Source organism: Pedobacter insulae, from assembly GCF_900113525.1.
Lineage (GTDB): Bacteria > Bacteroidota > Bacteroidia > Sphingobacteriales > Sphingobacteriaceae > Pedobacter > Pedobacter insulae.
The window spans coordinates 1-57,671 of the sequence record NZ_FOPP01000014.1 but is presented as its reverse complement, the minus strand read 5'-3'; the positions used below and the strand labels follow the sequence as shown (position 1 = coordinate 57,671).

General features: G+C 37.2%; 41 protein-coding genes (1 of these 41 running past the window's edge). 24 read left to right on the top strand and 17 right to left on the bottom strand.

The genetic code is table 11. From position 1 onward, the window contains the following. The 7 genes from BM207_RS18165 to BM207_RS18135 form a co-directional block, all read left to right on the top strand. Positions 1-1,100, top strand: the 3' portion of a protein-coding gene (locus tag BM207_RS18165; RefSeq protein ID WP_090997880.1) for a PKD domain-containing protein. 322 nt of this gene lie to the left of the window's left edge; only the last 1,100 of its 1,422 coding nucleotides appear in the window; the start codon falls outside the window, past its left edge; it ends in the stop codon at positions 1,098-1,100. Between the two features lie 7 nt (positions 1,101-1,107). Continuing rightward, positions 1,108-1,983, top strand: coding sequence for a glycoside hydrolase family 16 protein (locus tag BM207_RS18160; RefSeq protein ID WP_090997986.1), 876 nt, complete (start codon positions 1,108-1,110; stop codon positions 1,981-1,983). Positions 1,984-2,162: 179 nt separating this feature from the next. Beyond that, positions 2,163-3,779 (top strand): CTP synthase, encoded by a 1,617-nt coding sequence (locus BM207_RS18155; RefSeq protein ID WP_090997877.1) that lies wholly within the window; start codon positions 2,163-2,165, stop codon positions 3,777-3,779. Positions 3,780-3,799: 20 nt separating this feature from the next. Beyond that, on the top strand, positions 3,800-5,605 hold the full coding sequence (gene yidC / locus BM207_RS18150; protein ID WP_090997873.1) for a membrane protein insertase YidC: 1,806 nt from the start codon (positions 3,800-3,802) through the stop codon (positions 5,603-5,605). A gap of 286 nt (positions 5,606-5,891) precedes the next feature. After that, complete coding sequence (locus tag BM207_RS18145) at positions 5,892-8,756, top strand: S9 family peptidase (RefSeq protein ID WP_090997870.1); 2,865 nt, start codon at positions 5,892-5,894, stop codon at positions 8,754-8,756. A 110-nt stretch (positions 8,757-8,866) separates the two neighbouring features. After that, complete coding sequence (locus BM207_RS18140; protein ID WP_245768166.1) at positions 8,867-10,069, top strand: M14 family zinc carboxypeptidase; 1,203 nt, start codon at positions 8,867-8,869, stop codon at positions 10,067-10,069. Then, a complete protein-coding gene (locus BM207_RS18135; protein WP_090997865.1) occupies positions 10,056-11,327 on the top strand; it encodes a nucleoside recognition domain-containing protein in 1,272 nt (423 codons plus the stop codon). The genes BM207_RS18140 and BM207_RS18135 overlap by 14 nt, the downstream gene beginning before the upstream one ends. A gap of 60 nt (positions 11,328-11,387) precedes the next feature. On the opposite strand, the gene BM207_RS18130 is transcribed toward BM207_RS18135, so the two are convergent. From BM207_RS18130 to BM207_RS18120, 3 genes are all read right to left on the bottom strand, one after another. After that, entirely contained in the window at positions 11,388-12,839 is a 1,452-nt protein-coding gene (locus tag BM207_RS18130) for a RagB/SusD family nutrient uptake outer membrane protein (protein ID WP_090997862.1), read from the bottom strand. 19 nt (positions 12,840-12,858) lie between these two features. Beyond that, complete coding sequence (locus tag BM207_RS18125; RefSeq protein WP_090997859.1) at positions 12,859-16,035, bottom strand: SusC/RagA family TonB-linked outer membrane protein; 3,177 nt, start codon at positions 16,033-16,035, stop codon at positions 12,859-12,861. Positions 16,036-16,150: 115 nt separating this feature from the next. Then, positions 16,151-16,405: a hypothetical protein gene (locus tag BM207_RS18120; protein ID WP_090997855.1), complete on the bottom strand. Its 255-nt coding sequence runs from the start codon at positions 16,403-16,405 to the stop codon at positions 16,151-16,153. A gap of 175 nt (positions 16,406-16,580) precedes the next feature. Here BM207_RS18120 and BM207_RS18115 point away from each other — a divergent pair, with 175 nt between their 5' ends. After that, positions 16,581-16,982, top strand: a complete 402-nt coding sequence (locus tag BM207_RS18115) for an OsmC family protein (RefSeq protein WP_090997852.1) — start codon at positions 16,581-16,583, stop codon at positions 16,980-16,982. A 1-nt stretch (position 16,983) separates the two neighbouring features. Here the strand turns inward: BM207_RS18115 and BM207_RS18110 are convergent, their stop codons facing one another. Then, complete coding sequence (locus BM207_RS18110) at positions 16,984-17,994, bottom strand: LLM class flavin-dependent oxidoreductase (protein WP_090997849.1); 1,011 nt, start codon at positions 17,992-17,994, stop codon at positions 16,984-16,986. Between the two features lie 323 nt (positions 17,995-18,317). Here BM207_RS18110 and BM207_RS19330 point away from each other — a divergent pair, with 323 nt between their 5' ends. The 4 genes from BM207_RS19330 (at position 18,318) to BM207_RS18090 (ending at position 23,224) form a co-directional block, all read left to right on the top strand. Beyond that, entirely contained in the window at positions 18,318-18,530 is a 213-nt protein-coding gene (locus tag BM207_RS19330) for a hypothetical protein (RefSeq protein ID WP_245768165.1), read from the top strand. 6 nt (positions 18,531-18,536) lie between these two features. Next, positions 18,537-19,277, top strand: a complete 741-nt coding sequence (gene cmoA / locus BM207_RS18100; protein WP_090997843.1) for a carboxy-S-adenosyl-L-methionine synthase CmoA — start codon at positions 18,537-18,539, stop codon at positions 19,275-19,277. 2 nt (positions 19,278-19,279) lie between these two features. Continuing rightward, positions 19,280-20,002: a methyltransferase family protein gene (locus BM207_RS18095; RefSeq protein ID WP_090997840.1), complete on the top strand. Its 723-nt coding sequence runs from the start codon at positions 19,280-19,282 to the stop codon at positions 20,000-20,002. Positions 20,003-20,692: 690 nt separating this feature from the next. After that, positions 20,693-23,224, top strand: a complete 2,532-nt coding sequence (locus BM207_RS18090) for an NACHT domain-containing protein (protein WP_090997837.1) — start codon at positions 20,693-20,695, stop codon at positions 23,222-23,224. 65 nt (positions 23,225-23,289) lie between these two features. Here BM207_RS18090 and BM207_RS18085 read toward each other — a convergent pair whose 3' ends face one another. The 4 genes from BM207_RS18085 to BM207_RS18070 all read right to left on the bottom strand — a co-directional run bounded on the left by BM207_RS18085 (position 23,290) and on the right by BM207_RS18070 (position 36,462). Continuing rightward, complete coding sequence (locus BM207_RS18085) at positions 23,290-25,287, bottom strand: OmpA family protein (RefSeq protein ID WP_090997834.1); 1,998 nt, start codon at positions 25,285-25,287, stop codon at positions 23,290-23,292. Between the two features lie 11 nt (positions 25,288-25,298). Further along, positions 25,299-26,297: a PorP/SprF family type IX secretion system membrane protein gene (locus tag BM207_RS18080; RefSeq protein ID WP_245768164.1), complete on the bottom strand. Its 999-nt coding sequence runs from the start codon at positions 26,295-26,297 to the stop codon at positions 25,299-25,301. Between the two features lie 46 nt (positions 26,298-26,343). Next, complete coding sequence (locus BM207_RS18075; RefSeq protein ID WP_090997828.1) at positions 26,344-36,054, bottom strand: Ig-like domain-containing protein; 9,711 nt, start codon at positions 36,052-36,054, stop codon at positions 26,344-26,346. A gap of 201 nt (positions 36,055-36,255) precedes the next feature. After that, positions 36,256-36,462 (bottom strand): hypothetical protein, encoded by a 207-nt coding sequence (locus BM207_RS18070; RefSeq protein ID WP_090997825.1) that lies wholly within the window; start codon positions 36,460-36,462, stop codon positions 36,256-36,258. Between the two features lie 81 nt (positions 36,463-36,543). Here BM207_RS18070 and BM207_RS18065 point away from each other — a divergent pair, with 81 nt between their 5' ends. From BM207_RS18065 to BM207_RS18040, 6 genes are all read left to right on the top strand, one after another. After that, entirely contained in the window at positions 36,544-36,849 is a 306-nt protein-coding gene (locus BM207_RS18065) for a hypothetical protein (protein WP_090997822.1), read from the top strand. 67 nt (positions 36,850-36,916) lie between these two features. After that, the gene (locus tag BM207_RS18060) at positions 36,917-37,675 is read left to right on the top strand and encodes an ROK family protein (protein WP_090997819.1); all 759 of its coding nucleotides are present in this window, start codon (positions 36,917-36,919) and stop codon (positions 37,673-37,675) included. A 33-nt stretch (positions 37,676-37,708) separates the two neighbouring features. Continuing rightward, the gene (gene gndA, locus BM207_RS18055; protein ID WP_090997816.1) at positions 37,709-39,130 is read left to right on the top strand and encodes an NADP-dependent phosphogluconate dehydrogenase; all 1,422 of its coding nucleotides are present in this window, start codon (positions 37,709-37,711) and stop codon (positions 39,128-39,130) included. A gap of 17 nt (positions 39,131-39,147) precedes the next feature. Continuing rightward, positions 39,148-40,662: a glucose-6-phosphate dehydrogenase gene (zwf, locus tag BM207_RS18050; protein WP_090997813.1), complete on the top strand. Its 1,515-nt coding sequence runs from the start codon at positions 39,148-39,150 to the stop codon at positions 40,660-40,662. 23 nt (positions 40,663-40,685) lie between these two features. Then, positions 40,686-41,405: a 6-phosphogluconolactonase gene (gene pgl / locus BM207_RS18045; RefSeq protein WP_090997810.1), complete on the top strand. Its 720-nt coding sequence runs from the start codon at positions 40,686-40,688 to the stop codon at positions 41,403-41,405. Positions 41,406-41,410: 5 nt separating this feature from the next. Next, positions 41,411-42,019 (top strand): alpha-ketoglutarate-dependent dioxygenase AlkB family protein, encoded by a 609-nt coding sequence (locus BM207_RS18040; RefSeq protein WP_090997807.1) that lies wholly within the window; start codon positions 41,411-41,413, stop codon positions 42,017-42,019. Here the strand turns inward: BM207_RS18040 and BM207_RS18035 are convergent. The 3 genes from BM207_RS18035 to BM207_RS18025 form a co-directional block, all read right to left on the bottom strand. Then, positions 42,016-42,879, bottom strand: coding sequence for a Ppx/GppA phosphatase family protein (locus BM207_RS18035; protein ID WP_090997804.1), 864 nt, complete (start codon positions 42,877-42,879; stop codon positions 42,016-42,018). The genes BM207_RS18040 and BM207_RS18035 overlap by 4 nt on opposite strands. A 5-nt stretch (positions 42,880-42,884) precedes the next feature. Next, entirely contained in the window at positions 42,885-44,942 is a 2,058-nt protein-coding gene (gene ppk1, locus BM207_RS18030; RefSeq protein ID WP_090997801.1) for a polyphosphate kinase 1, read from the bottom strand. A 74-nt stretch (positions 44,943-45,016) separates the two neighbouring features. Beyond that, the gene (locus BM207_RS18025) at positions 45,017-45,559 is read right to left on the bottom strand and encodes a hypothetical protein (protein ID WP_090997799.1); all 543 of its coding nucleotides are present in this window, start codon (positions 45,557-45,559) and stop codon (positions 45,017-45,019) included. A 98-nt stretch (positions 45,560-45,657) separates the two neighbouring features. Between BM207_RS18025 and BM207_RS18020 the strand changes: the two genes are divergently transcribed. Then, entirely contained in the window at positions 45,658-46,149 is a 492-nt protein-coding gene (locus tag BM207_RS18020; RefSeq protein WP_090997796.1) for a YajQ family cyclic di-GMP-binding protein, read from the top strand. Between the two features lie 3 nt (positions 46,150-46,152). Next, positions 46,153-46,587, top strand: a complete 435-nt coding sequence (locus tag BM207_RS18015) for a GNAT family N-acetyltransferase (RefSeq protein WP_090997793.1) — start codon at positions 46,153-46,155, stop codon at positions 46,585-46,587. A gap of 4 nt (positions 46,588-46,591) precedes the next feature. Here BM207_RS18015 and BM207_RS18010 read toward each other — a convergent pair whose 3' ends face one another. The 4 genes from BM207_RS18010 to BM207_RS17995 all read right to left on the bottom strand — a co-directional run bounded on the left by BM207_RS18010 (position 46,592) and on the right by BM207_RS17995 (position 50,399). Beyond that, entirely contained in the window at positions 46,592-47,554 is a 963-nt protein-coding gene (locus tag BM207_RS18010) for a glycoside hydrolase family 43 protein (RefSeq protein WP_090997791.1), read from the bottom strand. Between the two features lie 27 nt (positions 47,555-47,581). Then, positions 47,582-48,511, bottom strand: a complete 930-nt coding sequence (rlmF, locus tag BM207_RS18005; protein WP_090997788.1) for a 23S rRNA (adenine(1618)-N(6))-methyltransferase RlmF — start codon at positions 48,509-48,511, stop codon at positions 47,582-47,584. Further along, positions 48,511-49,824, bottom strand: a complete 1,314-nt coding sequence (locus BM207_RS18000; RefSeq protein WP_090997785.1) for a nicotinamide mononucleotide adenylyltransferase — start codon at positions 49,822-49,824, stop codon at positions 48,511-48,513. The genes rlmF and BM207_RS18000 overlap by 1 nt, the downstream gene beginning before the upstream one ends. Positions 49,825-50,168: 344 nt before the next feature. Further along, entirely contained in the window at positions 50,169-50,399 is a 231-nt protein-coding gene (locus tag BM207_RS17995; RefSeq protein WP_090997782.1) for a hypothetical protein, read from the bottom strand. Between the two features lie 276 nt (positions 50,400-50,675). On the opposite strand from BM207_RS17995, the gene BM207_RS17990 reads away from it, so the two are divergent. Both BM207_RS17990 and BM207_RS17985 read left to right on the top strand, forming a co-directional pair. Continuing rightward, positions 50,676-51,491 carry a hypothetical protein gene (locus tag BM207_RS17990; RefSeq protein ID WP_090997779.1) on the top strand — a complete coding sequence of 272 codons (816 nt, stop codon included), beginning with the start codon at positions 50,676-50,678 and terminating at the stop codon, positions 51,489-51,491. A gap of 78 nt (positions 51,492-51,569) precedes the next feature. Then, positions 51,570-52,190: an Abi-alpha family protein gene (locus BM207_RS17985; RefSeq protein ID WP_090997776.1), complete on the top strand. Its 621-nt coding sequence runs from the start codon at positions 51,570-51,572 to the stop codon at positions 52,188-52,190. Between the two features lie 205 nt (positions 52,191-52,395). Here the strand turns inward: BM207_RS17985 and BM207_RS17980 are convergent, their stop codons facing one another. After that, positions 52,396-52,698 carry a SymE family type I addiction module toxin gene (locus BM207_RS17980; protein ID WP_090997773.1) on the bottom strand — a complete coding sequence of 101 codons (303 nt, stop codon included), beginning with the start codon at positions 52,696-52,698 and terminating at the stop codon, positions 52,396-52,398. Positions 52,699-53,052: 354 nt separating this feature from the next. Here BM207_RS17980 and BM207_RS17975 point away from each other — a divergent pair, with 354 nt between their 5' ends. Next, a complete protein-coding gene (locus tag BM207_RS17975; protein WP_090997771.1) occupies positions 53,053-54,735 on the top strand; it encodes an ATP-dependent nuclease in 1,683 nt (560 codons plus the stop codon). A 222-nt stretch (positions 54,736-54,957) separates the two neighbouring features. Here BM207_RS17975 and BM207_RS19475 read toward each other — a convergent pair whose 3' ends face one another. Next, positions 54,958-55,239 (bottom strand): SymE family type I addiction module toxin, encoded by a 282-nt coding sequence (locus BM207_RS19475; protein ID WP_090997767.1) that lies wholly within the window; start codon positions 55,237-55,239, stop codon positions 54,958-54,960. A 259-nt stretch (positions 55,240-55,498) separates the two neighbouring features. Here BM207_RS19475 and BM207_RS17965 point away from each other — a divergent pair, with 259 nt between their 5' ends. Then, entirely contained in the window at positions 55,499-57,262 is a 1,764-nt protein-coding gene (locus BM207_RS17965) for an AIPR family protein (RefSeq protein ID WP_090997764.1), read from the top strand. Positions 57,263-57,671: the final 409 nt, after the last annotated feature.

The following is a 57,671-nucleotide window of genomic DNA, read 5'->3' as shown; positions in this document are numbered from 1 at the left end:
CAACAACCAAAACGATTACCATTGCTAATACAAACCCTGCCATGCTAAGCGATCCAGCGTATGTGTTGCTCTCAGGTGGATTGACTAACCCCACTGGTAAAACTTGGATTATTGATAAAACCGAACAAGGTCACCTGGGTGTTGGGCCTATCACTTCGCAGTTTCCAGATTGGTATCAGGCAGGGCCAAATGAAAAAGCCAGCAACGGGTTCTACGATGACGAAATGACTTTTGCAATGACAGCAACAGGCTTAAAGTACACGTATGTTAACAATGGAACTACCTTTGCAAATGCTTCAAACGCGCCCGGAATTGGTGGACCAACCGGCTCTGATGATCCAACTGTAAATTACACACCTCCTACTAACTTAGGCTGGGTGTTAAGCAGCTCAGGGGATACCAAATATATTAACATTAGTAACAACGGCTTTATCAGTTATTATTTAGGTGTATCACAATATCAAATTCTATCGCTTACTGCTGATGAAATGTGGCTGCGCAGTGGCGATAAATCGAATGCAGGTAATGCGTGGTATTTAAAACTAATTAGAAAAGGATTTACGCGTCCTGTCGTGCCTCCTGTTCAAAAACCAATACAGCCGGCCAACTTAACGGATGATTTTCAAAATCCAACTACATTTACGTGGGGAGCTGAAAACATGGATTATGTTAGAGCTTATGACAATCCGTTGAAGTTCCCTGTAAATACATCGGCTAAGGTGGGCTATTATGAAAAAAGAACAGGTGATGAAGGTCAGTATGGAAACTTAAACGTAACACTTCCTTACCGATTTGATTTGACAGCAAAAAACAAAATCCGATTAAAAGTATTTATCCCAGGTGCTAATGATTTTACAAAGGTGAAACCTACTGTTGCCATTAAATTGCAAAACTCCTTACTTGGTGGTAATGCTTGGCAAACACAGATTGAAATCGTCAAAACTATTTTACCTTCACAGTTTAATACCTGGGTTCAATTAGAATTTGATTATGCTGGATCTGCCGCGCAAACCTTATACGATAAGATTGTAGTACAATTAGGTGGAGAAGGACATCCACACCCAGGGATTTTTTATATAGACGACTTTGAATTTAAATAAAAACAGAATGATTGCTCCAATAAAACAATTTTATTTCTTTATTGCACTTTCAGCAGGCTGTATATTATCATGCCAGTCTTGCTCTTCAAAAAAAGAAGATGAAGCGATAATTTTACCGCCTAAGCCGATTACTATAGAAGACAAACAGTGGGCTTTTGAAGCAACACCTGCATGGGTGGATGAGTTTGACTATACGGGCTTACCAGAAACAAGCAAATGGGATTACGACTTAGGCGGTTCGGGATGGGGAAATAATGAGAAACAATATTACACCAATTCTATTGCGAATGTTAATGTCGGAGATGGAAAATTAACCATAACCGCTAAAAAGGAAAGCATGAGCGGAATGGCCTATACGTCGACCCGATTAGTAACAAGAAATAAACTGGATGTATTATATGGGAGGTTTGAAGTAAAAGCTAAGCTTCCAACCGGTAGAGGAACATGGCCGGCAATATGGATGTTACCAACAGATAGAGCCTACGGAGATTGGCCGAAATCTGGCGAAATAGATATCATGGAACATGTTGGATACGACCAGAACAATGTACACTTCAGCACCCATACAGAAGCTTATTATTTTAAGATCAATACCCAAAAAACCAGTAAAAAGCTCATTCCTGATGCGAGTACGGCCTTCCACCTTTATCGGGTAGATTGGACACCTTATGCTGTTAGGGGATATTTTGATAATGCCATGGTTTTTGAATTTGTAAATGAAGGAACAGGCTATAAAGCTTGGCCTTTCGACAAACGATTCCACTTGTTATTGAACTTGGCAGTGGGTGGCGATTGGGGCGGTGCCCAGGGAATAGATGATTCAATATTTCCGCAGAAATTTGAAATAGACTATGTAAAATATTTTAAAATGATAGAAAAGTAAATTGAATCTTTGACCATGACCAGTAGGTCATGGTCATTATTCCTTACCTACTGACTTTCAAGCCACTAATATTTATTCAATTTTTAATTACAAAGTCGAATATTTGTGTACCTTTGTATCCCGTACAAAAACAATTAAAAAGGCGTAAAACACCTGATTAATTTCACAAACTCACAAACATGACTAAGTATATTTTTGTTACGGGCGGTGTTACTTCCTCATTAGGTAAGGGCATCATCTCCGCTTCATTAGCCAAACTTTTACAAGCTAGAGGTTACCGGGTAACCATCCAAAAATTTGATCCCTACATCAATATTGATCCTGGAACATTGAACCCCTACGAACATGGCGAATGCTATGTTACGGAAGACGGCGCAGAAACAGATTTAGATCTTGGTCATTATGAAAGATTCTTAAATGCACCAACTACTCAGGCTAATAACATCACTACAGGTCGTATCTACCAAAATGTAATCAACAAAGAAAGACAAGGAGATTACTTGGGTAAAACGGTACAAGTGGTACCACATATTACAGATGAAATTAAGCGCAATATGCGCATCTTAGGCGATTCTGGTAATTATGATATTGTAATTACTGAGTTAGGTGGTACTGTTGGCGATATTGAATCGCTTCCATTTATTGAGGCTGTACGTCAGTTTAAATGGGAAGAAGGTTCTTCCAATGCGATTGTAATCCATTTAACCTTAATTCCTTTCTTAGCTGCTGCCGGAGAATTAAAAACTAAACCAACTCAACACTCCGTTAAAGCCTTATTAGAATATGGGATCCAACCAGATATTTTAGTATGTCGTACCGAACATCATATTAGCGCTGATATCCGTAAAAAAATCGCCTTATTCTGTAATGTGAATGTAAATGCGGTAATCGAATCGATTGATGCTTCTTCAATTTATAGCGTACCGTTATTGATGATGAAAGAGCAATTGGACAAAACGGTATTGAGTAAATTAAAATTACCTGCTAAAAACGAACCAGACATGGAAAGCTGGAAAGATTTCTTAGGTAGATTAAAAAATCCTACAGCTGATGTGCGCATTGGTTTGGTTGGAAAGTATGTTGAATTACCAGACGCTTATAAATCAATTTCGGAAGCCTTTATTCACGCAGGCGCGAAAAATGAATGTAAGGTACGTGTAGAATATATTCCTTCAGAAAGCATCTACCCAGATAATGTAGCTGAAAAATTAGGGCATTTACAAGGAGTGTTAGTCGCCCCGGGTTTTGGAAGCAGAGGTATTGAAGGAAAAATTGAAGCCATTAAATTTGTGAGACAAAATGAAATTCCTTTCTTTGGAATTTGCCTTGGTATGCAATGCGCGGTAATCGAATTTGGTAGAAACGTATTAGGACTTAAAAATGCAAATACTTCAGAAATAGATGAAAATTCTGCCCATCAGGTAATTAATATGATGGAAGAACAAAAAAATATCACATCCAAGGGAGGCACCATGCGTTTAGGTGCATATCCATGTGATATTAAAAAAGGCACAAAAGCATATGCTGCTTATGGAAAACAACACATTTCTGAAAGGCATAGACATCGCTATGAGTTTAACAGCGAGTATTTAAAACAATATGAAGATGCAGGAATGATTGCTTCAGGTATTAATCCCGATAGTAATTTAGTAGAAATTATTGAGCTAAAAAACCATCCTTTTTTCGTTGGGGGACAATTTCACCCAGAATTAAAGTCGACAGTAGCAAATCCTCACCCACTTTTTGTTAAATTTGTTGCCGCTGCAATGGAGTATGCAAAAAAGAAAATCAAATAATACGAGTTTAAAAGATAATAATGGATAGAAATACATTTACAGGCCTGTTCCTGATCATGGTGATTTTAGGAGCAGCTGTGTTCTTTATGAAGCCCAGCGACGCTGATATTAAGAAAGAAAAAGAAAGAATTACAGCAGATTCGCTCAAAAAAGTTGGTGCCAACCAAACAGTGACCCCTACAGCCACAGCAGCTTCAAATGCACTGGCAAAACAAGATACTACGATCTCTACTGGTCCATTTGGTGCAAACCTGAATGGAACTGAAGCTACTTCGGTATTGGAAAACCAATTATTAAAATTAACCTTTACCAATATAGGCGGTAAAATTAAAAGTGTTGAGGTTAAAGACGTAAAGACTTACGCAGGAGCACCAGTTGTGTTGTTTAACGGAAACAACAATAAATTTGGCCTAAATCTTAACATAGATGGCAAAATTGTAAATACCAATAATCTTTATTTCACAAGCACAAAAAATGGTAATAGCATGAGCATGCGTGCTAACTATAGTGCAGATAAGTATATTGAATTTGTTTATGATTTAAAAGATGCTAGTAATAATGTAGGCTTTAATGTTAACTTAAATGGTTTGAATGGAGTGGTACAAGGAAACACAGTTAGCATAAACTGGGAAACAACTTTATTACAACAAGAAAAATCTGCTGCAAAGGAACAAGAACATGCCGCCCCTTATTACAAATATTCGGAACAAAATCCTGATCATTTAGGTATAGGTAAAGATGAGAAAGTAGATTTAACGGAAGGCAAAATTGAGTGGTTTTCATTTAAACAACACTTTTTCTCCGCTGTATTAATTCCGCAAGTACCTTTTGAAAAAGGAAATCTCGAATCAAAAGTTAGCACAGAGCAGGGCAAAGTAAAATGGTATGGTGCCAACATGCAATTGCCCTTTAATCAACTAGCCTCACAAAGCTATGCGATGAAATTCTATTTTGGGACCAATAAATTTTCAACCTTAAAGGACCAGGGTCAGGATATCGAAAAGCAGGTAGACATGGGCTATTGGCCTTTGAAATACATTAACAGGTGGATTGTTTTACCAGTGTTTAACTTTTTAGAGAGTTTTAACTGGGGTTATGGCTTAATTATTTTGGTGTTAACCATTCTCCTGAAACTTGCAATGTCTCCACTAACCTATAAATCGTACATATCTATGGCTAAAATGCGAATTTTAAAGCCTGAAATGGATGAAATTAAAGCAAAAGTAGGCGATGATAACCCAACGCTATTGCAACAAGAATATTTGAAATTATATAAAAAGGTCGGCGTAAATCCTTTAGGTGGATGTTTACCAATGTTATTACAATTACCTTTCGTAATGGCTTTCTTCTTCTTCTTCCCGAATTTATTCGAATTAAGAGGTGAATCCTTTTTATGGATGAAAGATCTATCCACTTATGATGATTTTATAAAATTTGGTTTTACAATCCCGTTTATAGGTGACCACTTGAGTTTAATGTGTGTATTGATGACTATCTCTACCTTAATCTACACCTATTTTAACAATCAAATTTCTGGTGCAACTGGTCAAATGAAATACATCGGCTACATCATGCCTATTATTTTCCTCGGTGTATTAAATAGTTATCCTTCTGGTTTAAATTATTATTATTTTTTAGCAAACATGTTAACTTTCGCTCAGCAGTATTTAATCCGAATGATGGTAAATGACGAAAAAATCCATGCTATTTTACAAGAGAATAAAGCTAAACCTCAGAGTGAAAAAAAGAAATCTAAATTTCAAGCAAGATTAGATGACTATATGCGTACACAACAACAAGCTAAAATACAGAGCAAGAAAAAATAAGTTTCCTTAATAAGTAAGAAAAAAGCCGACGCCTAGTATAATTTACTAAGCATCGGCTTTTTTCATGATTAAATAAACATAATTCCCCTTTGTACTCTGCGAAACACTCCTATCCTCTGTGGAAAAAAAATACTTTGCGTTTTATTCGTCTCTCTTTGCGTTTAAAAAAATCTCTGTCCCCTTCTCATAAAAAAACTTCGTTATTGTAAAATTTGATATACACATAGTAAAAATGTGCTCGAAATTTGCAATTTTTAACATTCGAACAACACCAAACCAATTAATCATGCAAAAAAAATTAACCTTTCTATTTTTATTATGTGCCAGTATTGCATATGGTCAAAAAAAACCGCTCGATCATACAGTCTACGATACGTGGGAATCTGTAGGCACAAAGCAATTTTCCAACGATGGGAATTGGGCAGCTTATAGTATTAACCAACAAGAGGGAGATGCAAACTTATATTTCCAACACAGTTTATCTGCGCAAAAACTTAAAGTTTCAAGAGGAGTTGCACCAAGCGGTTTTGGCGCTACCTCTTCACTATTTAGCCCGGACTCAAAATTTGCAGCTTTCGCCATTAAACCTTGGCACAAGGATACTAGAATGGCAAAAATAAAAAAGAAAAAGGCAGACGAGATGACCAAGGATACTTTAGCAATAGTAAACTTAACCACCTTAGCTGTTACTAAAATCCCACGAGTTAAATCTTTTAAATTTCCAGAAAATGGGGCTGCATTATTAGCATACAACCTAGAAAAGGCATTAGATAGTAGCAAAAAGAAGCCAGCTGCATCTAATCCTGGGCAAAAAAATGACTACCTAATTAATTATTTTGCTGACGACGAACCTGTGAGCGCAGCAAAGGAAGGAACAGACCTTGTTTTAAAGAACCTATCAACTGGTGTAACACGAACGTTTAAATTTGTAAACGATTTTAGTTTTAGCAAAGATGGCAAGCAGTTGGTTTTTACTTGCTCTGGGTCTAAAACAGATAAAGCCATCCAACAGGGAGTATTCTTACTTAATACCGAAACTGGTGTGGTTAAAACCCTGGTAAAGGGAAAAGGGAATTTTAAAAGTTTTACTTTTGATGAAGAAAGTGAGCGCTTAGCTTTTTTAGGGGATTTAAGTGCTGAAAAAGCCGAAATAAAAGACTTCAATATTTACTATAGCTCTTTAACGCTCGATACCGCTCAAATTCTTGTTGATAAAGATATGGACGGAATGCCGGCAAAATATGCCGTAAGCGGCGATGGTAGAATAAACTTCAGTAAAGATGGTAATAAGATATTCTTTGGCATTGCTCCAATCAAAAAACCAAAGGATACGACACTCATAGATTTCGAAAATGCAAAACTGGATATATGGGGCTATAAAGACGACTATCTTCAACCAATGCAATTAAAAAATGCAGACCGTGAATCTAAAAGAAGCTATTTAACAGTAATTGATATTTATGGCGACCCTAAAATCGTGCCTTTAACTGACGTAAAGTTGCCAGATGCCGGCTTAGTAAATGAAGGTGACGCTGGTTTTGTATTAGGCTCTACAGATTACGGAAACCGGATTGCATCGCAATGGGCTGGAGGATCAGTAAGAGATTATTATTTGATCGATGTTAAAACCGCAGTACGCAAAAAGATACTAGAAAGTTTTGATGGCAATGTGTCAGCATCCCCGGTTGGAAATTATATTTTATACTATGATAAAAAAACCAAAATCTGGAGCACTTATCAAGTGGCAAGTGGAAAGGTTACACCGCTTAATGCTGGTATGACAGTTAAGTTTTATGATGAAGAGAATGATGTGCCAGATGACCCTAATAGTTATGGACTTGCTGGTTGGACAGAAGATGACAAATTTGTGCTCCTCTACGATCGTTTCGACATTTGGCAATTTTCTCCAGATGGAAAGACAGCGCCAAAAAATTTAACTAACGGTTTTGGTAGATTAAACAATATTACCTTCCGGGTTGAAAGAACTGATCCCGAATTTAGATTTTTTGGTAAAAAAGATGAGGTATGGTTAGACGCATTCAATAATTCCACAAAAGAAAATGGATTTTACCGTAAATCGATAAACGACAATAAAAACCCAGAATTGGTTGTCATGTCTCCCGCCAAATATTCAAATTTAGTAAAAGCCAAAAATGCCGATTTCTATTTATATGACAAAGGGAATTATGTTACGTCTCCGGAAATCTACATTTCGAAAGATTTAAAAACCGCCAATAAAATAGCTAGCACCAATCCTCAGCAAAATAGTTATAACTGGGGAACGGCAGAACTGGTAAAATGGACAACCCCAAAAGGTTATAAATCAGAAGGTGTTTTATACAAACCAGAGAATTTCGATCCGAATAAAAAATATCCAATGATTGTCTATTTTTATGAAAAACTCTCAAACAGCTTATATACCTATAAAGCTCCTGCACCTTCTGCTTCCAGTATAAATATTCCATACTTTGTAAGTAATGGTTATTTGGTCTTCACTCCAGATATTAGCTATGAAACTGGTCATCCTGGTAAATCTGCAGAAGAATTTATTAACTCGGGCGTAGAAAGTTTGAAGAAAAATGCATGGGTAGATGGCACCAAAATCGGCATCCAAGGTCAGAGCTGGGGTGGCTATCAGGTAGCACACCTAATTACCGCAACGGATATGTATGCTGCTGCATGGGCCGGAGCTCCTGTAGCGAATATGACTTCCGCTTACGGAGGCATACGTTGGGAAAGTGGCATGAACAGACAATTTCAATATGAAAAAACCCAAAGTAGAATAGGTGCAACGTTATGGGAGAAACCAGAGCTTTATATAGAAAACTCACCTTTGTTTCATTTACCTAAAGTTAAAACACCAGTTGCCATCATGTCTAACGATGCAGATGGAGCTGTGCCATGGTATCAGGGTATTGAAATGTTTACGGGTTTAAAACGATTGGGAAAACCGGCTTGGTTATTAAGTTATAACAACGAAGCGCATAATTTAGTGCAACGTCAAAACCGAAAAGACATCTCTGTTCGGTTAGGGCAATTCTTTGATTATTATCTAAAAGGTGCAAAGGCTCCAGTGTGGATGGTAAGTGGTATTCCTGCGACAGAAAAGGGAAAAACCTGGGGTTTCGACTTAACAGACGATAAACCATAACTATTTTTGCAGTCATTGCAAGATCACCGTCATTGCGAGGCACGAAGCAATCTCTTCTTAGATTGCTTCGTACCTCGCAATGACGATTTTTGTGTAAATAAATAACCAACATGGACAGCCGATTTATTCTTGATCATTACCCTACTTTCAAAGCTCATCAATTAAAAAATCGCTTCTTAAAGCACAAAGATGTAAGTTTATTAATAGAAAAGCTTCCTGATATCTTTGGGATTAGTGAACTAGGCACATCGTTTGAAAATAGAAGCATTAAAGCAATAAAATGGGGAAAAGGAAAAACTAAAATTCTATTGTGGAGCCAAATGCATGGCGATGAAGCTACCGGTACCATGGCGCTATTCGATCTGCTCAATTTTTTGCACGGAGATAACGAATTGGTCCGACAAATCAATGAAAATTGCGAACTCCATATCATTCCGTTACTTAATCCCGATGGGGCAGAACGCTTTACCCGTAGAAGTGCGCAGCAAATAGATATAAACAGAGATTTCTTACAGTGTCTAACACCTGAAGCGGTAATTCTAAAAGCATACCAAGCTAACGTAAATCCTGAATTTAGTTTCACGTTACATGATCAAATAACCTTATGGAGTATAACCAATTCACTTAAGCCCGCTACCCTATCATTCCTTGCCCCAGCAGTAGACTACGAACTTAGCATTGATCCGGTAAGGGAAAAAGCAATGTTGGTTATAGCCGACATGTTTGAAGCTATATCCCCTATCATTCGGGGTCACATTGGTTTATTTGATGATGAATATGAACCAAGAGCTTTCGGCGATAACTTCCAAAAACTAGGTACTAGCACTATTTTAATCGAAGCTGGTGGATTACAAGGAGATCCTGAAAAGCAAGAGATAAGGAAATTATACTTCTTAGCGATGCTAAAAGGCATCACAGCTATTGCTACAAAGAGCTACCTCCATCAAAACACAACAAATTATTTTGCCATTCCCAAGAACAACAAACAAATTTTCCATATACTTATTCATGGTCTAACCGTTAATGGAGCAAAGGTAAGTGTAGGGATCAATTACGACGAATGTCCAAACAAAGATGGCATGGGAACAACCAAAACATATAGTATTCAAGATATTGGTGATTTGAGTTTCTGTGATGCATATGAAAATTACACCTTAATTAATTACAGTTTAAACGGGGCTATAATCTTTAATGAAAATGCACACTTCGAACTGTTTGAAGGCAATGAAATGGTATTATCATTCCAAAATGGAAAACTTATTCAAAAAAATCCTTACTTTCAACTTTTAAAAAACACAAATGACATTAAGTAGAATTTGGTCTGGATTTATCATCGTAGCTATTACTGTAGCCTGTGTTAAATGTTTTTTCTTCGGAGAAACAGAAATCCTAAGTTGGATGGTAATCGGCAAAGCTGATGATCCTACTAATTTAACAAAAGTTGATGGAATCATTCAAACTTGTTGGACGGCTGTAGAGTTATGTATTAAGCTCATAGGAATTCTTGCTTTATTTATGGGTTTTATGAGTATAGCGGAGCGAGCTGGTGGCATTAGATTACTTTCTAGAATTGTTGGCCCATTTTTCTCAAAACTATTCCCGGAAATCCCCAAAGGACATCCTTCAATGGGACATATGATTATGAATTTTTCTGCGAACCTACTTGGTCTGGATAACGCCGCCACACCATTTGGATTAAAGGCTATGGAAAGTTTACAAGAGCTCAATCCCAGTAAAGATACTGCTAGTAACTCTCAACTCATGTTTTTATGTTTGCATGCTGCGGGCTTAAGTCTCATTCCCGTTAGCGTAATTGCTATTCGTGCATCGCAAAATGCTTCAGATCCTACAGATGTATTTATACCCTGCCTTATTGTAACCTTTGTAGGCACAATGGCTGCAATGACAATCGTTTCAATAAAACAAAAAATAAACCTGTTTCAACCAGTTATTATTGGGTGGATTGCAAGTATTTCTATCTTAATTGCCGTGATGGTTGTGTATATAACAACTTTAAATGCAGATGGGATTAAGTCATTCTCTGGCCTATTAAGTAATGGCCTTATTTTATTGGTATTCCTGCTAATCGTTCTCGGCGGTCTGTATAAAAAAATTGATGTCTTTGATGCCTTTATTGATGGTGCCAAGAACGGATTTGAAACTGCCGTAAAAATTATCCCCTACTTAGTTGGGATGTTAGTTGCCATTAGCATGTTAAGAACCAGCGGAACCTTCGACGTTGTTATTTTAGGAATTAAGAATGCTTTTGCATTTTTTGGTGCGGACACACGCTTTGTAGAAGCCCTGCCTACCGCATTGATTAGACCATTGAGTGGTGGCGCAGCTAGGGGGATGATGGTTGATACGATGACCGCCTATGGAGCTGACTCATTTGCTAGTAAGCTATCTGGTATTTTTCAAGGCGCGGCAGATACGACTTTCTATGTAATTGCGGTTTATTTTGGTTCTGTGAGCATTAAAAATACCCGCTATGCAGTAGGCGCTATGTTATTAGCTGATTTAGTTGGCGTATGTACAGCAATTGGCCTGGCCTACTTGTTTTTTGGTTAACGTAGAGAAACCACTTTGTCATCGTCAAAAGATGACAAAGTGGTTTTTAGCATTAAGGTTTTAATATCCTTGGTTTTGCTGTGCCTTTAAACCCGGATTTGCATTGATCTCGCCTTGTGAAATTGGTAACCTGGTTTTGTAGAATGTCCTATTAATGCTTTTATCCCTTGTTGGAACTGCAATACCGCCAAGTTCATCATTAAAAATTATCGTTTTATTTAAGCGTATCATATCAAAGAAACGATGTCCTTCGCCAATCAATTCTTTGCTTCTCTCATCTAAAATCATATTTAAGGTGATCGTTCCGGCTGTAGCTGGCGCTAGCAACGGAGCTCTTTTTCGAATAGCGTTTAAATATGTAGCTGCTTTGCCTGGATCTGTAGCTAAAGCCGCTTCAGCTGCAATTAAATAAATCTCCGATAATCTTATTACCTTAATATTTACAGCCGTATTAGTGGCTTTGCCATCACCTGCTAACGAGGTACTTCCGCTGTACTTATAAAGTGCACCCATATGTGAAGCACCACTTTCGTCAAAACTCATTACTCCCCATCTTACATCTGATGGATCTGCTTTTAATCTGTTTAAGAAATAATCGCTCGCCATAAACCAACCTAACACGGTAGTGGCGCCATGTCCTTTACGTCGGTGATAGAAACCCAATGAACCGGTAGTTAAATCATTCTCAGCAGAAAAAACACCCAGTTCGAAGATCGACTCTGTTCCAAATTGAGCTTTCCATGAATCAACCCAATTAGCATTACTGTATAATGTATAAATGTTGTTGTTGATGATTTCTTCCGCAGCTTTTAATGCATTTACATGGTCCTTCATATATAGATAAACTCTTGCCTGTAAAGCTAAATTGGTATAGTAATTAATATAGCCATTCGTTTTTGTTTTCGACAAAAGCGGAGCCGCTGCCTTTAGATCATCTATAATCTGTGTGTAGTTCTGTTCAACAGTCGCGCGTAAAGGCTGAGCAGAAGAACTTAAAACGGTAGTTACATTTGGTACACCAAAAGAAGCTTTGTCGTCGTCATATGATTTACCATATAAGCGCACTAAATCAAAATGCATAAGGGCTCTTGAAGTCAAGGCCTGGCCTTTTGCGCTATTAAATCCAGTGCTTCCAGCAGCCTCTAGCCTAGCAATATTTTCAAGCAAATTATTTGCCTGAAGTATATTAGCATACAATGAAGACCAAAAACCAGCGTAGCTACCAGTATTTGCTGCATGATCGAACATGTAGAGACCATCTTGTCCTCTTCCTCTTGAGAAAATGGTAAAATCCCCACCTTTTGCATCACCATACAGCATAAAATTCCTGCCATAATAGTCAGAACTCGTCATGCTTCGCATTAAACCATTAATCATTACTTGAGCATCTGCTGGAGTTTTAATTGCCGTTAATGCATCCCCAGAATTGCTGGGTGTTACATCTAGAAAATCCTTACATGAACTGAACCCCAGCGTAAGAAGTCCAATCAAGAATATGTTTACTTTTTTCATTTTCAAAATCTTTTAATCATTAGAAACTAAGTTCAATCCCAAACGTGTACGTTTTGCCAAATGGTGTTTCCCATCCTCTTGTACCATACTGATTAACCTCTGGATCAGCAATTTTGTATTTGCTAAAGGTTAATAAATTTGATCCATTAAAATATATTCTTGCATTTGTACTTCCAACTTTCTGAAGTAGTGTTTTTGGGAGATTGTACGCCAGTGTAATATTTTTAAGCCTAAAGAAACTAGCATCATGCATTTGACGGGTACTATATTGCATAGGGTCAGTTAAATCATTACCGTCAAGCTTTGGTAAGCTTCCTGCAGTATTGGTAGGTGTCCACATATGGTCATAGTATTCTTGTGCTCTAATCCTTTCCCAATAGTAACCATCATCTGCGACATCTTTAAAGGCACCATCGTAAATTTTTCCGCCAATTTTATAATTAAAATTTAACGCCAAAGTTATACCCTTATAAGCAACATCTGTATTTAAACCTCCATATACGTCCGGCATCGCATCCCCTAAAATAGTGAAGCTGGCTTTACTATAACTGTAAGTAGCTGGTCGGCCATTATACTGGAAATCTGCTGTAGATGAATTATTCATATACCAAACATTTTTACCATTATCTGGATGTGTTCCCGCCCATTCATACCCCCATAAGCTAAGGGTTGATGCGCCTTCCCTATAAATAAATTGCGCTCTAGCATCTCCACCCGTAGGATCATACCAAACGATATCCTGTCCAGCAGGCGTTGTACCATTGCTATAGAGTTTAGTTACTTTTGATTTGATGAATGAAGCATTTAAGCTTGCTGACCAACGTAAACCGTCTTTACGAATAATATCACCACCGAAATCAACTTCAAAGCCCCGATTATTAATCTCGCCAACATTTCTTAAGGTAGAATTGAATCCAGTAACCATAGAAATTGGCACATCTTGTAATAGATCTTTCGAGTCTCTGTTAAAATATTCAACACTGCCTGAAATCCTGTTATTAAATAACCCAAACTCTAATGCAACGTTCGAAGAATAACTGGTTTCCCAAGTTAAGTTCGGATCTGCAATACTCGTTATACTTCCACCTGCTTGGCTCATATATTTTGCACTATAACCCGTTAAAGTTCTCCAACCAAAATTTGCTGAAGGCAGTGTACCATTAACTCCGTAAGAGGCTCTTAAACGTAAGTTACTTATATATGTCAGGTCTTTCATAAAATCTTCGCTATTGATTTTCCAAGCGCCACCGACAGAATAAAAATTTCCCCATCTTGTTTCTGGACCCAATTTAGAAGACCCATCACGTCGAAATGAACCAGATAAATAATATTTGTCATTATAATTATACTCGATCCGAGACAAACCAGAGACAATAGAATTGCCCCAGTCATACGCACTCGCAGAAAGCACGCCAGCGGTCGCTACCGTATGAAGTGCACTTGAAGGTAAATCAGTCCCGGTAGAACGTTGAAAATCAGTCCTATTATTCTCCGCTTCGAAACCCGCTAATATTCCGATATTATGTAAACCAAATTGCTTATTGAAGTTTAATGTGGTAGAGGAAACCCACTTATTTGTATTTGTTGTAAGTTCATTTACCAAACCTTTAGTTACTGCACCGTTAAAATGGTTAGCACTATAATAGATATGATCTGAAACTTGAGAATTATCATAAGAGAAAACAGATTTCAGATTTAACTCTGGTAAAAATTTAACGGTTACTGTCTCATTCGCCGTAATTCTTTTAGTAATCGATTTATTTTCCCATTCGGTATCATAATAAACTGCATTCTGCGCTAAACTTCCAAATCTTGCAGTAAAAGGCTGACCAGTTTTATAATCATTAGGCCAGTAAAATGGCCACAATAAGTTTCTAGACTGAAAAAAGTAATTTGAACCAGTATTTCTTGTATCATTAAAACCAGTTTGCCCACTTCTTGCAAAGTTAACATTCGTGAAAAACTCAACGTATTTTCCAATCTTCTGATTCAGATTTACTCTTCCCGAAACGCGATCAAAATCGTTTAGCTTTATTCTACCCTGATCTTTTGTGTAAGATAATGATGAATAATATGTTGTATTCTGATCCCCCCCACTTACGGCGAGATCATTCGTCTGGTAAACTGCTGTTCTAAATAATGCATCTTCCCAATCAAAATAGCTTCCTTCCCTGTTCACCATTCCGTCGGTCATCCCGCTAATAATCACGTTTTCACCTAATGTTGTACCAGTAGTCGAAAATTTATATCCATGCCTGTTAAATCTGTTGTTTAATTGTGTCAGTGCATAGGTGTTACCTGCAACTTCAGACTGGCCTGTAGAGGTACGTACATCATGAAAGATACGATACAACATATTTGTTTGCTCCTGTACGCCTGCTACCTCATAATTATCTGTTGCCCAAGAAGGCGTGAAACCAACAGAAGATTTAAGACTAACGACTGGCTTACCTGTTTTGCCTCTTTTTGTAGTAACGATCACAACGCCATTGGCAGCTCTAGATCCATATAATGAAGAGGCTGCTGCATCTTTCAAAATTGTAATACTCTCAATATCTGAGGGATTTATGGAACTCATAATATTGTTTGTGGCATAAGTATAATCACTCATTTGCCCAGCATTCCCAGAAACCACCGGTACTCCATCGATCACATAAAGGGGTTCATTCGAAGCATTCATCGAGCCTATCCCTCTTATTCTAATACTTGATGTAGCACCAGCCTGACCAGAAGATGAAGTTACCTGAACACCTGAAACCCTACCCGACAAAGCATTTTCAAATGAAGTAACTGGAACATCCTTAATTGTTTTATTGTCGATACTTGCTGCGGATCCAGTATAACTGCCTTTTTTGGCCGTTCCGTACGCAACAACCATAACACCTTCTAGAGTTTCTGAACTTTCGGAAAGGCTTACATTAACCTCGTTACTAGCACCTAAGGTGATTTCTTTAGAGGAGTACCCTAAATAAGAAAATATTAATATTTTACCGTTTGCTGGGACATTAATAGTATAAGAGCCGTCGGAAAGCGTACTAGTGCCTCCGCTGTTCAGATCTTTAATCGTTACACTTGCCCCTGAGATTGGTGCGCCTGTATTCGCATCTATAACTTTGCCTTTTATTACTTTTTGGGCATAGCTATACATTGCAAGACACAGAAATCCCACTAAAATAAGGATAAATTTTTTGTTCATAGTCTGTTAATTAAGTTTAAGTTAACTTGAAATTAAGAAAAATTCAACAATTAACAACTTAAAAAAACAGCTTCGCTAATAAAATTCAATATAAATTAAAGAAGAAGAAACATAATTAAGAAGAAGTAACCAATTTTGAATCTCTAGAGTCTAATTGTCCTATAATTTGGTCCAAAACCATTTGGTCAATACTTGCATATTTTGAATAACACCACTTTGTCGTTTTTTCATCTAACCAAACACAAAAAGAGTGGCAATCTTCAAGAATAACAGCATAGGTTAAGTGAAAATCATCATGAATTCTCATACAAAACCCTTTGAATGTTTTGCCTTTAACATCAAACTGAAGGTTTAAATAATCAATTAGCATAATATATTTGGTTTTTAGGTATCCATTAAACAAAGCTCAACTTAAAATGTTTCCTTAGAGTTAACTTTTTGTAATCTCTTTGCCAATAAGCGATTTAAAATACCCTAATCGATCTGTACCCTTACTTTGTTCCATTTAATTATTTTATTGTAAATTTAATCATTAATATAATATTATGGCGAAAACACCAATTACAGCTATTACCGAACTAGACAAATCCAACTATAAGACGAAAATATTTGCCGAAGGCCATTTTATTTATGCTGATGAGCCCAAAGAATTGGGCGGAACCGATGAAGGTATGACGCCTGGAGCCTTGTTATTAGCGAGTTTAGGGAGTTGTACTGCAATAACCATCAGAATGTATGCTGATAGAAAACAAATTTCTTTAAACAGCATTAAAATTGAACTCTCCATCTGCCCAGAAGATGAAATGGATAAAAGCACTACCATAACGCGCAATATCGAACTGGAAGGCGAATTAGACGATCAACAAAGAGAACGTCTTATGCAAATCGCCGATAAATGTCCCATACATAAATTACTCACAAACCCTATTAAAATACTAACACAGTAGCTTAGCGACCCTGTAAAATTTCAGCAAAGAGTTTATAGGATTGCAACCTAGCTTGATGATCATAGATATGTGAAGTCACCATCACTTCATTCACCAGAGTTTGATCTAAAAATGATTGAAGATCAGTTTTCACCTTTTCCTTTCCCCCAATAAAGGAAACTGCAAGCATTTGATATACAGCTTCCTCTTCCATTTCATTCCAAACATCCTGCATATCGATTACAGGTGGTTGCAATAATCGTCTTTTCCCGGTAATTACTCCTACAAAAAGCTGTTTTAATGAAGTTGATAGATATTCGGCTTCAGCATCACTATCAGCAACCACTGCATTAACACATGCCATTACATAGGGTTTTTGCAATTGCGCAGAGGGTTTAAAATTAGTGCGGTAAATTTCTATAGCGGTTAAAAACTGTTGTGGTGCAAAATGACTTGCGAACGCGTATGGCAAACCGTAGGCAGCCGCTAAATGCGCACTATCAGTACTTGACCCTAAAATCCAAATAGGAATATCAGTTCCTTCACCCGGAATAGCCCGTACCTTCGCAAAACGATTATCTGAAGATAAGTAAGTTTGTAATTTCCTGACATCGGACGGAAAATCGTTCACTGCATTAAATCGCTCTCCCCTAATCGCTATGGAGGTAAGCTGATCAGTGCCAGGCGCTCTTCCCAAGCCCAGATCTATACGCTCGGGGTAAAGCGTCGCCAATGTTCCAAATTGCTCTGCAATGATTAGTGGCGAATGATTAGGTAACATTATCCCTCCGGAACCTACTCTTATTTTAGTGGTTTTTTCCGCAATGTGCGCTATTAATAACGACGTTGCCGAACTGGCCACACTAATCATATTATGATGTTCAGCAAACCAGTAACGCATATACCCCCATTCCTCAACATGCCGGGCCAAATCAACACTTTTCTTAAATGTATCCGCTGCAGTCTTGCCTTCAACTACCGTAGCTAAATCTAGAACGGAGTAAACTAAAGAAGCCAATTGTTTTGTGCTCATATTTTAATAGCAAAGATACTTGAGCATTTGTTTATATTTCATTAAATAAAATTAGATGACACCTGTGTGAAAAATTCCGCTTAAACAAAATTGGCTTTTTCTCGTTAATTAATATAAATCTTAAAATGACCCAACCATTTTATTTCATTTTTGTTTATGCCTTGCCCGTAGCTTGTATTGCATGGACAGTTACAAAGGAGGAAATTTTTAGAGAACCTCGTGAGTATTGTATTGGAAGATCCAAATCATGTCACTCCTTGTGGAAAAGAAAATTCTTTTACATATTTACATGCGAATATTGCTTCAGTCACTACGTTACCATAGTGATGTTAATTATAACGAACTATACTTTAATTTTTGAAGGTTGGAGAGGTTATTTGATAAGTGGGTTTTCAATCGTTTGGATTGCGAACGTTTATATGAGTTTATATAATCTCATTCGAATAGATTTAAAAAAGAACAAAATCCTGGCAGAAAAAGAAGAAATAATTAAGGAAAAAGAAAGACCATTTCATGAACTGCACAAAAATCATTAAATAACTATGCAAAATAAAAAGAGCTTAGACAAGGTATTTAGCGAAGAGATTAAAAAACCATCAGATTTTAAGTTTGGCGCTACGGTGGCAAATGCTTTCGACGATATGGTTGAACGTTCTGTTCCTTTTTATAATGAAATACAACGTATGATCATTGAGTTAGCGGCCGAGCATGCAATAGCCAACACCAATGTGATCGACCTTGGCTGTTCAACTGGCACAACCATGATTGGTTTAAATCCTTACGTTAGTGAAAACATTAAGTTCATTGGGTTAGACGATTCAGGTGAGATGTTGAAAAAATGCAGGTTAAAGTTGCAAGAAGAAAACTTCAAACGTGATTATGAATTGGTTTTGGGAGACTTACATCAGGAAGTAAAAATAGAAAATGCCTCAGTGGTAATCCTATGTTTAACCTTGCAATTTGTTCGCCCAATATATAGAGAAAAATTACTAAAAAACATATTCGATGGACTAGTATCTGGGGGAGTATTAATTATTTCCGAAAAAGTATTAGCAGAAGACAGCTTATTCAATAGAAATTTCATCAAATACTACTACGATTACAAACGTCGTAATCAGTATAGTGAAATGGAAATATCTCAAAAAAGAGAAGCTCTCGAAAATGTTTTAATCCCCTACAAACTAAGTGAAAATATCACAATGCTAAGGGAAGCAGGATTCTCTCATACCGAAACATTCTTCAAATGGTATAATTTTTCAGGTTTTATCGCCATTAAAAACTAAAAATGATCGCAATAGGCAACTTCTTTTTCAAGTACAGAAATTTTTTATTCATCTTTCTTTATCTTGCTTTATTTATCCCTTCTGCACAACTTTTTACCGAAGCGAAATTGGGTCGAAATTATGAGTTGTACCCTTTGTTTATCGGACTATTAATAACCTTATGCGGACAGCTTATACGGGGTATTACGATAGCATTAGCCTATATTGTCAGAGGTGGAAAAGACAAAAAAGTTCATGCAGAAAACTTAGTTACTGAAGGAATATTTAAACACTGTAGAAACCCACTATATGTAGGCAATATATTAATGCTTTTAGGCGTAGGTATTTTAATTAATTCTCTATTATTTATCGCATTGTTTATTCCTGTGTTTTTATTCATTTATCAAGCCATTGTGCTTGCCGAAGAAAATTTTTTAAGAAATAAGTTCGGAGACCAGTTTAATACATACTGCAAAAAAGTAAATCGATGGTTAATCAATTTCAATGGAATTAGCGCAACAATCGGTGGGATGAAATTTAATGGCAAACGTTGGTTAATTAAAGAATACAACACACAAACTATTTGGATGCTAGGCATTGTTGTAATTCTATTATTTTACTACCCCCAGCTCACCAATCATGACACCTCTCTAAGAAATTTAATATTTGCAACTGCCTGCGTCCTGTTAGCTATTTATTATCTGAGTATCCGTCATTTAAAGAAGAGCAGAAAATGGGTTGAATAAATAAATTATTAAGCTAACTATTGGTCATTATCTTGAACAATATGAATGAGCGAACTATGAAGATTTAGCTGTTAATTGCTAGTCTAAAACGCTCATCATGGTGAAGAAACTCTCAATTTCGCTTCTCCTGCTTTTGCTGATTCAAAGTGTCTCGTTTGCAAGAAATACGGGATGTCAGCTATCCAATAATTTAATTTATACAAATCAGATACTATTAAGCCTTGGCAAGCCATCGTTTAACGGAACTTCCCCAGTGGCTCTGGGACCATCAGATTGCACAACGACTAATTCAGGGTCGGGGTCATGCCAAGTGTGCTTCGGGAACTTACTTGGTTTGGTTTGCCTTACTGGCTTTCAACAAGGCTCGCTGGTAAATTATGCATTCAACTGTGACTTAGATTCTCCTGAATTAATCCTCGTAATTTTGGGCGGAATATCAGGGTTTTTCTTTTTATGCAAGAAACCAAACTAAGATTATAACAATATATTCCTTCAAAAGTCAAATCGATCATTTTGACCAATTCTCTATTCAATTTGTTCAATCCATTCAGAGAATATTGTTCTCAAAAACACAAGACGCTGAAATAGTGAACCTTGTAAAACATCTCCAATTGTAAGCAAATAGTTACGTATTTTTTCCAGACTTTATTCAATATATTAGAGTTAGCACCGCCTCATTATCCTCTTATTATGCTCGAAAACCCCTCTTTAGATAGCTTAAGGAAATTAATTTTAATCAAGACTGGACTAAAGCTCATTAGCCCTTCCGACTGCAAAAGCATTTCTTTATCCATTCAAAAAGAGCTCAATAAAAACATTAGTGAGACCACGATTAAAAGACTGTTCGGCTTCGCTAAAACAACTACTGATTTTTCCAAATTCACCATCAACGCTTTGATTGAATTTGTCTCAAATGCAAATGAAATAGCGCCTGATATAAATTTTTACACTAACGATATTCAAAAAATTGCGAGCAAAGCTAAACAGTTAACAAATTTAACATTGCAAAATATTAAGAGCCGCTGTAGCGTGCCCTACGAGTTAACCATCCCGAGAAAATTTGCTCACTTCGATTTCCATGATTTTCATGAAAGCAATTATAGTTTCACAGCATTCATTGCTCAACCGGGCTATGGTAAAACCATATTGCTAAGCCACTTAGTTCAGGATGTAATCTTAAACGAATCAGGTAACTACCCAAATGACATTGTGTGTTTCTTTAATGCAGGCCAGATCTTCGATTCTGATACCAATGAAATCAGTTTGGAGGACAGAATTAAATCGAAAATCGGGTTATCGCCCGATACTAGCCTTATTAGTTACTTCGAAAACAATTATCAAAAGACGCATACCCGCTTGATCATAATTCTGGACGACTTTGCAGAATTAGTACTTAACAGGTCTTCTAAAATTAAGATATTTGACCGCATTATTGATTTGATTTCTTCTATTGATGAGAGTAATGCGATCAAAATTATTTTAAGTATGCGATCTACAACTTGGAGCCGTTTCTTTGAGAGAATTAGACACGCATACTTCCTAAAAAAAAAATGGTTTCCAGGCAGTTATTACTATCTTGATTATAATTCCAATGTCCCACCACTGTCGGAAAAGGAACTGGAACTCGTTGTTGAAAGAATGGGTTTCGGTAATTATGAGAAGATCAGTGCGGACTTAAAAGCACAATTAAAATTCCCCTTTCATATCCAATGGTACTATAAGTTGAAAGAACAATTTCCATCCTTTAACTTTAACACCAACCTCATATTTTACGAAATAATTGATTTATTTATCAACGAGAAAATATTTAAATCCAATTATGCAACGGAGAAAATATTCTTTTGCAAGCAGATTATTAAGCGAACAAAATTTAGTAAGGAAGGAAACAAGCTGATAAAAAGTGACCTCATGCTGGATATTTCGGTTTATAAGAATGCCTACATGGAGCTGCTTGCCGAGGGGATTCTGATGGAAGAAAAGCACTTTCACAACAACTACCCAATCGAATATGTAAGGTTCGTGCATCCTCACATATTTGAGTATTTTCTCTTCATAGAATTGCTTGAACTTTATGGGCAAAACCTGAATAAAAATTTCTTCGAATATATTCAAACGGAATACACAGGAAATCAAGTTCGCTTTCAATTATTGCAATGGTCTATTCGGCAATTAATCACAATAGGGAACCTTAAGGACCTTACAAATGTATTTAAAATCGAGCTCAGCAATTATGAAAAAAACTACCTGATTTATTTCATCGCAGAAAATCTAAGCTATAGAAGTATCGACAATCCGACTATAAAAGGTCAGATTAACGCGCAAAACCTACATAAAATATTTATTAAAGAATTAATTCATTTTGACTTTGTTGATTCCTGTTATAGAAACGCAGTAGAATGTTTGTTAGAAACCGTCGACACAGAAGAAAATGCACAATTTTATCATACAATCCTAGCCATTGTTGAATGTTTAAGTTTTGATAAAGAACTCATACTTAACAGACTTGAAAAAATGGAACCACTTAAATCGGGTCCTAACAAGAGCATCTTCAAACCCTACGAAATAATCGATCTAATTCATTTAAAGCTTCGGGGAATTAGTATACCTGCTAACAATGAAATTTTCTTAAGAGTTGAAGCATTAAAGAAAAATGAAATTAATATAAATGATAAAAATAATGACTACCCTAGTCGCGGAAATTTCTTAGATTACTTGCTCCTTGTCACCTTTAACGTGTTTTTCGGTACTCAAAATGACCTGATAACCTTTGTAAACTTGATGTTTGATAGTTATCCAAAATTGTCAGCAAGTAAAACGCCACTCTCTATCTATTTAATTAACACCCTGGCAATCGCAGGAGCCCGCACGAATTCTGTCAACAGCACCAGCGAGATGGAAAGTGAAATTTCCAATCTATTTGAAGCGAAAGATCAAACGAAACTCACATTATATGCACAATCTCTTTTATTGATCTTAAAAGCCCAACAAAGCAAAAATAACAAAGAGTACGACAAGTCTATCTGTCTAGCAAAGGAAGCTATTACTATTTTCAGTAGAAATAATTTATTCCTGTACGAACTATTCATGTACAACCTCCTTATTACAATCTACATAGAAACACATGAGCTTGAGCTGGCGAACCAATACAAATACAAAAAAATGATGCGGTTGGAAGATAAAAACATTCCATTCTTATCACTAAAGTACGTTGATTTTGCATAAAAAAATACCCCTTTAACAATTTTTAGATTTTGTTAAAGGGGCTGCTTTCTTTAATACTTCTATTCCTATTTCTTAGTTACCTTAAATTCAGTCCTTCTATTCAGCGCCCTACCTTCAGGATTATCTTTGCCATCTGGTGTTTTGTTAGGGGCAACGGGGATGTTGTAGCCATATCCTTTACTCCTCATTCGTTCGGCAGCTATGCCTTTACTCACCAAATAATCAACGCATGATTTAGCTCTACGTTCTGAGAGGTCTATATTGTAATCATAGCCCCCAAGAATATCTGTGTGTGCACTTAATTCAATTTCGATATTTTGATTATCAACCATAATACCATAAAGATTATCTAATATTACTTTTGAAGCATCCGTTAAAGTAGCTTTATCAAACTCATATAGGATATTTTCAAGTACAATTGGTTTGTCTATTTTAAATGGAGTTAGACATAAATCGGGGTTAAATAGAGTATCGATCTTAACTAATTGATCAAGCGTAACAGTCATGTTTTTCGCAAAATAGCTATCCTTGGCGGCATTTAGTTGAAAGCCCCTGTTTGAATTAACTTTGAAATTATAACGGCCATTGACATCAGTAACTACCTTTTGAGTTTCAAAATCCTTCCCAGTTAAAGTAACTGTTGCACCGTCTAATGGTTTTAAAGTTTCACAATCAATTAATCTACCTTTTATAGTTAACCATGTTCTAACAACATGATAAATTTCTAAACAACATAACGATTCTCTATCCGAACTGATATAGCCCTCATTATCATTCGAGCCCACTGGAGTAAAATACATATCGTCCTTGGCCGAGTTAAAAGGAAATCCTAAATTTTCTGCCTTTGTCATGTTAGCTAAACTCCCCATCGACTCGTAAAAGTCAAAACCTCCGATGCCTACATTTCCATTGCTACTAAACAGCAGTCTTTTGGTACTTGGATTATAATAAGGAGCCTGCTCATCTTCCTTTGTGTTGATTTTTGAACCCATATTGATAGCATTCTCAACTTTAAAATCAGTTCCTATAGCCGCATACCATAAATCATATTTCCCTGATCCACCTGGTCTGTCGGAAGAGAATATCAAATACTTACCATCATTAGTTACAAACGGTTGCATCGCATTAAATCCGGTTACATTTACTTCAGCTCCCAACATCACTGGCTCCGACCATTGATTATTGATCTTTCTCGACATGTGAATACCCCTTTTTCTATCAGGCTTAGTACTCCAAACCGTTAAAAACATTACCTCTCCGTTTGGGTGGATTGCAGTTGCACCGGCTTCCAAATTCTTAACCCCTAAAACCTTTTCAACGGTAACAGTGGTTTGATTTAAGTTACCAATAGTGCTATAAATCGTATTTACAAACGGAGTTTCCTTTTTAGACACAGTCGCCTTGATACCCTCTGCCTTTAAGAGCTCAGTTTTACCAGAAGTTTCTATCGGACGAGAAGAAGTAAAATATAGATTTTGATTATTCAAAAATGGTGCATAATTCGAACCAAGCCCGTTTACTTCTTTCGATAATTTTGCAAGTCCAAATAAACGAGGATATTTCATTTCTTGAAGTGCGTACCTGCAAGACTCAATTTCCTTTCGAGCGCGCAACTTATAATCATCAGTTCCATTATATTTTGCAATAAAATTAGTAAATGCAGTAATTGCCTCATCATACTTTAAATTTGCACGTAGGGATTCTCCATACCAATAGCCACTTAACACATATTTTGCATCAGTAAATTTAGTGGCAATGGCATACCATTTTTCCGCATCTTTATAATTCCTATATAATCTTAAAGAATTTGCCAATTGAAAAGTTGCATACTCAGCGTCTTCTTTGCCTGCGACGTCCGGGCTAAACCTAGTCTGAAAACCATATGGAATAACAAAAGCACTATCCTGAGAAATTTCTAAGGCTTTTTGGTAAAATTTAGCAGCTGCGTAATATTCCTGATTAATAAAATAAACATCCGCAGCTTTCTTATGGTTAGTCACAGTTTGTGCTTGAGAAAAAATTGCTGCTAAGCATAAAATAAGTATAATTCTGATCGATTTCATAGCTAATTAAATTAAAGTCTAGGACAGAAGAAGTTGGGACCTACTTCTCCTCTTTTTCTACTGGTAAACGACACAGAAAGCTCAAAACCTCCCTTACTGGAAGTTGCCCTATTTAATTGAGAAGTATTAAAATCATAGCTCGCTCCAATTACCATATTCTTAATTTGCATTCCCAAAAAAGCGATTGCTGCATCATCAACACGATAACTTGCTCCGAAAATCAAATCATTCTCTGGGTTTAGCATTAGTTTGGCATACGCCCCGGCTGCAATTTCTTCTGCCTGCCCTTGTTTAAGGTAAATAAAGTTCGGGGTGATATCCAGCATATGGTTAATCATAACTCGCGCTCCGCCATGTCCGGTAAAGCGCATTGGCATCTTGGCGTCGCCTCCTATAAATTTATCCTTGGGCCTAGTTAAATGTGAAAAAGCAGCTCCCGCAAAAACATTCACTTTCTGATTTGGAGCAGCATCAAAAAACATAACCCCGGTATTTATATCAGGCGCTAAGTAATTGGTAGATCCAAAATTTTCATTAAACGGCATTGATGGATCATAACCGGTGATCGGATTAAACTGACTACCCAATGTTATTTTTGATGGGTCAAAGCTTTTATTAATAATTCCCGCTTGTAAACCGAAGCTAACAACCTGCTCTCCATTTTTTCCAAACTTCACTTGATAAGCACCAGACACCAATGCATTTAATTGATTATAGCTGATTTCACCTGCATTTTGGTTGATAATCATCGCTCCAAATGACAGATTTTTTGTTGGCTGAGTGTCAAATGACGCCCCAGCTGTTAAGAAACCTTTACCCACTGTAGACCATTGTTGCTTTGCATTGATATTAACTCGATACTCACCATCGGTTATCCCTGTCAAGGCGGGATTTAACCATAATGGATTAGCATAATATTGAGAATAATGCGGATCTATTTGTGCTTTCAACTGTCCAGCGCCAAAACATAGACATATTGCCAGGATTATTATTTTTATGTATTTCATCATTTTCATTTTAGGTAAAATCATTTCACAATTAGGTTAAATCCTTGTTTTATCTCAATAAGGTTATCGTGCCTTTTATCATTTTCGTTTGTCCATTTGTAAATGTTACATCTATATAGTACACATACACTCCAGTTGGTTGCATACTGCCCTTAAATGTTCCATCCCATCCTGTATTCAAACTATTTGATTCAAAGACAAACTGACCCCACTGATTGTAAACTCTCATTTTATATCGAGAAACGGTATTTCCGTAGGCAAGGAAAATATCATTGTTTCCATCACCATTTGGCGTAAATGTATTTGGCACATATAGATCTGTTGATTGACCGTCAGTACGCTCGGTCAACGGTGTTGCATTAGCGCTTGTCTGACAACTAGCCTGTCCTTTTGCTCTAACCGTAATTGTTACACTTTGATTAGCAGTTAAACCAGACACTGTATGGGTAGTTCCATTTGCACCACTCGAAGGTACTTGCCACGTTGTTCCACCATCTAATGATATTTCATATCCTGTAGCACCATTGATAACATTCCAGCTAAATATGATTGAGGATACGGTTTTAGATTGAACGCTAAGTACCGGAGTAGCTAATACCGCTCCAATATTAACTGTAACGGCCGTGCGTGTAGTCGACGAGCAGGTTCCTACACTTGCCTCTACATAGTATATTGTTGTTGTAGTTAAGGCAGGTGTGGTAAATGTATTGCCCGTTCCAACCGCAGTTCCACCTGTGGCGGCTGTATAGTAACTATAGGTAACTCCTGTTTGAGGATTTGATACCGTAATCACCGCTGTACTTCCAACACATGAGCTTATAGTTGCCGAAGCTACAGTTGGAGCACCAGGTTTCGCACTTACGGTTACGGTTACTTTAACTCTACCACCTGCATTACTACAGCCAGTTGAATTTACAGCTTGCACATAATAGTCGGTATTGGCATTGAGCACTGGTGTAGTGAAACTAGTGCCTGTTCCTAAAGCAGTACCGCCCGTTGCAGCACTGTAGAATTCATAAGTAATACCCGTTTGTGGATTTTGTACCGTTAGAATAGTTGCATTACCAGTACAAATCGAAGTACCCGATGCGGCAATAACCGGTGCATTTGGTGCTGAGTTAACTACAATAGCAGCCGCTTTAGCATTTGCACTGCTATTCTCACATTTGTTATCCCCGCTAACTGTTACGTAATAGGTAGTATTTGCATTTAATACTGGTGTTGTAAAGGTAGCACCAGTATAAACCAAGGTTGTTAAACTTGCATTGCTATACCACTTGAATACTGGATTAGTAACAGTTGTGCTGCTGGCCGTTAACACTGCACTTGATCCCCCACATATAGTTGTAGCACCAGACAAGGTAATATCAGAAGCTATAGCCGGCGGGTTAACCGTGAAGGTTATTATTGCCGCTGCTCCAACTCCATTTTCACATTTATTGCTACCCTTAACTGTTACGTAATAGGTTGCATTTGCTGTTAAAACCGGTGTAATAAAGGTCGCCCCTGTGAATATTGGTGTAGTTAAATTAGCATTGCTATACCAAGTAAATACTGGATTAATTACCGTTGTACTTGTTGCTGTAATTGTTCCCGTAGAACCGTTACAAACACTTCGTGCGCCAGTTAACTGTATGTCAGCCGCAGTTGAGCCTGAGCCAACAGTTAAGGAAATTGAAGTACGGGTTGAACTTGTACAAGTATTGGCATTTACTGCTTCCACATTGAAAGTATAGGCGCCTGCAGCCAAGCTAGCCGGTGTAGTATAAGTTCTGGTATTTAAGGCTAGTAAACCACCATTGGCGTCATACCAGTTAAAAGTTATTCCATTTACAGCCTGTACGCTTAACGTAGCCGATGTACCTACACAAGTTGTGGCTGGGTTGCTTGGTGAAGGTACCGGCGGAACAGGGCGAATTAATACCACTACCGTAATTGGTGTCGGTGCACTCTCACAACCTTTGGCAAAGGCAGTTACATTATAAGTATAAGTTCCTGCTGGTAACGAAGCATCAGTTGTAAAACTAACTCCATCTTTTCCAGTTTGATAAACATTACCTAAGTACCATTTATAAACAACACCCGCAATTGGATCTTTCACGTTCAATAAGGTCGAAGTTCCTTCGCAAGTACTCAAGTTATTTGAATTAACTTTTGGAGCAACATTGCTTCTTTGTGCATAGTTCAAGTTAATGGATGTTAAAGCACCTACCAACCCAGAATTTAATCTCACCTCTACTCCGTCAAATCTTGAGGTAGGAGCATAAGTTAAGATAATTGCACTATTGTCGCTCAATAACTCTACATTAATAAGTGGATTATTAGCGGCCATTAAGTCATTATTACTTACGCCACCATTATAAGTAACCACATTTATTGATGGTAAAGCGCTTAAAGAAAGTAGTTTTCCAGGAGAGGTAATGCTAATTTTTAAGAGATCGCCAACATTTGAAAGCCCTCCAGCAAATCCAATTCTTTGATAAACATAAGCCCCTACAATTCCAACCGGCATCCTAAGTGTCGAACCAGTTTCTGCGAAGTTGTCGACCGCTAAATTTGGATTTGAAACCCCAGCTAATAGCGCAACTCCATTTACCCCATCTGCAATTGCAATTGTTGCCGTTCCACAAGGTGTAACAACTGGCGGACCATTAGGAACAACGGTTACTGTAACCGAAGCACGGCCAGAAGCTGGACACCCTCCAGGAACTATTGCTTCTACATAATAAGTGGTTGTAGCTGTTAAAATAGGTGTAACGAAAGTAGACCCTGTAGCTAAAATGGTAGTCGAATTTGCAGAAGCATACCAGTTAAATATCGCTCCAGGAGAACTAGAACTAGCTGTTAGAATAGCAGAAGTTCCAGTACTTATCGTTGTGCTTGGCGGATTTAAAAGTGGTAAATCCAAAGTACCAGGTTTAACTGTCGCAGTTGCTCGAGCGGATGCGGTACCGCAACTATTTACAGCTTCAACTTGATAAGTTGCAGTTGTAGTTACAGACGCAATGGTAAATGTAGGTCCGTCTTTACCTGCCTGATAAACACCTGTGCCGTCGTACCATTTATAAGTAATACCCGGTACAGGATTTTTAACTTGTAAAATCGCAGCAGTTCCTGCACAAACAGTTACGTTTGGTGCAACTAATTCTGGCAAAATTGGTGCTCCAGTTAAGGTTAATTTTATTTCTGTTTGAGCACTAATACAGCCACTTGCTGAGCTAGCCGCTACAAAATAGCTTGTATTTGCGGTTACTGAAGGTGTAACAAACGTAACACCATCCTTGCCAGCTTGATAAACACCGGCAGCATTATACCACTTGTATGTTAAATTTGCTTTAGGATTTTTCACCGATAGCGTTGCTGGTTGGTTTAAACATGCAGAAACACTAGCTGCGTCCACTTCTGGTGCCATGATAACTCTCTGAGCATAATTTACACCTATCGAGGTAAGGGCACCAACTAATCCCGAGTTTAATTTCACTTCCACTGCATCAAAGACTTTTGCTGGAGTGAAAGTTAACAATGCCTGGGTATTGCCACTCAATAATTGAATATCAATTAAGGCATTATTCGAAACTAATGCGTCATTGTTATTAACACCTCCATTTGAAGTAGATAATTCCACGCTACCTAGTAAAGCTAATGAAAGCAATTTACCCGGAGAAGTAATTAAAACGCTCACTTTGTCGCCAATGTTCGAACTACCTCCAAAACCTAATCGCTGGTAAACAGAAGCATTTAATAAACCAACTGGCATAAACAAAGTTGAGGATGTCTTACTATCTGCATCAATGGCTAAACCAGCGTTACTTACACCCGCAAGCAATGCGATTCCATTAACCCCGTTTGTTTGGGTAATAGCAGATTCGCATGGTACTGGATTTGGTCCATTTCCATCAACTGTAATTGTAATCATCACCCTACTACTAGAAACGCAGCCAGAACTCGCAAATGATGCTTCAACAAAATAAGAAGTTGTGGTTAAGAGTGGTGGAGTAACATAAGTTGATCCAGTATACACTGGTGTAGTAGACACGGCAGTCGGATACCATTTATAAATTGCCGTAGCATCTGAAGATGTAGCAGTCAATACAACAGACTGCCCAGCGCTGATAGTTGTAGCAGAAGCTTGTACTACTGGCAATACCGGACGAGGGCTTACTGTTACTACTACTGCAGCACGTGAAGCACTCACACACCCGTTTTTACTTGCTTCTACATAATATGTTTTATTAGCAGTTAATGCTGGCGTGGTGAAAGTTGCCCCACTGAATACCGGTACCCCACCGGTAGCAGCTTCATACCATCTGTAAGTGATAGTTGCATCGGGATTAGTAACTGCCAATACAGCTGGAGATCCAGCACATACGGCTGCTGTTGCTGGAATGACCGGCATTGCAAGCACTGGGGTAACCGTTACCTCTACTGGTACTCTTTCCGGATTGGCACATCCTGCTCTTGAAACTTCAATATAATAGGTTGTGTTTACTGTTAATGCCGGGGTATTAAATGTATTTCCAGTTGCTAAGGCAACACCACCCGTTGCGTTAGCAAACCAGGCTAAAGTGGTTCCTCCGTTCGGCGTAGCAGTTAAAGTAGTCGTGCTACCAGAGCAAGTAGTTAAACCTGCAGTAGATACCGTTGGTGCAGCGTAGATAATAGAGGCTCCGTAGATATCATAGTTACCTAATGCCCCAACTAGTGCTTTGATGCGAATCTCAACCCTATCAAACGCGCCACCTGCAGGTACCATTGCGATAAAACGATTGCCGCTCAACAACTGAAGATTGATCAGCGACGAATTTAAAGCGTACGTACTCACAACAGTAGCACCGTTCATTACGTTAATTGTAATATTGCTTAGCACCGAAAGATCTGCCAAACCAACTGGCGTACCTAGATCCAAACGAATATGGTCGGTAGCCTGACCAGTACTTGAGAAATTCAAGACTTGGAACGCTTCAACATTTAATAAAGCTACTGGTAAGGTAATTCTGGTAAAGTTAGTTTTATCACCATCCACAGAATTGGTTGGGTTATTAATGGTACATAGCACACAAATACCACCTGTTATACCACTACTCTGCGAATTAGCTGCATTACAATCTGGAGAGCCAGATCCACCTGTAACGGTAACAGTAACCGCTACACGGGTTGCACTCGAACATCCAGTTGCATTAACAGCCTCAACATAATATGTGGTGTTTGTGGTTAAGTTTGGTGTTGTAAAGCTTGTACCTGTACCTTGTAATACACCTGCAGTTGGTGCATTGTACCAGTTAAGGGTATTTCCAACGTCAGTGGTTGCCTGAAGTGTGGTATTCTGTCCCGAACTTATCGTTACCGCATTTGTAGTAACTATCGGAAGGTTTGGACGGGTACCCACTGTTACAGCCACGGCAGCACGTGTAGCACTTACACATCCATTCTTACTAGCCTCCACATAATAGGTTTTATTAGCAACGAGCACAGGAGTTGTATAGGTTGCACCGCTAAATATCGATGTACCTCCTGTTGCAGCTTCGTACCATCTATAGGTAATAGTTGCATCTGGGTTATTAACAGCGAGTACTGCCGGTGAACCATTACATACCGCTGCCGTAGCAGGCACACTTGGTACCGCAAGTACTGGAGTAACCGTAACATCCACCGGTACTCTAATTGGATCTACACAACCTGCTCTTGAAACCTCAATATAATAAGTTTTATTTGATGTTAATATTGGAGTTGTGAATGAATTTCCTGTAGCTAAAGCTGTACCACCGGTTAAAGTAGCAAACCAAGCCAACGTTGTGCCAGCATTTGGCGTAGCACTTAAAGTAGTAGTGCTGCCAGAACAAGCTGTTAAACCTGCAGCTGCGACAGTAGGCGCCGCGTAATTAATTGCCGCCCCATAAATATCATAGTTACCTAATGCACCAACAAGTGCCTTAATGCGAACCTCCACTTTATTAAATGCGCCGGTAGCCGGTACTGTAGCAATAAAACGGTTGCCGCTTAATAACTGAAGGTCGATCAATGATGAGTTCAACACATAGCTGTTCACTACGGTTGCGCCATTCATTACATTAACGGTAATATTGCTTAGAACAGAAAGATCGGCCAAACCAACAGGGGTAGCTAAATCCAAACGGATTTTATCACCTGCCTGACCCGCACTTGCAAAATTCAAGGCTTGGAATGCTTCTACATTTAATAAAGCAACCGGTAATGAAATTCTTGTAAAATTGGTTTTGTTACCATCTACAGAGTTATTAGGATTGTTAATAGAACATAGCACACAAATTCCACCCGTAATGCCGTTACTTTGTGAATTAGCTGCATTACAATCTGGCGATCCATTTACATTAGCAACGGTAATTGAATAATTTGCAGTAACGGTATTCGAATTAGCATCAGTAGCCGTAAGTATAAGAGGGAAAATACCTGCCACTGTTGGTGTGCCTGTAATCTCCCTTGTAACCGGATTAAATGTCAACCCTGCCGGAAGGCCAGTTAAACCGTAAGTATATGGACCTGTGCCACCAGTTGCGCCTGCAAGAGTTTGAGTCGGATAAAGTTCATTGATAGTTCCGTCTGGCAAAGGTCCCGAAGCTAATGCCAATGGTGTATTAGTAATAGTCATTGTAAATGCTGTTGTTACAGAACAGCTTTTACTGTCAGTGGCTACTATACTAAAATTCGAGGTACCCAACGTTGTTGGAGTTCCAGTAATTGTTCCATTAGCAGCAAGTGATAAGCCAGCAGGTAGTGAACTTCCAGGTGCCAAAGCATAAGTAAATGCTGGTGTACCACCCACAGCAGCATCAATTTGTTTAGAATACGGAGTTCCTATAGCTCCATTATTTAAAGTGGTTGCCGCAAATACAATATTTGGGTTCACGACTACATTCACAGGGGTTCTTACTGGATCAGTACAACCTGCTCTGGTAACTTCGATGTAATAAGTTTTATTTGTTGTTAACGCTGGAGTAGTTAAGGTATTTCCTGTAGCCAAAGCCGTACCACCAGCTAAATCTGCAAACCATGCTAATGTTGTACCCGCATTAGGGGTAGCATTTAAGGTAGTAGTACTACCAAAGCAGGCAGTTAAACCTGGAGTTGCTACTACTGGTGAGGCATAGTTAATCGCCGCTCCATAGATATCATAATTCCCTAACGCACCAACAAGTGCCTTAATACGAACCTCTACTCTATCAAATGCACCACCTGTAGGCACGGTAGCAATAAAACGATTGCCACTTAATAACTGAAGATTGATCAATCCCGAATTAAGTACATGCGTACTTACAACAGTTGCACCGTTCATTACAGTAACGGTAATATTGCTAAGAACAGACAAATCAGTTAAACCAACTGGCGTGCCCAAATCCAAACGGATTTTATCAGTAGCCTGACCAGCACTTGGAAAATTCAATACCTGAAAAGCTTCAACATTTAATAAAGCTACTGGTAATGAAATCCTGGTAAAGTTAGTTTTATTACCGTCTACAGAGTTGCTAGGATTGTTAATAGAACATAGCACACAAACTCCCCCAGATATGCCACTGCTCTGTGAGTTAGCTGCATTACAATCCGGTGATCCATTTACATTTCCTATAGTAAGTGAATAATTTGCAGTAACGATATTCCCATCAGCATCGGTAGCCGTAAGCACAAGCGGCGAAATACCAGCCACTGTTGGTGTCCCGCTGATCTCTCTTGTCGCCGGGTTAAATGTTAGCCCTGCTGGAAGGCCTGTTAAACCATAAGTGTATGGACCCGTTCCGCCAGTTGCTTCAGCAAGAGTTTGGGTTGGATAAACTTCATTAATTGTTCCATTTGGTAACGGACCACTAGCTAATGCTAAAGCAGGGGCAATTGTTAAAGGATAATCTTTTGTAATAAAGTTTCCAGCGTTATCTGTAGCTTTTAAAGTTACAGTATATGGCCCAGCAGTAGTCGGCGTACCAGTAATTGCGCGAGTTGTTGGGTTAAAAGATAAACCTGGAGGCAGGCCAGTTGCGGTATAAGTATAGGGTGATGTACCACCTGTAGCCGCTGGTAAAACTTGTGAAGGATAGGGTTTACCGACCATTCCATTTGGCAAGGTGGCTGCACCGAGCGCCATGGCGTTGTTTACTACAATGCTGAATGGAGTTGTTACTGTACAGTTCTTGCTATCTGTAGCTACAATGCTGAAGTTCGATGTTCCTGCAACTGTTGGCGTCCCGCTAATCGTTCCGTTGGTGGCGAGCGATAAACCAGCCGGCAATGAACTCCCCGGAGCCAGTGAATAGGTGAAACCGGGTGTTCCTCCAGTAGCAGCCGTAATTTGTTTATTATAAGTAGAACCCACCGCGCCATTATTTAGTGTAGTGGTTGTAAAAGTAATAGTTGGGTTTACCGTGATGTTGATTGGTACACGAATAGATTCTTCACATCCTGGTTTTTTCGCTGCTACATAATATGTTTTATTGGCAGTTAATGCCGGAGTAGTATAGGTTCCTGTACTTGCCGTAGTAGCTAAAGCTGTTCCGCCCTCTAATACATCATACCATACTAATTGGTTTCCAGCGGCCGTAGTGGCCGCTAAAATGTTGGTGCTATTGTAACAACTGTTAGGTGCATTACTTTGTGCACCAGTAAATGTAGGACGTGGTGCAGTACGTGTTACACTGAATAAATTTATATTCTGAGCTATATTAACCCCTACAAGTGAGGTTACAGTAATTCTAGCTCGATCAAATAGCGCACCAGGAGCAACAGCCAGGCGTATTGGCTGGCCATTTCCTAATAAAGTTAATAAGTCTAAGTTTAGTAATGTATTCGCTGGATTTGATGAAACCAGATTATCACCTAAATATGTTTCAATTAAAACATTATTCAATAAACCTAAAGTAACCAAAGTCGGATCAACACTCATCTTAATATTCAGCTCATCAGTAGCAACTGTTGGCTCGGCAAAATAAATATTCTGACTTATCGAGCCCACAACGCTGATAAGGCCTAGACCAACTTGAGAAGCAGTATTTGAATTGTTATCAATTGCAAACTCCGGATTAGTAACACCAGCTTTCCCAATACCTAATAAACTTGCCGTTAAACCAGCGCCATCGTAATCAGTTGCAAACGCCGGGTCACATGAACCTGCACCACTAGCGTAAAATGCATTATAAACTTTAGTTTCATTATTTGCGCCCAATAAAAGAGCATCTGTATTATCTTTTATATAAACACGATCATAGGCTGCAGTTGGCTTTATAGCTATATAAAACAAACCGGCCGCGTCTTTTACAATCCTTAAATTGCTATTTGAAAATGCGCCAGAACTTGAACCACTAGGCGGCACTGGAGTATTTCCGTTTCGAGCACCAACGGTGAAGTAATGGTTGCCTAACGCAACGCCTCCTACTACGTTAGCCAATAAACTACCTAAATTTCCTTGTAAAAGAAGGTTTAAAACATCCTCATCAAAATCTATCCTGATGTAGGTTGTTTTATTAGCTGGGATAGAGCTTGGAAATACAAGTTCTAACTCACCACTGTACTTTCCAAAACCAAGTAATGCGCCGCCGTATGATTTTACGGTTGCGAAATTAGCAGTGTTTGCATCAGTTGCAAAAGATGGATTATCTACTGTAATAGATTTTACATTAGTTGTAGTAGCATAAACACGTTGCGCATACGATTTGGAAAAATTTAGCGTTAATAAGACTACAAAGAGGGAAAAAAGGATCCATTTTGTGGACCATTTTGAACTAGTAGAGGTCAACTTCATAAGATAGGGATTAGGTAAACTGTATTTATAGTACAATTTTACCTATCGCTGGCCTATATCTTGTTGTTCGTTTTATTCAATTTATGAAAATTGAATAAGTACTCGTTCAATATGTTCAAGTACTTAATATTTCATTTAAATCGCCTATATTGCGATCCCTTGCAACTTTTCAGTTACATATTACCAACTTTAATTCCAAACTCATAACTCTTCTATCCTTCCCTTTTGGGCTGGCAATTTATTTTTGTCACCCCGCTTTTTAAAATTATCCATTCCTAGATTGCCGCTGCTACCATCTGCATCGCCCAAGTCTAATTCATCCAAATCTCTTAAGGTTTCAGACAAGGCGGTGTTGTTTGTTAAGTCTTCACTGCTTTTTAATCGTTTAGATTTTATACTTTTAGCCATTATATTCTCAGTTTAATTCAATCTATAAAACCAACCAAATGCCCTAATGTTTGAAATTAGAGCAGCATTGACAGATTTACAATGATTTATGCGAACAAAAAGATAGCCAGTTCAATAAACCTAGCGCAACAAACAGCTCAAATTATTACGAACGTTAAGGCTTTGGAACAAAAAGGGTTAATCCGCATAGATGACTTAACAGTCTACTTGGATCTTAGTCTCTGGGTCGACAAAAAAATTGCCACTAATTGGATAGATTGCCTGCTAATCTATTACCGCGTTAAAAAAAGCTTTAAAGCTGGTACGCTATATTTCAAGGACATCAAAACAGAAGAACTTATCGGAACCTGCAATAATAAAAAAGCTAAGGTTTTAATTTTCAGTTAATCTTGCTTGTTAATAATTATTACAGAATTATTACTTGTAACCTAAAAATGGTTGTACTTTTGTATCCATGTCGATACAAACAAAAATTCCAAAGGGAGATATTTTATCTATAGACATTGGCGGCACAAATATTAAAGCCTGTTTAATGAATTCCAAAGGGAAGTTATTAACTGAATTTAAGAAAACCCCTACTCCTAAAAATTCTACTCCCGCAGCTGTATTAGAGGCAATTAAAACCCTTACTAAAGGTTTTAAGAACTTCGAGAAAATCGCAATAGGTTTTCCTGGCTATGTAAAAATGGGAGTGGTTCAAACTGCACCCAACCTTGCCTTAAACAAATGGGTAAATGTCGATTTGGCCCAACAGGTAAGTAATTTATTTGGTAAGCCTGTGCGTTTAATCAATGACGCTGATCAACAAGGATTAGGCATCGTAAGCGGAAAAGGTTTTGAAATCGTTTTCACCTTAGGCACGGGTTTCGGCACGGCCTTATTGTTTGATGGACAATTGTTACCACATTTAGAACTTTCTCATCTTCCGATTAATAAAACTGACGATTACGATGATTTTATTGGCGATCGTGGGTTTCATAAAGTAGGCAAAAAGCAATGGAATAAACGTTTACAGTATGTCATAGAAATTTACAAGACGGTTTTCAATTATGATAGACTTTATATTGGAGGAGGAAATTCTAACGAAATTAATTTCGATCTAGAAAAAAATATTAAGCTTGTTTCAAATAAAGACGGTATAAAAGGTGGAGCAAAATTATGGCAAGCTAAAGAAAAATACCACGTACACACCACCTATCCAAAAAATAAATAGACCCATAACTGCTAATAAAATAAAAACAATTAGATGAATAACGATCAAACAGTACAGTACGAATTCGGGATGATTGGGTTGGGAACCATGGGGCGTAACCTATTACTTAACATGGCTGATAATGGTTTCAGCGTAACCGGTTATGATAAAAGTGAAAAAATGCTTCAATTTTTTGAAGAAGAGGGCGTTGATCATCAACTCAAAGGGTTCGCTGATATTGGTCAATTTGTAGATAGTCTTCAATCTCCCCGTACAATTATATTATTAGTCCCAGCGGGAACGATAGTGGACAGTGTAATTGAAGAACTCCAACCTTTGTTAGCCGAAGGTGATATTATTATAGATAGCGGAAATTCATACTTTACCGATACAAGCAGAAGATCTCTTGCTTTAAAAGAAAGAGGAATTCATTTTTTTGGAATGGGAATTTCTGGTGGTGAAGAAGGTGCGAGATTCGGACCAAGCATGATGCCTGGTGGCGATAAAAAAGCTTATGCTGTGGTAAAAGAAATGCTGGAGGCCGTATCAGCGAAAGTTAATAACGAGCCTTGTGTAGCTTACATCGGTCCGGGAGCATCCGGTCACTTTGTAAAGATGACCCACAATGGTATTGAATACGCAATTATGCAGTTATTAGCCGAAACTTATGACATTCTTAAGAACGGACTACGATACAATAATACCCAAATTCAACAAGTTTTTGAACAATGGAACAATGGACGTTTAAAATCTTTTCTAATGGAAATAACAAAAGACGTATTCCAGTTTGTTGATGAAAAAACGGGCAATCTATTAGTAGATGAAATTAAAGATGAAGCGAAATCTAAAGGCACCGGAAAATGGACTTCCCAAGTGGCGATGGACCTAGAAGTTCCAATTCCAACAATAGATGCTGCAGTTTCAAGTCGAAACCTGTCCAAACTTAAGGCTTTACGTACTGCTTTAAGCCAGTCTTTTGAAGCTTCGACCCCTATTAAATTGAATGAAACTATAATCGATGAATTGGAAGAAGCTTTTTATTTCGCAATGGTCTCTGCCTATGCACAGGGTATGCACCTGCTTACCTTAGCGTCGGCACAATATGAGTATGAATTAAACTTAGCTGAAATCGCCAAAATCTGGCGCGGAGGATGTATCATTAGAGCAACATTCTTAGAAGATATTTATCAGGCATATAAAAAGCACCCAGGTTTAACCCATCTCTATGAAGATGGAGAAATCCAGCAAAAAATTAACAGCGGCTTAAAAGGAACCAGAAATATCATCAGCTCAGCCATGACTTCGGGTATTGCAGTTCCAGCGTATGCTGCAGCATTAACCTATTTCGATACGTTAAAAACAAAAAGAATGCCTTCAAACTTAACTCAAGCTCAAAGAGATTTCTTTGGAGCGCACACTTTTGAACGAATAGACAGCGAAGGAATTTTCCATGCAGATTGGAATAAATTGAATTAGTATTGAGCAATCAAAAAATGAAAAAGAAAAATAACCTCCACCCTACCATATTTGTAATCTTTGGCGGTACCGGTGATTTAAATAAACGCAAATTAGCCCCAGCTTTATATAATCTATATACAGAAGGTTATATGCCCGAAAAATTCTCGATTATCGGAACAGGTAGAACGACCTTCACCAATGAAAAATATAGAGACGTAATCTTAGAAAACATTAATGAATTCTCTAGAAACGGAAAAGTAAAGAAAGAAAAATGGGATACATTCGAATCCAATATCCTTTACTGTGCCACTGATATCACTACGCCCAAAACCTTCGAGAGTTTAAAAGCAACTGTAGAAGGTTTACAAAAGGAATACGGAAAAGAAACACAAGTTATTTATTATCTAGCGGTAGCACCAAATTTCTTCCCATTAATTGCCGAATGCTTATGCAAATACAAATTAACTGAAGATGAAGATAATTGCCGCATCGTTATTGAAAAACCTTTCGGACATGATTTAGAAAGTTCTAAAGAGCTAAATTTACTTTTAAGCAAAATTTTCACGGAGAAACAGATCTATAGGATAGACCATTACCTAGGAAAAGAAACTGTTCAAAACATGATGGCCTTTCGGTTTGCTAACTCCCTATTTGAGCCCTTGTGGAATAGAACCTATATTGAGCACATACAGATTTCGGTTACTGAACAGCTAGGTGTGGGTGATAGAGGTGGATATTATGAAGGTGCGGGTGCGCTGCGTGACATGATACAAAACCATTTATTGCAATTGCTATGTTTAGTGGGAATGGAAGCACCCATTAGTTTTGACGCAGATGAAATTCGCAATAGGAAGGTAGAAGTTTTGCAGGCAATGCGACCAATTAAACCAGAAGACATTAGCACACATGCTGTTCGCGGGCAGTACACAAAAGGTTGGGTTGAAGGTAAGGAAGTACCAGGTTATCGAAGTGAAAAAGGAGTTGATAAAGATTCTAATACAGAAACATTTGCTGCGATAAAATTCTTCATTGACAATTGGCGCTGGCAGGGCATTCCCTTTTATCTCAGAACTGGTAAAAGGTTAAATCAAACCTCTTCCATCATTACCATTCAATTTAAAGATGTGCCTCATCATATTTTTTCTGCAAGATCAACAGAAACTTGGCAACAAAATAGATTAATCATCAGTATCCAACCCGAAATGAGCATTCGCTTACAAGTTCAAGCTAAAAGACCAGGTTTAAAAATGGTTTTGAATCCCGTCGACATGGTATTTGATTATAAAGGAACTTATAATACCGATACGCCAGAAGCTTACGAAACTTTATTATTGGATGCGATGAATGGTGATCAAACCTTATTTATGCGTGGCGACCAAGTCGATGCAGCATGGGAATTGGTTATGCCAATTTTAAATGCTTGGGAAAATAAGAAATCTCTAAGTTTCCCTAATTATTCGGCAGATAGCTGGGGACCAGAAGATGCCGAAGCATTAATTGCGAGAGACGGCTTTCATTGGTTTACCTTACCATTAAAAGAAGAAGGATAATTGAATTAATCGCTTATTAGAAAATGAACTTAAACATATTCAAATCCATACCTGAACTCAACGAAAAGTTAATAGCTTACGTAATTGAGATCGCTAATCAGGCTATCGAAAGTAAAGGAAGCTTTAATTTCGTGCTAACAGGAGGCAATTCTCCAAAAGAACTCTATCGGCAACTAGCCACAACTTATAAAAATGAAATAGATTGGACTAAGGTGTATTTCTTCTTTGGTGATGAAAGAACTGTTTTGCCGAACCATAAAGATTATAATGGCCTAATGGCAAAAGAAAATCTGTTCGCTTACCTTCAAACACCAGCTAGCCATATTTTTTACATGGATACTACACTACAACCTGAAGCAGCGGCCATTGCCTATAAAAATGCATTGGATCAGCATTTTAAAGACCAACCTATTGTTTTTGACTTAGTACTTTTAGGCATGGGCGATGATGCACACACTGCTTCAATTTTCCCGGGAACAGATTTAGTTCAAAATAAGGAAGAAACCGTTGCAGCAGTTTGGGTAGAAAAATTAAATACTTATCGCATTAGTTTAACTGCACCCCTCATCAACAAAGCTAAAAACATTGCATTTATTACTTTTGGGGATAACAAAGCAATTGCGCTCGCAAAAGTGTTAGCCAGCGATCAAAAAGATCCAAATACCTATCCAGCGCAGCTGATTAACCCTATTAATGGCAACTTAGCTTGGTTTGTAGATGAACAGGCAGCTTCATTGTTGTAATCCCCATGGATTTATTTAGCACTACACTGGATCATGGAAATAACCTGCTACCTTTTGGTGGTACAGTAAATTACTATGGTAAAGTGATGACAACGGTCATGGCCAATGTATATTACGATTGCTTATTAAATACCATTGAATGGAGAAATGATGAAGCCATCATTTTAGGAAAACATATTATTACGAAGAGAAAAGTTGCTTGGTACGGAGATCTCCCCTTTGAATACACTTATTCCAATACAACAAAATACGCGTTAACCTGGACCAAAGAACTGCTTGAGTTGAAAAAAATATGCGAGGAGCAAACAGGTGAAACCTATAATTCTTGTTTGCTAAATCTTTACCACAATGGAGATGAAGGGATGGCATGGCATAGCGACGGCGAAAAAGACTTGAAAAAGAATGGCGCCATAGCGTCCCTAAGTTTCGGTGCAGAGCGTAAATTTGGCTTCAAGCACAAGCAAACCAAACAAACAATTTACCTGGTTTTAGCCCACGGTAGTTTACTTGTTATGAAAAACGAAACACAAAGCAACTGGCAACATCGATTACCCCCAACTAAATTGATTAAAACTCCACGCATTAATCTAACCTTCCGTACTATAGTCGTTTAATGCTCTTCTATCAGCAAATTAATAATCCCATCAACCATTCCCACTTTAGGCACATAGATTTGTTTAATCCCTGCCCATTTCATTAAGGTCAAAAATATTTCGCATGCCGGAATAATTACGTCTGCCCTATCTTGGTTTAATTTCATTAATGTTATTCTCTCCTTCAACGAATAACTATTTAATTGATTATAAAGTTCTTTAAGCTTTAAATACGTTAAAGGCATATCATCTTTCTCGCCCGACATCCGAAACAGCTTATTTATATTACCCCCTGTTCCTATCCCAGCTAAATTCTTTAAATTTTTAGTGTGAGATTTTATCCAAGCCTGCATCTCGCTCCATGTTTCCTCTTTATCCTGGTTATCCAACATGCGAATAGTACCAATATTGAAAGATTTTGAAGCTAATGGCTGTTTATTCACAAATACAGAAAGCTCTGTACTGCCCCCACCCACATCAATGTACAAATAGCTTTTTTTAACATCAAGATTTTGTTCGATGTGATTTGAATAAATGATATTCGCCTCTCTTTGTCCTTCAATAATCTCTAAATCTATGCCCGTTTCATGCTTAATCATTTTCACTATTTCCTGTCCGTTCTCTGCTTCTCGCATTGCTGATGTTGCACAGGCTAAATATGCATTAACATGATATACGTCCATTAAGTTCTTAAACGCTATCATGGTTTTAATCAGATCTTCTATCTTTTTTGGTGAAATTTGATGATCAATAAAAGCATCGTCTCCAAGCCTTAGGGGCACGCGCACCAAAGTATTTTTTTTAAAGCTCTTTCCGGAAATATCAGCAATGAGTAACCTCACAGCATTCGATCCTATATCTATGGCAGCGTATCTTAACATTTGTATTATTGATGTTTATTTTTTAAATAATTATAAGTCTGTACTTGTGCCCTGATTTTATTGCCTAGTCGGTTTTTATGGTACTTATTGTTGTTCATTCTAGTGATGTCACGAGCCTTCACATTATCTTGAAGCTGAAAATCAATAATATCTCTAATTTCCTGCTTTACGTCTTTGTCTAAAACAGGAAAGCCAACCTCAACCCGGTGCTCGAAGTTTCTACTCATTAAATCGGCAGACGATAAATACATTTCCTCTTTGCCATCATTTCCATATATAAATACCCGGGCGTGTTCCAAAAATTTATCGATAATACTGATTACGGTAATATTCTCACTGAAACCTTTCTCTCCCGGCACCAAACAACAAATTCCTCTCACAATTAATTTAATCTTAACTCCGGCATTGCTCGCTTGATACAACCTGTCCACAATGCCTTCATCGGCCAAGCTATTTACTTTAAAAATCAGGTAGGCCGGCTTTCCGGATTTTGCAATTTTAATCTCCCGGTTAATCAAGTTGTAAAGCTTATTCCTGCTTTCGAGTGGCGATACAATCAAGTGTTTAAAACCCTTTGAAACCGTTTTACTATTTAATGCCCTAAATAATTTGACCAAATCTGCCGTAATCTCCTTCCTAGCAGTAAAAATGCTATGATCGCAATAAATTTTAGCGGTTTTCTCATTGTAATTACCCGTTGCTAAATTCGCATAATACGCAGCCTTTCCCTTCTCCATTCGCTTTACCAGGCAAATTTTAGAATGTACTTTATAATCAGTAAGTCCGTAATTAACGTTTACCCCTTCTTCTTCCAATTTATCGGTCCAGAAGATATTTGCCTTCTCATCAAATCTCGCCTTTAACTCCACCACACAATTTACTTTTTTGCCATTCTTGGCTGCATTAATCAAAGCGTTTATTACCTTCGAGTCTTCTGCTAGGCGATATAATGTGATGTTAATTTCGGTAACCTTTGGATCAATGGCAGCCTCCCGAAGAAATAAAATGATGTAATCGTAAGATTGGTAAGGTAAGCTGATTAGATAATCTCTTTCGATTAATTTATTTATTATGCTTTCCGTACGGTGTAATCCTTTAACCTTCAAAGGCAAAGTCGGCGTATATTCTAAATTGCTATCCCCTACGTTCGGAAAATTAATAAAATCACCAAAACGGTGGTAACGATTACCCGGCATCAAACTTTCTGCTTCTATCTTCATCTTAGAGATCAAAACGCTCAACATTTCAAATGGCATCTCCGTATCATAAAGCAACCGCATTGGTTTTCCCTTTTTGCGCTTATCCAGACTACTTTTTAACTCCTCTATAAACTTGTCGCTAATATTCTTGTCAATATCCAACTCTGCATCTCTTGTAAGTTGAATAGAGAAGGCCTCTATCTGATCATAATTAAAAATAAAGAATACCGTATCTAAACAATATTTAATAATGTCTTCAGCTAAAATGATAAACTTTAAGTTATTTGTTTCAGGTAAAACTAAGAAGCGGGGTAAATTTTCTGGAAGCTCAATTAATGCGTACTTTTCATTCTTTTTTGCTCCTTTCTTAGATAAACGCACAAAGAAATATAAATACCTGTCTTTTAGTTCTGGAAAAGGTTTATCCAGATCGATAAGAATTGGAACAAGATTAGATAGAATTCTATTAATGAAGTGGCTTTTAACGAACTCTCCCCTTGCAACATTAAGCTGGGTATCGTTTAGAATAAAAATTTTATTTTTACCCAACTCATTTATCAATATCTCTTGAAAAAGAGATTCGAATTTGCGTTCGTGTTTAACCACTATATTCTTGATTTCGTTGAGTATCTTTTTCGGATTTACCCCTAAAACCTCTTTTGCCTTGTCGTTTAAATTACTTAACCTCGACATGGTTGCTACCCTAACACGGTAAAATTCTTCTAAGTTGGAAGAAAAAATAGCCAAAAACCTAATCCGTTCAATGAGTGGCACACTTTCATCAGCAGCCTCTTGTAGCACCCGCTCATTAAAATATAACCAACTAATCTCTCTATTTAAAAACGGTAGCTTTTTTTTGGCCATGGGTAAAATTAAAAAAATCCTCAGGCATTAATCAGAGGATCTTCAAATCTGCAAATTTAATTGTTAAGTAATTGTTAATTATTTGGCTTTTTAGCTGGCGACTTACGGGCAGTTTTAGGAGCTACTTTAGGAGCTACTTTTGGCTTTGCCGCAACTCTTTTAACTGGCGCTTTTGCTTTAGTTGCAGTTGTTACTTCAGGCTTAATAATCTCTTCAGCTTTTTTTTCTGTTGCTATCGCGGCAACCTTTACACTACTCAAAGCTGGGTTAGCTTTCTTAGCAGCTTTTTTAACCACTTTTGACACAGTCTTATCTACTTTTTTAACCAACTTTTGTGCATCTTTCTTTGCCATTTTAACTTTTTTGGCGGCAGGTTTCTTATCTGCTTTAACTTCCTCTAGTTTTTGTTCTACCGCTTCTTTTAAGCCCTTAAACTTCTTAGAAAGCTTTTTGGCAACAAACTTACTCGCTTTCGCTATATCGTCGCCTATCACCTCTGCATTATGCCCCAGGCTTTTTACAGCCTCTAAGAACCTAACTTTTAAACTATGTTCTAACTCCTTTTTAGTAGTTCTTTTTGAAGAACCCTTAGCCGATTTTGCTTTATTCGTTTTCATATCTTTATTTTTTTATGTTTAGCTAGATTATTTATGTTATTTTGTAGCATAAAGTATTTTTAATAAATCTATCAATTATAATCAAAAAAGCCTTCATTATGCCAACTTTCGATATTGTAAGCAAAGTAGATGCGCAAACTTTAGATAACGCAATTAACAATGCAAAAAAGGAAATTTTAAACCGTTATGATTTCAATGGTTCTAATAGCACAATAGAATTAGATAAAAAAACAAACACGGTAACCATTGTAACGGAAGACGACATGCGTTTGAAAGCGATAACTGATTCTATTATTTCTCGTATGATGAAACAAAGTTTGGACCCAAATAGTTTGGATTTTGGGAAAGAGCATGCTGCATCTGGCAATATGATCAGAAAGGAAATCAAAGTAAAAGAAGGTATAGATAAAGAAGCAGCGAAAAAAATTGTAGCAAAGATAAAAGATAGTAAGCTAAAAGTTCAGGCTTCTATGATGGATGATCAGGTTCGTGTTCAAAGCAAAAACATAGATGATCTTCAGAAAGTAATTTCCCTCTGCAGAAGTGAAGATTTTGGACAACCCTTACAATTTATCAATATGAGAAATTAACAGATGGAAATTACCGAAAATGGCTTTATCTTTTCTGACGATTCTAACTTAATTGATGTTACGGCGGTTCATCGTTATTTAAGTGAAGAATCTTATTGGGCTAAAAATATACCCTTGCAAACTGTACAAAGGTCAATTTCAAATTCATTATGCTTTGGCGTTTATAAAGATACCCAGCAAATAGGTTTTGCAAGGTGGGTTACCGATAGCGCAACGTTTGCCTACCTATGCGATGTGTACATTGAAACCGAATACCGTGGACTTGGCCTATCTAAAAAATTAATGTCATTAATGATGTTCCATCCTAATTTACAAGGGCTCAGAATCTATTATCTTGGCACCCTTGATGCACACGGGTTATATGCACAGTTTGGCTTCAAGCCCTTAGCTGCACCCGAGCGTAGAATGGAAATAGTAGTTAAAGACATATACAAGTAAGTTTTTATAACTTGCTCTTGCTTACCCCCTCTTTGGTAATCTTCACTGGTTTGATCAATCCATTTTCATCAAACGACATTTCGTCGATACAGGTTACCCTGTGATTTCCATCTTTTTCTCCCAATGGTCTACGGTGATAAACAATATACCATTGCTTGGTTTTAGGATTTTGTATCACCGAATGATGTCCGGCACCAGTCGCTACCAATGGGTCTTGCTTTAATATTTTTCCTATTCTTTTAAATGGACCCAAAGGAGAATCAGCTATCGCGTAAGCAACCGAATAGTTCGGCCCAGTCCAGCCACCTTCAGACCACATAAAATAATATTTACCGTCGCGTATAAACATAAATGATCCTTCTACATAACCCTCTGGAGTTATTTCTTTGAAAGTAGTACCATCAGGATACGGAACGAAACCGGTAAAATCATTATTCAATTTAGCAATATTGCAGTGCGACCAGCCTCCATAAATTAAATAATATTGTCCGTCTTTATCTTTAAACACAAACTGATCAATTGGCTGTGCTTTGTTATAAAATTTATCAACTAAAGGTTTCCCAAGCAAATCCTTAAATGGCCCTTCAGGTTTATCTGAAACTGCAACACCGATTCCACCTAATTCATTATCGCTCTGAATATCATTTGCTCCGAAAAACAAATAATATTTTCCGTCTTTTTTTGTAATTGAGGGAGCCCACATCGCCTTATTTGCCCACTTTATAGAAGCAGTATCAATTATTCTTTCGTGCTTTTTCCAGGTAATCAAATCTTTGGACGAAAAGGCATCCATAAATACCTGTTCTTTATACTTAGCAGAGTAAGTAGGATAAACCCAATAGGTTTTACCAAAAACTATGGCTTCCGGATCAGCATACCATCCCGGAAAAATAGGATTGCCTGAAGTTTGCCCCTGAACAAATAATGGAAATAAAAGAAGTAAAAGAGTAAATCGATTTAGTTTCATATTGCAAGATATTAAATTTGCTTGAAACTACCAATTCTTAACCCATACTTTTTGTTGATCAACGCTAAGAAATGTCCAGGCTACAATTCGTGAGACTTTATTTCCTGTTGTCATGTTGTTGGTTCTTGTCTCTACCACCCCTGCCCTGTTTAAGATAGCATAGATTGCTGGCAGGTTTTCACTTTTCGAAACCAAGGTAGTGAACCAGAAACACTGTTGTGCATACAGTTTACTTTCCTCAATCATCTTACTAATAAAGCCAACCTCTCCTCCTTCTGTCCATAATTCGCTCGCCTGGCCCCCAAAGTTCAAAGTTGGCTTTGCATAATTTTTATTCCCTAAATTTCTAACCTTCCGTTGCGAGCCGGCTAAGGCAGCAGCGGCTGATGCATGAAATGGAGGATTACAGATACTCAGGTCAAACCTTTCTTGTTTGTGTATTATTCCTTTAAAAATGGTGTTCTTAGCGGTTTGCAATCTTACCTCTATGGCATTTTTTAAGGATGGATTAATGTTAGCGATATTCTTTGCAGATTTAAGGGCTACTGGATCTATTTCTGAACCCACAAATCCCCATCCGTACTCCTGATGCCCGATAATGGGATAAACGCAATTTGCTCCTATACCTATATCCAAAACTTTTACCTTTGGCCCTTTAGGAATAATTTGATCATTACAGGAAGCCAATAAATCGGCTGCGTAATGAAGGTAATCTGCCCTACCTGGTATTGGCGGACAAAGATATCCTTCTGGGATATCCCAATGATCGATTTGGTAAAAGTGCTTTAAGAGCGCTTGATTTAAAGATTTTACAGCAGCAGGATTGGCAAAATCAATCGATTCATCACCAAACTTGTTTAAGCTTACAAACTTAGCCAGTTCAGGACTTTCTTTAGTTAAAACCGCAAAATCATACCTTGAGTGATGCCTATTTCGAGGATGTAAGGTACTTTCCATTAAACTGTTTTTACATCGTCTTCACTGTAATCCTTAATGTCGGTAATGTATCCATTAATTAACAGAAACTCAAATAATGGCTTAGCATCTGGCGTTACAGGCATATTAGCCGTGGTAATTACCGTATTGTTCTTTTTAACTAAAAATGGATAGGCAAACAGTTTTACATTTTTGGTAAACATATCACTTACATAAGCCAATAACTGGCTCGAATAATTTTCACCGAAATTGGTAGAGTTAAATACGAACTTTAAGTTATTAATATTGGTCGAAATCCCCACACTTTTAGGTCTGCAACGATCTAAATATTTGGCCAGTCGGTTATGCCTTGTAAAGTTAGAAACGATAACCAAGTTACCTGTTTTGCACATATCGGCAGCCCTGTTGGCAACTGTTTCCAGATCAATATCATCCGGCGTTTCCTGGGCTTCCGTTAAAACATCGGTAAGCAGCACCTCAATCATTACACTTAAATTGCCTGCCTCTACCTCATTGGTGCGAACAAATTGCTCTGTTGCTTTATTAAATAGGTTAAAATTAGGATTAGATTTCTGACCGTATTTAGTCCTTAAAATCATGATATCCTTTTTATAAAGTAAATCTTTAGCTTGTCGAGGGTGAGCATCTGCATCAAAAATTGCTGCTGCAGAAAAATCCTTCATAATTAGATAAAGATTTAACAAGATATTGTTTACTTCTCCAAAAGCGGGCCCTTGTACAGAAATTAAATCAATTTCTACCGAACCAACAGTTAAATTATCGGCAAGCGACTCGATCATTACCTTTGGTTCGTGATGATGGTAAAAAGCAGCATAAACTAAATTTACACCAATAATACCCAACACACGCTGTTGCATATTCACATCCGTATCGAGTAAACGAACATGAAAGAATATCTCGTTTGGCAATCCACCAGGTTCTGTTTGGAAGCGAATACCAATCCAACCATGCGGTTCATTGGTGCGTTTAAAGTTTAAGGTAGTTACCGTATCTGCAAAAGCAAAGAAAGTTCTGTTCTCATATTTTTCACCAACTAGTCTTTCATTTAATAAACTAAACTCGTGGTTTAGCATTTGTAGGAGCCTATTCTGACTTACATAGCGGCCAGATGCTTCTGCTCCGTAAATGGCATCGCTAAATGTCATATCATAGGCCGACATTGTTTTGGCAACCGTACCTGCGGCAGCTCCAGCAGTAAAAAAATTACGTGCAACTTCTTGCCCAGCTCCTATTTCTGCAAAAGTCCCATAAATTTGTTCGTTCAAATTAATTTTTAGGGCCTTACGCTTGGTATCAAGGATTTCTCTTTCCATGGTGCAAAAGTAAGAAAAATTGGTTTCTCGATAGCTATCGAATAGTTAATTTGGCTACGTTAAATGAAAATTGCCAAAAACATCATTTTAAATAAATTATATTTGAATAACAATAAAGAAAACGAAACTAATATTTAAAGTTAATACACTGGTTTATTTGGAATTAGGCTTTTAATCTTTTAGGAAGAGTTTCGTCTATTTAAGAGTTAGTGGCAAGCCTGGGCGCATACCCACCCATCGTGCAAACCGTTCCAGTTATAGGCAAACTGCCGACACTTTACAGCGCCGACAGTTTTTATGGATAATTATTCCGCTTCTAGGTTAATAATCAATTGCCCTTTCTTTTAGGAGACAATAATATGGTCTTGAACATTAAAACCAAGTTTTCTTATCCATTCCCCTTGCAGTAAAATTACAGGGATTGTTTCAGTACAGCCTGCCTTGTAATAAACTTTAAGTCTGCGCATTCCGCTTGGAAGTTTCGGCTTTCTTAGGTCGCAAGCACCACATTTACAGATTTTGTTGGGCTGGATTTCTTGGATAACTTTTGGTGTTTGATTTTTCGTGTGTCGCATATATGAAAAATTTAAAAAGCCCAGGTCGCTGCGACACAGGTCGGAAACCGAAGATTAGGCCGGACTTACACCGGATCGCCTGAACTATGTTGTTAATATATGAAATTTTGTTGGACTGCTACAACGTGTATCGCATTATAAAGATGAGTAATTGAAATCTTGTAGTCGGAGGTTAATCGGATAAAATCAGATAATTTTTAAATGCAATAAAGTTGTGTAGATTTAATAGTAATTAGCTTGAATAAGCTAGTTTAAATTTAACTTAAAAAATAATTAATGCCAGATACAATTAACACTCAAGCAATACTAGATATATTTAAATACGTTGGCACATTTATAATTGGCGGCATTGTTTTTTTAATCAAGGAAAAATACACTAATAGAAAATCAATTTTCACAAAAAGAACATGGGGCCAACGTTTGGCTTATTCTCTCCAAAGCCAAGATTGGGGCAACATTCAGATACTTTACAATGGACAGACTTCTAATAACTTACACATAATTTCTGCTGAAATAATTAATACTAGCCACAACGACTTTGCGAGATTAATGTTTGAATTTTCGGTTCCAGTTGGCTGTATGATATATAGGCATCAGGGCCAATTACTTTATGATGATTTAACAAAGGATCTATCTCTTGAGAAAGATTTTAATGACAAGTTTGAAGATGTCAGAACTAGACATTTAATTGCATTCGAAGGCAAACAACCAATAAATAATAGTTTGCAGAATGAAATAAATTTTGTCACTAGACACAGAAGGTTTGATATTCCTCTTATAAAAGGTAAGACTAAAGCTATCTTTCATTTTCTTGTTGAGGATTTTGAAGACAATCCATATTTAAATATCAGCATTTTAGAGCCTGGAATAAAAGTAATAACATACCAAGATGAAACTGAGAGAAAAGAAGTAAAGAAAAAATGGACTGAATACGGTGGTCTAATTGTATTTCTTGTTTTTGTTTATCCAATCTATAAATACTCAAATTCAGTTTCTTCTGCAATTTGGCTTATGATTATTAATCTATTTTTTGCATCATTTGTGTCTTTAGGTTTGTATTATTTTAGTTTATGGGTAAAAAAGATACTATAATGCAAAACAAATACGAATTCAGTATACATTGAACCTTACAAGTAAGTAAATGAAGAAACAAAATTTAAAACAAAATATATGGGAGCAGTAGGCGATATAATCAATTCCAAACCAGTTGAAAGTTTAACGAATTTCTTTGCCGAAATAGTAGGCAAACCATTAGTTGATGGGGCTGGAATTCTATATAGTGATGCTATAAAGGCAAAAAGAATTGCTAATACTTTAAAATTGGAAGAGAAATATAAACTTGTAAAGTCAGATGATACTAGACCAACAGATCTTTCGTTTGGGTATAAAATACTTGAAAAAGCATCTCTAGAGGATAATGATGATCTTTTATCAAAGTGGGCAAATCTTTTAGGAAACGCTACTGATAAGAATTATAATGGTTCTATTAGAAAAATATTTATTGACACGTTGGATAGCCTTGAACCAATTGACGTGAAAATATTCGATGAAATAAATACGTTTTGCTTATCTCAACAGACCAAATATGAGACTATGGTTAGTCTGAATGATTCTAATTATTTGAAAAAAGAGTCACTTAATGTATTATTAAGTTTAGGGTTGATAACATTTGGTGTAACAACGACTAGAGGAATTCAGATCGGTGGTCATTCACCAACAACATTTCATGGTTTAGATAGTTTCAAAGTTACAGAAATGGGGCAAAGCTTTTATAAATCAGTAAATAAATAATAATTGCATACTCTGCACCTAACAACGGTTTGCCAAAATTGGTAGGAAATTCAACTTTAACCTTTTATACTGCCTAGGAATTTAACGCTAGCCCACCAACTTCGGCAAGCAGTGGGGCGTTAGGCGTAACTCTGGGCGCATATCCCTCATCGCGCAAACCTTTCGGCTTTCATAAAATGTCAGACAAATTACCCGACACCTTAACTTAATTTTCTTTCTCCAACTCAATAATTAGTTTTCCTTTCTTTTGGGTAATAATTACGTGGTGGTCGTATTCAAAACCAGTTTTTCGCAACCACTCTCCTTGCAATAATATTTGTGGAACAATTGACTCCTTCCAAGTGGACTTCATATATTTTGGCTGGATTTTTAATCGGCGTTGGACATCTGGAAGTTTAGGTTTTCTAGGTTCGCAAGCTCCGCAGTTGCAGATTTTGTTTGGTTGGAGTTCTTGGATGATTTTTGGCTTGCTCGAAGAAGCGGCTTTTTGACTTTTCGTAGATTGCATTTTATAAAAAGTTTAACGCGCACCCAGGTCACCGCAATCTACGTCGGAAAACCGAAATGATGCTGGACTTTCACCAGTTTGCCTGGGTGTATCGTGAGTAAGAAAATTTGTTGGATTGCTCCAACGTAGATTGCATTATAAAGATGGGAATTATAATTTAAATAGTCGGATTTACACGAATAAAATTAACAGGTTAAATAAATGTTCCCTAAGTACAGATAGGATTAATAACAATGACGGAAATTCAACTTCAAACATTATCTTGCATAGGAATTAAAAACGAGCTTCAACTTTCGCTAAACCACAGAGGTTAATGTAATTTATAATAATAAAAGCAGGATCAAAGAAAATAATATGGCTACAAGAATTTGGATAAGCGAAATGAAATTTAGTGATGACACAACACTACAATTTGAAAAAGACGATATTGTAGTTTTCGTTGGGCCTAATAATGCAGGAAAAAGTGCCTCATTGAAGGAAGCGGCTACACTTCTTAAAGCCAAAACAAAAAAAGTAAAAGTTCTAAAAGACATTACAATTGAACAAGAAGGTGACGAAACAGATTTTTTTAGCTATTTACAATCCTATTCGATAAAACATTTTAGTGCAAATCCACACCCATATTATCAAGGATTTGGATATAACATATATGAACCAATGGCTAAAAATTGGTGGGCAAATTATAAGGGTGGATTAAGTGATTTATATTCTCTATTCGTTAATATACTCTCGACAGAGCAAAGAATTCAAGCAGCTAATCCAGCACAAAACATTAAACTGACAACACAAGCAATACAGCACCCAATCCATTTTCTACAGAAAGATGATTTGCTTGAACAAAGATTCAGTGATTATTTTAGGCAAGCATTTGGTGCCGACTTAATAGTTCATAGAAATGCTGGTAGTGAAGTACCGCTTTACATAGGGGAAAAACCTGAGCTAAAAACTGGTGAAGATAGAGTCTCTTCTACATATTTAAGGGAACTAGAAAAATTAGATTTGCTTCACGAACAAGGAGATGGCATGCGAAGTTTCGTTGGTGTCCTTTTGAATGCATTTATTTCAAATCACTCGATATTGTTCGTTGATGAGCCAGAAGCTTTTTTACATCCGCCTCAAGCGAGGCTTTTAGGTAAAATGCTTGCAAAAGATTTACCTTCTGCAAGACAGTTGTTCTTGGCTACCCATAGTGAAGATTTTCTCAAAGGACTTTTAGATGCTAACATAAGTAAGCTTAGAATTATTCGCATACAGCGAGATGGCTCTATAAATAAAGTTAGTTCATTAACAAGTTCAGATATTGATCGAATTTGGAATGATTCTTTGTTAAGACATTCAAATGTATTGAATGGATTATTTCATTCGAAAGTCGTTATCTGCGAAAGCGATTCAGATTGCAGGTTTTTTTCAGCCGTATTATCCGCTCAATTTGATAACACAGGTTCCATTGCTCCTGATATATTATTCATTCATTGCGGTGGTAAACATAGAATTCCAACAGCAATAAAAGCATTGAAAAAACTTAATGTTCCAATAAAGGTTGTTTCAGACTTTGATGTATTGAATGACATTAACCCATTAAAAGAAATATTTGAAGATTTAGGTGGTGCATGGGCCGATATTGAAAATGATTGGAAAATTGTTAAAAGAGAAATTGAACAAAAAAGACCCGAATTTTTAACTGCTGACATAAAAAAAGATATAGAGAATACGTTCAATACTACAACTGAAAGAATTTTTCCAAAAGAAAAAATAAATGAAATTCAAAGAGCATTAAAGAAAGCGTCAGCTTGGTCAGAAGCAAAGGAAGTTGGAAAATCATACATCCCAAGTGGAAATGCAACACAAGCATTCGAAAGGATTCAAATAAAACTTAAAGAGAAAGGGTTCCTAGTTCTTGAAGTCGGAGAATTAGAAAGCTTTGTAAAAAGTGTGGGTAATCACGGGCCCAAATGGGTTAGTGAAGTATTAGCTAAAGACTTAAATACTGACGAGGAACTTGAACCAGCAAGAAAGTTTGTAAAACAATTTATTTAACAAAATGAAGGCGGAATATGCCAGCCACTAACAAAGGCTTTACAAAATTGGCGGAAATCCTCTTTAAACTTTCTACCGCTTTTAGAAATTTATCTTAACTGCCAACTTCGTAAAGCCTTGGGGCGTTAGGCGTAATGCAGGACGCATACCTCTTAAAATGCTAACCTGCTAATTTCATAGGCAAACTGCCGACACTTTTTATGCGCCGACAGTTTTAACTGATTATTCTTTCTCCAATTTTATAATTAGCCTCTTATTTTTAACCGTAATAATTACGTGTTGTTCACATTCAAACCCAGTTTTACGTAACCACTCTCCTTGCAACATTATCTGTGGAACGACTGCGCTCCTCCAGGTATATCGCATATACTTTGGCTGAACTTTTAATCGTCTTAATCCCTCTGGAAGTTTAGGTTTTCTGGGTTCGCAAGCTCCACATTTACAGGTTTTGTTCGGTTGGAGTTCTTGGATGATTTTTGGTTGTTGTTTTTTTGTTACTCGCATGGTAAAAAAATAAAAGTCCAGGTCGCCGCGAGTAACAATCGGAAACCGATAGAACTTCAGTACTTTCAACTGTTCGCCTGGATATGGTAAATATAAAAATTAACTGGACTACTCCAATTATTACTCGCACTATAAAGATGCGGAATCGAAAATAGCTAGTCGGAGAATAAACGGTTAAAATCGGATATATTCCTATGGTCGAGGCTTTAATATTTAATTATATAATTATTAATGGTAAATTCGAGAAATATTTCATTACATGAACAACAAAGAATTATTCATCAACGGATACTTAACGAGAGTGGCGAATCAATTTCCACAAAGCGCTGATCAAAATCAAAATATAAACTTAGCGTTTGAAATCTTTTCTATTTCAGCTTTTCTAGATAAACCGTTCCAAGAAGTTTTTGATAATATTTTGGTAAAAGGAAGCAGAGATGGGGGAATTGATGGGATTTGGTTTCAAGACCAAGGTGAATATTATGTTATGCATGTGTTTCAATGTAAGAATAAACGAAGTTTAGCGGCTAATGAAATTGATAAATTTAGAAGTGACTTCAGAGACATATTTACATATGGAAATAAAGTTGGAAAGCAAAATATAGACGATCTAAAACGCTGGATGGATGAATACAAACAAATTTCAGAGCAAGGGATAGTTATAGAAACCAAACTCTACTTTATTTTCAACGGTTTAAACATAGATCCTGATTACGCAAATAATCAACAGATATATGAAACATACAACGATGTGGAGAACGACTTTTTAATTGTTGATTCAGATACTTTATATGAAAAAGTAGCAGACTTATCTAGACAAAAGAGAAAAGAAATTAAATTCACATTTCATCCACAGGTATCAAATATTTCAGCTTTAGACAGTCAAGGAATCTACACTTTTGCAATACAAGATATTCGAGCTGCAAATTTTCGAATTCCAGCAACCGAATTGTGTCAATTAATGGCTTATGAAGAACAAACAAATGGTAGTATCGCATCACTTTTTGAAGAAAATATCCGTTCATTTTTAGGCATAAAGGTTAGAGCGAATAAAAGGATGAATGAAACACTAAACAAAAGAGAAGATGCAGTTTATTTCCCCTTTCTTAATAATGGTATAACTGTGATATGCGAGCAGCTGATTATACCAAAAAGCCCCCAAGATGATAAATATTTGTTACCAATAACAAATCCACAAATTGTTAATGGACTTCAAACTAGTTGGGTATTATACAATAATTATATTAAAAATCCAGGTTTACTGAAGGACATTTATGTTAACATACGGATTTACGAAACAAAGGATAAAACCTTGGTCGAGAAAATTACTGATGCGACCAATACTCAGACTCCTATAAATTATAGAGACAAAATAAGTAATAAAGACTTCAATATGTTAACTAAAGAAGTTTTTAATAACGCAGGGATCAACTACATTACAAAACGTGGAGAAAATTTTTCAAAAGAGAGTTTAAAGTTCGATGATAGTATTGAAAGTGAAACAGTAATAAAATATTGGTTTGCTACCTTTTTTGAAGAGCCTCAAACTGCAAAAAATAGTATTGCCAGTGTTCTTCAGAAGATATTTGATGCATCAACTTTTGATAAGCATCCATTAGAAGATCTTTTTGATGGAAAAAAAGAGTCAGCCGTTTATCATCAACTTTTAACTGCATATAGAATATATAGACATGTCCAAAATCAAAAACAACTGAATATAGCAGACCATGAAGTTCTGGCGTATGCAGATGAGTTAATGAGTTATGGCATCTATAAATATTTGCAATCCGAGAACGATTTAAATATCTACAAAGAAGAGGCAAAGTTGAAAGAAGGTTATGATGATACTTTAAATGTAATAGAACAAATAGTGGAAAAAGATAAACAAGCTCATATACAAATAGGGCGAACATTTTCATATAATGCGTATTTTAAAAAGCCGAAATCGAAAGTGGATTTTAATAATGAAAAAAACATACTTGAAAGCGACACATTATTCGAAGATTTAAAAAACATAAGGTAGCCAACTTTTAAACCCAAATTTTATTCTTGTAATACAGCAAAAAAGAAAGCCATCAGCTTTTCGCTAAGTTAATACGCCTAACAGGAGGTTTGGCAAAATTGGCGGGAAATTATCTTCAACCTTTCTACCGCTTTAGAAATTTATCGTAACCGCCAACTTGCGCCAAGCCCCGGAACGTTAGCCGTCATTGGAAAAAACGACCGTCCTAAAATGAAAAATTAGATTATGATAGAAAATTTACCGACATATATTTCTTTGGTTTTTGGACTGACAACGGTTGTAACATCGTTACTTTTTATATGGACAATTAGAAGTGAGTATTTCGGAGTGATGATGCCAGTGATTTTGGTCAAACCGTGCCACTTAAAAGATCATACAATTATATAAAAAAGCTGGGATTATTCCTTTT

Bases quoted from the DNA above. Each gene is read 5' to 3' on its own strand.
- BM207_RS18040 (WP_090997807.1), top strand. From the start codon at position 41,411: ATGGATTTATTTAGCACTACACTGGATCATGGAAATAACCTGCTACCT.
- BM207_RS18020 (WP_090997796.1), top strand. From the start codon at position 45,658: ATGCCAACTTTCGATATTGTAAGCAAAGTAGATGCGCAAACTTTAGAT.
- zwf (WP_090997813.1), top strand. From the start codon at position 39,148: ATGAAAAAGAAAAATAACCTCCACCCTACCATATTTGTAATCTTTGGC.
- gndA (WP_090997816.1), top strand. From the start codon at position 37,709: ATGAATAACGATCAAACAGTACAGTACGAATTCGGGATGATTGGGTTG.
- BM207_RS18140 (WP_245768166.1), top strand. From the start codon at position 8,867: ATGGACAGCCGATTTATTCTTGATCATTACCCTACTTTCAAAGCTCAT.
- BM207_RS18130 (WP_090997862.1), bottom strand. From the start codon at position 12,839: ATGAAAAAAGTAAACATATTCTTGATTGGACTTCTTACGCTGGGGTTC.
- ppk1 (WP_090997801.1), bottom strand. From the start codon at position 44,942: ATGGCCAAAAAAAAGCTACCGTTTTTAAATAGAGAGATTAGTTGGTTA.
- BM207_RS17980 (WP_090997773.1), bottom strand. From the start codon at position 52,698: ATGCAATCTACGAAAAGTCAAAAAGCCGCTTCTTCGAGCAAGCCAAAA.
- BM207_RS18060 (WP_090997819.1), top strand. From the start codon at position 36,917: ATGTCGATACAAACAAAAATTCCAAAGGGAGATATTTTATCTATAGAC.
- BM207_RS17985 (WP_090997776.1), top strand. From the start codon at position 51,570: ATGGGAGCAGTAGGCGATATAATCAATTCCAAACCAGTTGAAAGTTTA.
- BM207_RS18125 (WP_090997859.1), bottom strand. From the start codon at position 16,035: ATGAACAAAAAATTTATCCTTATTTTAGTGGGATTTCTGTGTCTTGCA.
- BM207_RS17995 (WP_090997782.1), bottom strand. From the start codon at position 50,399: ATGCGACACACGAAAAATCAAACACCAAAAGTTATCCAAGAAATCCAG.
- BM207_RS17975 (WP_090997771.1), top strand. From the start codon at position 53,053: ATGGCTACAAGAATTTGGATAAGCGAAATGAAATTTAGTGATGACACA.
- BM207_RS18135 (WP_090997865.1), top strand. From the start codon at position 10,056: ATGACATTAAGTAGAATTTGGTCTGGATTTATCATCGTAGCTATTACT.
- BM207_RS18070 (WP_090997825.1), bottom strand. From the start codon at position 36,462: ATGGCTAAAAGTATAAAATCTAAACGATTAAAAAGCAGTGAAGACTTA.
- BM207_RS18085 (WP_090997834.1), bottom strand. From the start codon at position 25,287: ATGAAATCGATCAGAATTATACTTATTTTATGCTTAGCAGCAATTTTT.
- BM207_RS18025 (WP_090997799.1), bottom strand. From the start codon at position 45,559: ATGAAAACGAATAAAGCAAAATCGGCTAAGGGTTCTTCAAAAAGAACT.
- BM207_RS18010 (WP_090997791.1), bottom strand. From the start codon at position 47,554: ATGAAACTAAATCGATTTACTCTTTTACTTCTTTTATTTCCATTATTT.
- BM207_RS17990 (WP_090997779.1), top strand. From the start codon at position 50,676: ATGCCAGATACAATTAACACTCAAGCAATACTAGATATATTTAAATAC.
- BM207_RS18115 (WP_090997852.1), top strand. From the start codon at position 16,581: ATGGCGAAAACACCAATTACAGCTATTACCGAACTAGACAAATCCAAC.
- BM207_RS18000 (WP_090997785.1), bottom strand. From the start codon at position 49,824: ATGGAAAGAGAAATCCTTGATACCAAGCGTAAGGCCCTAAAAATTAAT.
- cmoA (WP_090997843.1), top strand. From the start codon at position 18,537: ATGCAAAATAAAAAGAGCTTAGACAAGGTATTTAGCGAAGAGATTAAA.
- BM207_RS18145 (WP_090997870.1), top strand. From the start codon at position 5,892: ATGCAAAAAAAATTAACCTTTCTATTTTTATTATGTGCCAGTATTGCA.
- BM207_RS19475 (WP_090997767.1), bottom strand. From the start codon at position 55,239: ATGCGAGTAACAAAAAAACAACAACCAAAAATCATCCAAGAACTCCAA.
- BM207_RS18155 (WP_090997877.1), top strand. From the start codon at position 2,163: ATGACTAAGTATATTTTTGTTACGGGCGGTGTTACTTCCTCATTAGGT.
- BM207_RS17965 (WP_090997764.1), top strand. From the start codon at position 55,499: ATGAACAACAAAGAATTATTCATCAACGGATACTTAACGAGAGTGGCG.
- BM207_RS18080 (WP_245768164.1), bottom strand. From the start codon at position 26,297: ATGATGAAATACATAAAAATAATAATCCTGGCAATATGTCTATGTTTT.
- pgl (WP_090997810.1), top strand. From the start codon at position 40,686: ATGAACTTAAACATATTCAAATCCATACCTGAACTCAACGAAAAGTTA.
- BM207_RS18110 (WP_090997849.1), bottom strand. From the start codon at position 17,994: ATGAGCACAAAACAATTGGCTTCTTTAGTTTACTCCGTTCTAGATTTA.
- BM207_RS18160 (WP_090997986.1), top strand. From the start codon at position 1,108: ATGATTGCTCCAATAAAACAATTTTATTTCTTTATTGCACTTTCAGCA.
- BM207_RS18035 (WP_090997804.1), bottom strand. From the start codon at position 42,879: ATGTTAAGATACGCTGCCATAGATATAGGATCGAATGCTGTGAGGTTA.
- BM207_RS18095 (WP_090997840.1), top strand. From the start codon at position 19,280: ATGATCGCAATAGGCAACTTCTTTTTCAAGTACAGAAATTTTTTATTC.
- yidC (WP_090997873.1), top strand. From the start codon at position 3,800: ATGGATAGAAATACATTTACAGGCCTGTTCCTGATCATGGTGATTTTA.
- BM207_RS18065 (WP_090997822.1), top strand. From the start codon at position 36,544: ATGATTTATGCGAACAAAAAGATAGCCAGTTCAATAAACCTAGCGCAA.
- BM207_RS18075 (WP_090997828.1), bottom strand. From the start codon at position 36,054: ATGAAGTTGACCTCTACTAGTTCAAAATGGTCCACAAAATGGATCCTT.
- BM207_RS18120 (WP_090997855.1), bottom strand. From the start codon at position 16,405: ATGCTAATTGATTATTTAAACCTTCAGTTTGATGTTAAAGGCAAAACA.
- rlmF (WP_090997788.1), bottom strand. From the start codon at position 48,511: ATGGAAAGTACCTTACATCCTCGAAATAGGCATCACTCAAGGTATGAT.
- BM207_RS18090 (WP_090997837.1), top strand. From the start codon at position 20,693: ATGCTCGAAAACCCCTCTTTAGATAGCTTAAGGAAATTAATTTTAATC.
- BM207_RS18015 (WP_090997793.1), top strand. From the start codon at position 46,153: ATGGAAATTACCGAAAATGGCTTTATCTTTTCTGACGATTCTAACTTA.